The 57,671-nt window shown below is 43.6% G+C and carries 53 protein-coding genes and 1 tRNA gene; 20 read left to right on the forward strand and 34 right to left on the reverse strand.

The window, feature by feature from the left end:
• Positions 1–153 precede the first annotated feature (153 nt).
• The 4 genes from CL667_16565 (at position 154) to CL667_16580 (ending at position 7,212) form a co-directional block, all read left to right on the forward strand.
• Positions 154–1,944, forward strand: a complete 1,791-nt coding sequence (locus CL667_16565; GenBank protein MAL19312.1) for a peptidase M61 — start codon at positions 154–156, stop codon at positions 1,942–1,944.
• A 134-nt stretch (positions 1,945–2,078) separates the two neighbouring features.
• On the forward strand, positions 2,079–2,813 hold the full coding sequence (locus CL667_16570) for a DUF305 domain-containing protein (protein ID MAL19313.1): 735 nt from the start codon (positions 2,079–2,081) through the stop codon (positions 2,811–2,813).
• A 78-nt stretch (positions 2,814–2,891) separates the two neighbouring features.
• A complete protein-coding gene (locus CL667_16575; GenBank protein ID MAL19314.1) occupies positions 2,892–4,850 on the forward strand; it encodes a hypothetical protein in 1,959 nt (652 codons plus the stop codon).
• 325 nt (positions 4,851–5,175) lie between these two features.
• On the forward strand, positions 5,176–7,212 hold the full coding sequence (locus tag CL667_16580) for a hypothetical protein (protein ID MAL19315.1): 2,037 nt from the start codon (positions 5,176–5,178) through the stop codon (positions 7,210–7,212).
• Positions 7,213–7,376: 164 nt separating this feature from the next.
• Here the strand turns inward: CL667_16580 and CL667_16585 are convergent, their stop codons facing one another.
• The 3 genes from CL667_16585 to CL667_16595 form a co-directional block, all read right to left on the reverse strand.
• The gene (locus tag CL667_16585; GenBank protein ID MAL19316.1) at positions 7,377–7,703 is read right to left on the reverse strand and encodes an excinuclease ABC subunit C; all 327 of its coding nucleotides are present in this window, start codon (positions 7,701–7,703) and stop codon (positions 7,377–7,379) included.
• Positions 7,704–8,068: 365 nt separating this feature from the next.
• The gene (locus CL667_16590) at positions 8,069–8,797 is read right to left on the reverse strand and encodes a metal-dependent hydrolase (protein ID MAL19317.1); all 729 of its coding nucleotides are present in this window, start codon (positions 8,795–8,797) and stop codon (positions 8,069–8,071) included.
• Positions 8,798–8,808: 11 nt separating this feature from the next.
• Positions 8,809–9,444 carry an antioxidant AhpC gene (locus tag CL667_16595; protein ID MAL19318.1) on the reverse strand — a complete coding sequence of 212 codons (636 nt, stop codon included), beginning with the start codon at positions 9,442–9,444 and terminating at the stop codon, positions 8,809–8,811.
• A gap of 111 nt (positions 9,445–9,555) precedes the next feature.
• On the opposite strand from CL667_16595, the gene CL667_16600 reads away from it, so the two are divergent.
• Complete coding sequence (locus CL667_16600) at positions 9,556–10,467, forward strand: mechanosensitive ion channel protein MscS (protein ID MAL19319.1); 912 nt, start codon at positions 9,556–9,558, stop codon at positions 10,465–10,467.
• Here the strand turns inward: CL667_16600 and CL667_16605 are convergent.
• From CL667_16605 to CL667_16625, 5 genes are all read right to left on the reverse strand, one after another.
• On the reverse strand, positions 10,451–11,668 hold the full coding sequence (locus tag CL667_16605) for a hypothetical protein (GenBank protein MAL19320.1): 1,218 nt from the start codon (positions 11,666–11,668) through the stop codon (positions 10,451–10,453). The genes CL667_16600 and CL667_16605 overlap by 17 nt on opposite strands.
• Positions 11,669–11,830: 162 nt before the next feature.
• Complete coding sequence (locus tag CL667_16610; GenBank protein ID MAL19321.1) at positions 11,831–12,550, reverse strand: transcriptional initiation protein Tat; 720 nt, start codon at positions 12,548–12,550, stop codon at positions 11,831–11,833.
• Positions 12,551–12,568: 18 nt separating this feature from the next.
• Positions 12,569–14,311 carry a GMC family oxidoreductase gene (locus CL667_16615; GenBank protein MAL19322.1) on the reverse strand — a complete coding sequence of 581 codons (1,743 nt, stop codon included), beginning with the start codon at positions 14,309–14,311 and terminating at the stop codon, positions 12,569–12,571.
• A gap of 38 nt (positions 14,312–14,349) precedes the next feature.
• On the reverse strand, positions 14,350–15,009 hold the full coding sequence (locus CL667_16620; GenBank protein ID MAL19323.1) for a glycosyl hydrolase: 660 nt from the start codon (positions 15,007–15,009) through the stop codon (positions 14,350–14,352).
• Positions 15,010–15,098: 89 nt separating this feature from the next.
• Positions 15,099–15,848, reverse strand: coding sequence for a ZIP family metal transporter (locus CL667_16625; protein MAL19324.1), 750 nt, complete (start codon positions 15,846–15,848; stop codon positions 15,099–15,101).
• 191 nt (positions 15,849–16,039) lie between these two features.
• Between CL667_16625 and CL667_16630 the strand changes: the two genes are divergently transcribed.
• The gene (locus CL667_16630) at positions 16,040–17,308 is read left to right on the forward strand and encodes a hypothetical protein (protein ID MAL19325.1); all 1,269 of its coding nucleotides are present in this window, start codon (positions 16,040–16,042) and stop codon (positions 17,306–17,308) included.
• A 337-nt stretch (positions 17,309–17,645) separates the two neighbouring features.
• On the opposite strand, the gene lgt is transcribed toward CL667_16630, so the two are convergent.
• Positions 17,646–18,482, reverse strand: a complete 837-nt coding sequence (gene lgt / locus CL667_16635) for a prolipoprotein diacylglyceryl transferase (GenBank protein MAL19326.1) — start codon at positions 18,480–18,482, stop codon at positions 17,646–17,648.
• 91 nt (positions 18,483–18,573) lie between these two features.
• Between lgt and CL667_16640 the strand changes: the two genes are divergently transcribed.
• Together CL667_16640 and CL667_16645 are read left to right on the forward strand one after the other, a co-directional pair.
• On the forward strand, positions 18,574–19,278 hold the full coding sequence (locus CL667_16640) for a protein-L-isoaspartate O-methyltransferase (protein ID MAL19327.1): 705 nt from the start codon (positions 18,574–18,576) through the stop codon (positions 19,276–19,278).
• The gene (locus CL667_16645) at positions 19,263–20,420 is read left to right on the forward strand and encodes a DUF368 domain-containing protein (GenBank protein MAL19328.1); all 1,158 of its coding nucleotides are present in this window, start codon (positions 19,263–19,265) and stop codon (positions 20,418–20,420) included. Before CL667_16640 ends, CL667_16645 begins: the two co-directional genes overlap by 16 nt.
• A gap of 225 nt (positions 20,421–20,645) precedes the next feature.
• On the opposite strand, the gene CL667_16650 is transcribed toward CL667_16645, so the two are convergent.
• Entirely contained in the window at positions 20,646–20,996 is a 351-nt protein-coding gene (locus CL667_16650) for a cytosine methyltransferase (GenBank protein ID MAL19329.1), read from the reverse strand.
• Positions 20,997–21,367: 371 nt separating this feature from the next.
• On the opposite strand from CL667_16650, the gene CL667_16655 reads away from it, so the two are divergent.
• From CL667_16655 to CL667_16670, 4 genes are all read left to right on the forward strand, one after another.
• Positions 21,368–22,348 (forward strand): hypothetical protein, encoded by a 981-nt coding sequence (locus CL667_16655; protein ID MAL19330.1) that lies wholly within the window; start codon positions 21,368–21,370, stop codon positions 22,346–22,348.
• A gap of 319 nt (positions 22,349–22,667) precedes the next feature.
• A complete protein-coding gene (locus tag CL667_16660; protein ID MAL19331.1) occupies positions 22,668–23,630 on the forward strand; it encodes a hypothetical protein in 963 nt (320 codons plus the stop codon).
• Between the two features lie 183 nt (positions 23,631–23,813).
• A tRNA-Met gene (locus tag CL667_16665) sits at positions 23,814–23,887 on the forward strand.
• 225 nt (positions 23,888–24,112) lie between these two features.
• Positions 24,113–25,288, forward strand: coding sequence for a hypothetical protein (locus CL667_16670; protein ID MAL19332.1), 1,176 nt, complete (start codon positions 24,113–24,115; stop codon positions 25,286–25,288).
• 44 nt (positions 25,289–25,332) lie between these two features.
• On the opposite strand, the gene CL667_16675 is transcribed toward CL667_16670, so the two are convergent.
• The 6 genes from CL667_16675 to CL667_16700 form a co-directional block, all read right to left on the reverse strand.
• Complete coding sequence (locus CL667_16675; GenBank protein MAL19333.1) at positions 25,333–25,914, reverse strand: hypothetical protein; 582 nt, start codon at positions 25,912–25,914, stop codon at positions 25,333–25,335.
• Positions 25,915–26,089: 175 nt separating this feature from the next.
• Positions 26,090–26,572, reverse strand: a complete 483-nt coding sequence (locus CL667_16680; GenBank protein ID MAL19334.1) for a metal-binding protein — start codon at positions 26,570–26,572, stop codon at positions 26,090–26,092.
• A gap of 17 nt (positions 26,573–26,589) precedes the next feature.
• Positions 26,590–26,955 (reverse strand): hypothetical protein, encoded by a 366-nt coding sequence (locus CL667_16685; protein MAL19335.1) that lies wholly within the window; start codon positions 26,953–26,955, stop codon positions 26,590–26,592.
• A 64-nt stretch (positions 26,956–27,019) separates the two neighbouring features.
• Positions 27,020–30,163, reverse strand: a complete 3,144-nt coding sequence (locus CL667_16690) for a CusA/CzcA family heavy metal efflux RND transporter (protein MAL19336.1) — start codon at positions 30,161–30,163, stop codon at positions 27,020–27,022.
• 55 nt (positions 30,164–30,218) lie between these two features.
• Entirely contained in the window at positions 30,219–31,457 is a 1,239-nt protein-coding gene (locus tag CL667_16695; protein ID MAL19337.1) for an efflux transporter periplasmic adaptor subunit, read from the reverse strand.
• A gap of 276 nt (positions 31,458–31,733) precedes the next feature.
• Positions 31,734–33,014, reverse strand: a complete 1,281-nt coding sequence (locus tag CL667_16700; GenBank protein ID MAL19338.1) for a hypothetical protein — start codon at positions 33,012–33,014, stop codon at positions 31,734–31,736.
• 402 nt (positions 33,015–33,416) lie between these two features.
• Between CL667_16700 and CL667_16705 the strand changes: the two genes are divergently transcribed.
• On the forward strand, positions 33,417–33,626 hold the full coding sequence (locus CL667_16705) for a hypothetical protein (protein MAL19339.1): 210 nt from the start codon (positions 33,417–33,419) through the stop codon (positions 33,624–33,626).
• Position 33,627: 1 nt separating this feature from the next.
• Here CL667_16705 and CL667_16710 read toward each other — a convergent pair whose 3' ends face one another.
• From CL667_16710 to CL667_16730, 5 genes are all read right to left on the reverse strand, one after another.
• A complete protein-coding gene (locus CL667_16710; GenBank protein ID MAL19340.1) occupies positions 33,628–34,056 on the reverse strand; it encodes a DUF4440 domain-containing protein in 429 nt (142 codons plus the stop codon).
• 39 nt (positions 34,057–34,095) lie between these two features.
• Positions 34,096–34,560, reverse strand: a complete 465-nt coding sequence (locus CL667_16715; protein ID MAL19341.1) for a hypothetical protein — start codon at positions 34,558–34,560, stop codon at positions 34,096–34,098.
• 29 nt (positions 34,561–34,589) lie between these two features.
• Entirely contained in the window at positions 34,590–35,675 is a 1,086-nt protein-coding gene (locus tag CL667_16720; protein MAL19342.1) for a hypothetical protein, read from the reverse strand.
• A 165-nt stretch (positions 35,676–35,840) separates the two neighbouring features.
• Positions 35,841–36,614 carry a copper resistance protein CopB gene (locus tag CL667_16725; GenBank protein ID MAL19343.1) on the reverse strand — a complete coding sequence of 258 codons (774 nt, stop codon included), beginning with the start codon at positions 36,612–36,614 and terminating at the stop codon, positions 35,841–35,843.
• Positions 36,615–36,661: 47 nt separating this feature from the next.
• Positions 36,662–38,467, reverse strand: coding sequence for a copper resistance protein CopA (locus CL667_16730; GenBank protein ID MAL19344.1), 1,806 nt, complete (start codon positions 38,465–38,467; stop codon positions 36,662–36,664).
• Positions 38,468–38,696: 229 nt separating this feature from the next.
• Here CL667_16730 and CL667_16735 point away from each other — a divergent pair, with 229 nt between their 5' ends.
• Positions 38,697–39,422 carry a DNA-binding response regulator gene (locus CL667_16735; protein ID MAL19345.1) on the forward strand — a complete coding sequence of 242 codons (726 nt, stop codon included), beginning with the start codon at positions 38,697–38,699 and terminating at the stop codon, positions 39,420–39,422.
• Positions 39,422–40,855, forward strand: coding sequence for a two-component sensor histidine kinase (locus CL667_16740; GenBank protein ID MAL19346.1), 1,434 nt, complete (start codon positions 39,422–39,424; stop codon positions 40,853–40,855). Before CL667_16735 ends, CL667_16740 begins: the two co-directional genes overlap by 1 nt.
• On the opposite strand, the gene CL667_16745 is transcribed toward CL667_16740, so the two are convergent.
• The 3 genes from CL667_16745 to CL667_16755 form a co-directional block, all read right to left on the reverse strand.
• Positions 40,852–41,511 carry an SAM-dependent methyltransferase gene (locus tag CL667_16745; GenBank protein MAL19347.1) on the reverse strand — a complete coding sequence of 220 codons (660 nt, stop codon included), beginning with the start codon at positions 41,509–41,511 and terminating at the stop codon, positions 40,852–40,854. The two genes, CL667_16740 and CL667_16745, sit on opposite strands and share 4 nt — an antisense overlap.
• Positions 41,512–41,750: 239 nt before the next feature.
• On the reverse strand, positions 41,751–43,037 hold the full coding sequence (locus tag CL667_16750; GenBank protein MAL19348.1) for a hypothetical protein: 1,287 nt from the start codon (positions 43,035–43,037) through the stop codon (positions 41,751–41,753).
• A 499-nt stretch (positions 43,038–43,536) separates the two neighbouring features.
• Positions 43,537–44,325 carry a GntR family transcriptional regulator gene (locus CL667_16755; GenBank protein ID MAL19349.1) on the reverse strand — a complete coding sequence of 263 codons (789 nt, stop codon included), beginning with the start codon at positions 44,323–44,325 and terminating at the stop codon, positions 43,537–43,539.
• Between the two features lie 228 nt (positions 44,326–44,553).
• Here CL667_16755 and CL667_16760 point away from each other — a divergent pair, with 228 nt between their 5' ends.
• The 5 genes from CL667_16760 (at position 44,554) to CL667_16780 (ending at position 46,733) form a co-directional block, all read left to right on the forward strand.
• Positions 44,554–44,940: a hypothetical protein gene (locus CL667_16760; protein ID MAL19350.1), complete on the forward strand. Its 387-nt coding sequence runs from the start codon at positions 44,554–44,556 to the stop codon at positions 44,938–44,940.
• A gap of 45 nt (positions 44,941–44,985) precedes the next feature.
• Complete coding sequence (locus CL667_16765) at positions 44,986–45,465, forward strand: hypothetical protein (GenBank protein MAL19351.1); 480 nt, start codon at positions 44,986–44,988, stop codon at positions 45,463–45,465.
• Positions 45,466–45,537: 72 nt separating this feature from the next.
• Complete coding sequence (locus CL667_16770) at positions 45,538–45,771, forward strand: electron transporter RnfE (GenBank protein ID MAL19352.1); 234 nt, start codon at positions 45,538–45,540, stop codon at positions 45,769–45,771.
• Positions 45,772–45,879: 108 nt separating this feature from the next.
• The gene (locus CL667_16775; protein ID MAL19353.1) at positions 45,880–46,179 is read left to right on the forward strand and encodes a thioredoxin family protein; all 300 of its coding nucleotides are present in this window, start codon (positions 45,880–45,882) and stop codon (positions 46,177–46,179) included.
• A 131-nt stretch (positions 46,180–46,310) separates the two neighbouring features.
• On the forward strand, positions 46,311–46,733 hold the full coding sequence (locus CL667_16780; GenBank protein ID MAL19354.1) for a sulfurtransferase: 423 nt from the start codon (positions 46,311–46,313) through the stop codon (positions 46,731–46,733).
• 9 nt (positions 46,734–46,742) lie between these two features.
• On the opposite strand, the gene CL667_16785 is transcribed toward CL667_16780, so the two are convergent.
• From CL667_16785 to CL667_16830, 10 genes are all read right to left on the reverse strand, one after another.
• Complete coding sequence (locus CL667_16785) at positions 46,743–47,513, reverse strand: hypothetical protein (GenBank protein MAL19355.1); 771 nt, start codon at positions 47,511–47,513, stop codon at positions 46,743–46,745.
• Entirely contained in the window at positions 47,455–48,276 is an 822-nt protein-coding gene (locus tag CL667_16790; GenBank protein ID MAL19356.1) for a hypothetical protein, read from the reverse strand. Before CL667_16790 ends, CL667_16785 begins: the two co-directional genes overlap by 59 nt.
• Before the next feature lie 226 nt (positions 48,277–48,502).
• Positions 48,503–49,864, reverse strand: a complete 1,362-nt coding sequence (locus CL667_16795) for an oxidoreductase (GenBank protein MAL19357.1) — start codon at positions 49,862–49,864, stop codon at positions 48,503–48,505.
• A 5-nt stretch (positions 49,865–49,869) separates the two neighbouring features.
• A complete protein-coding gene (locus tag CL667_16800; GenBank protein MAL19358.1) occupies positions 49,870–51,348 on the reverse strand; it encodes an oxidoreductase in 1,479 nt (492 codons plus the stop codon).
• Positions 51,349–51,351: 3 nt separating this feature from the next.
• Entirely contained in the window at positions 51,352–53,238 is a 1,887-nt protein-coding gene (locus tag CL667_16805) for an NADH-quinone oxidoreductase subunit L (protein MAL19359.1), read from the reverse strand.
• 7 nt (positions 53,239–53,245) lie between these two features.
• Entirely contained in the window at positions 53,246–53,554 is a 309-nt protein-coding gene (locus CL667_16810; GenBank protein MAL19360.1) for an NADH-quinone oxidoreductase subunit NuoK, read from the reverse strand.
• 5 nt (positions 53,555–53,559) lie between these two features.
• Positions 53,560–54,075, reverse strand: a complete 516-nt coding sequence (locus CL667_16815) for a hypothetical protein (GenBank protein MAL19361.1) — start codon at positions 54,073–54,075, stop codon at positions 53,560–53,562.
• Positions 54,075–54,977: an NADH-quinone oxidoreductase subunit H gene (locus CL667_16820; GenBank protein MAL19362.1), complete on the reverse strand. Its 903-nt coding sequence runs from the start codon at positions 54,975–54,977 to the stop codon at positions 54,075–54,077. Before CL667_16820 ends, CL667_16815 begins: the two co-directional genes overlap by 1 nt.
• A 12-nt stretch (positions 54,978–54,989) precedes the next feature.
• On the reverse strand, positions 54,990–57,254 hold the full coding sequence (locus tag CL667_16825) for a hypothetical protein (protein MAL19363.1): 2,265 nt from the start codon (positions 57,252–57,254) through the stop codon (positions 54,990–54,992).
• A complete protein-coding gene (locus tag CL667_16830; GenBank protein MAL19364.1) occupies positions 57,255–57,617 on the reverse strand; it encodes an NADH-quinone oxidoreductase subunit I in 363 nt (120 codons plus the stop codon). It lies immediately after the preceding gene.
• Between the last annotated feature and the right edge of the window lie 54 nt (positions 57,618–57,671).

Below are 57,671 nucleotides of genomic sequence, written 5' to 3' on the forward strand. Positions count from 1 at the left end.
AATCACAGATATATTAAAAATGGATAAAAGATCAGTGACTATCAGTATAATCAGCGTTATCTGTGTTCTAATCCGTTTTCTTTATTCAGTATTGCACCTCTTTTGATTCCTCTTCATATTCCTTCCATCCAATTCTAATCTCAAAATTTCGTCATGAGACAAGTTCTGCTAACGCTCACTATATCACTCCTCACCTTATCACTTACCGCACAGACTACCACCAACTACGAGATCTCCTTCGATAACGCTGTTCATCACGAAGCGGAAATATCTGTTACTTTTACCAATCTCGAAAACAAAGTATTGGAAGTTCGAATGAGTAGAACTTCACCCGGCAGATACGCCCTGCATGAATTTGCAAAAAATGTATACGGAGTAAAGGCGACAGATAGTGAAGGGAATGAGCTGGAAGTCACCCGACCAAATCCTCACCAATGGAATGTAAGCGGACATGATGGAACCGTGAAGTTTGAATACACCCTTTTTGCGAATCGTGGAGATGGAACCTACTCACAGGTTGATGAAACGCATGCGCACCTCAATATGCCGGCGACTTTTGCATGGGCGAGAGATTATGGTCATCGCCCGATTGAAATTACTTTTGATGTTCGGGAAGATTTAGAATGGAAGATAGCGACTCAACTCAAACCACTCAAAGGAACTACATATTACGCTCCTGATTTATACTACTTTTTAGATAGTCCGGTCGAGATTGCTGACTTTCATGAACGACAGGAGCAACTAAACGGACAAACCATAAAAATGGCCCTCCATACTCCGGCATCAGACGAAGAAGTAGATGAATATTTCGGAAAAGTAATGGCGATTGTAAAAGCTCAGGAAGCCGTATTCGGGGAGCTTCCGGATTTCGATTATGGGGAATATGTATTTCTGAATTGCTATATGCCGAATGCCAGTGGAGACGGGATGGAGCATCGGAATTCTACGATTGTCACGAACTCAAAAGATTTAGATGAGCCTCTCGCAAATACAAGTATAGGTACGATCTCTCACGAGTTTGTGCATGCGTGGAATGTAGAGCGAATCCGTCCAGCCAGCCTTGAGCCCTTTGATTTTGAAGAAGCGAATATGAGCGGTGAGCTTTGGTTTGCGGAAGGCTTTACCAGCTACTACACCGGACTTATTTTAGCCCGGGCGGGAATCAACGAAGATGAAGAATATATCGAGGGATTAGATCGCGGGTTGAATTACGTGATTAATAATCCGGCACGACAGTTTTCTAATCCTATTGAAATGAGTTATCAGGCTCCATTTGTTGATGCAGCTACTTCCGTCGATCCTCAAAACAAAGACAATACCTTTATTTCGTATTACACCTATGGAAGCGTGTTAGGTCTAGCGCTGGATCTTTCCTTACGAAGTTTAGATGACGGTAAGAATCTGGATGATTTCATGAAAATGATGTGGCAAAAGTTTGGTAAAACCGAAGTGCCTTATTCGGTTCGTGATATTCAGGCTACTCTTTCAGAATATGTGAATGATAGTTTTGCGATTCAGTTCTTCGATAATTTCATTTTTGACAGCAAAGTGCCGGACTACCAAAAGCTTCTGGCAAATGTTGGGGTGAATTTGACAAAAGCCAATCCGGGTAAGGCTTCGCTGGGAACGGATATTGAAATTGAGGAAGGAGTCGGGAGTTTGGAGTCCAATGCCATTATGGGTTCACCCATTTATGATGTGGGAATAGAGTCTGAAGACGAGATTACGGCAATTGCAGGAACTAAACTCAGCGATGTTGAAAGTGTGGATGAGATCCTTGACAACTACAAGCCGGGAGATGAAGTCACCATCACCTTTAGCCGTTGGGGAGAAGAGAAGACGGTAAACGTTACTTTGACTGAAGACCCAAGCTTAAAGACGGAGCTAAATTCAAAAGCAGATAAAAAGAAAAAAGACCGTAGATCAGCTTGGTTAAAGAACTAAAGTTTTGTGACTAAAATGATGAGTACTTGATTAGAGCATTTACATTTGCTGATGGTTTTTCACCCTGAATGCTCTTATTATAAGCATGGTTAGTGGAGAGATGTTTAGAAAGTTAAAGGACAGAAATCAAGAAAATGCATAGCAGTTTTATAAGTAAACTATTCAAAATCAGCTTCATTGTGATTGTAGTAGCTGGTTTATCGGCCTGTAAATCTACAGAGCAAGCCTCAACAGAGGAATCATCAACGAACTCAGAAACTACTTCATCAAATTCGGGTATGAGTGCCGCTGAAATGGAGGAGTTGTATTGGGCTCGTCAGGATAGCGCCAAGATGAATTTCACGGAAGCGGATGTGAAATTTATGACCGGAATGATAGCTCACCATGCCCAGGCATTAATTATGTCAAGGCTGGCTCCGGAAAATAATGCAGGCCCACAGGTGCAAACGCTTGCTTCAAGAATTATCAATGCACAAAAAGATGAAATTAAGTCCATGCAAACATGGCTGCGCGATCGTGACCAGCCGGTTCCTGAAGTTCATATTAATGGACTGAATCTAATGATTCATGGTCTCGGTGAAGATCACATGAAAATGGATCACACCAATATGGCCGGGATGTTATCTCCGGCACAGCTCAAAGAACTTAGTGAGGCTAAAGGGCAGGAATTTGATCGGCTGTTTCTCAAATATATGATTGCTCATCATAAAGGAGCGGTAACCATGGTTACCAAACTTTTTGATACCGATGGTGCTGCTTTAGACGATGCTTCATTTAAAATAGCCTCCGAAATTCAGGTAGATCAGCGAACTGAAATTGAAAGGATGCAACTCATGCTCGACCAAATTACAGCCTCTACCCAACAATAGAATATAATTAACTCTAACCCAGTACAACTACCTATGACTAGATCGAAACTATTTTTAACGCTTATGCTGTCAGTGCTTATGGGCGCTGCCGCATGTACATCCTCTTCTATGATGGATGATGATGCTTCAAGCATGATGCCGTCTATTGAACCAAAGCCCGTAACTGAGGCTTCACCGCCATCCCCTGATCCCCGTGTAGGATTGAAGGCCGGACTATTTGATGCCCAGGAAGCAACCTGGAACCTGAATATGTTATCTCAAACACCTCCTACTGATGACTTTATTGGTGTAACTAATTCTGACCTGGCTTTCCGTGACAATTATGTTTTTCAGGGAAATTATAATGGAGTGATGATTTGGGATATTTCCAACCCTCGTTCACCTTCGTTAGTTACTGATTATCTGTGTCCGGCATCGCAAAGTGATGTTTCTGTATTCGGAAACTTGATGTTTGTTTCCGGTGAAGGACTTGGCGGCCGTATTGATTGCGGTACCGAAGGTGTTGACGAAACAGTAAGTGAAGAACGCCTGCGTGGTATTCGTATTTTTGATATTACCAATATCGAGCAGCCAGAGTATGTAGCAAACGTTCAGACTTGCCGTGGATCTCATACACACTCCGTGTTGAAAGATCCTGAAGACGACGAGAATGTATATGTTTATGTTTCCGGTTCTGCTCCGGTTCGTCCAGATGAAGAGCTTCCCGGATGTTCTGCCGCTTCCCCTGATGAAGATCCGAATTCAGCTTTGTTTAGGATTGAAGTTATTAAGGTACCTCTCAATAATCCTGAAGAAGCAGCTATTGTAAGCTCACCTCGAATTTTTGAAAACCTTACTGAAGCTCCTACACACGGTATGGCTCCGGCTGACCGACAAGCTTTACAGGATGCTAAAGATGCAGGTGCTTTTACAGCTGTATATTTTGGTCGCGAACGAATCGTTCCAAGTAGATTTCTGACTCCAGTTCTTCAGAATATTGCTCAGCAAAACAGAGGCGAAGGTGCAGAGCCGAATGCTGCTGACAGTACTTTCCTAAGAGAAAATCTCCAAGCCATGATGGATCAACAGTTTGGTGGAAATGACGAAGAAGAGGAAGGTGTACAGCGAGGCCCCGATCAGTGCCATGACATCACTTTATATCCTGAAATCGGTTTAGCTGGTGGTGCATGCGAGGGATACGGACTACTGCTTGATATTTCTGACCCTGCTAACCCTGTGCGAATTGACGCAGTTGCAGATTCTAACTTCTCATACTGGCATTCAGCTACCTTCAGTAATGACGGTTCTAAAGTTCTGTTCACAGATGAGTGGGGCGGTGGCGGACAGCCAAAATGCCGTGAAACGGATCCTTACGAATGGGGAGCAAATGCTTTGTTCACTATCAATGAGGACAACAAAATGGAGTTTGAGAGCTATTATAAATTACCGGCTCCACAAACTGAACAAGAAAATTGTGTGGCTCATAATGGATCTATGATTCCAGTCCCGGGCCGTGATATTATGGTACAGTCTTGGTATCAGGGCGGAATTTCTGTCTTTGACTGGACTGACGTTTCCAACCCGATAGAGATTGCGTACCACGATCGAGGACCTGTTGATTCAACCCGTATGCAGATGGGCGGAAGCTGGTCAGTGTACTGGTACAACGGAGTTATTGTGAACTCTGAAATAGCTCGTGGAATGGACATTTTTGAGTTGTCACCAAACCCACTGCTTACCCAAAATGAAATTGATGCGGCCAAATCTGTAAAGCTTGATTACCTGAACGCACAGGGTCAGCCAAAATATACCTGGCCAACAACCTATGCGCTTGCTAAAGCTTACGTAGATCAGCTTGCCCGAGACAAAGAGCTAAGTAATGCGGAAGTAGCTTCAATGCGTGCAAGCATTTCCCAAGCAGAGAAGTCTTCAGGTTCTAAGAAATCTGAAATCCTGACCGAGCTTGCTAACAACGTAGAAAGCAAAGCAGGAAACTCAATGAACTCTACCAAGATGATGAATCTTGCAGAGACCTTGAAAGGTTTAGCTTCTATGTAGTTGTAAGTAGTTTTTAATAGTATTTCCAAACCCCATTTCAGGTTTTCTGAGATGGGGGTTTTTTGTTTTGAGAAGGACGTACACGCGAGGGGTTCTTCCGATCACATTTCAGATAATATCTGACCTGTACCTATAGCTTGAATTTCCTGAATCTTTCCTTGCTTAAGAAGTCTTAGTATGGCAAATAGTTAAAGTGTAGTCTACTAACAATCCGAAATAGCTGACTTTCCATTCAGCTCATCTTTCAGGGAAGTCTAAAAAAGTTCAACATGCAATATAAAACCCAAATACTTGCTTACTATCTATTTTTTTATAATTTGTGAGCATGTACAAGCAAGCTTGCCATATTATTTTATACTTGCTGATTGCCTTTATAGCAGGTGATTTTTCAAAACAGTCTGGAGAGAAGGCTTTACTGGAAAAAGGCTATCAGCTTGAAGCTGCGGGTGAATTTGAAGAAGCTCTGGAGCTTTGGGCCTCAGCTGTTGAAGAGTTAGAGCATCCAAGCCTTGCCATTGGCCGGGAATATATTCGTTTGACTACCGATCATAACCTTCGTGATTATTATGAGACTGCTTCTTCTATGTACACTTGGGGCCTAAGTGGAAGGGATGTTGAGCCCAACCAGGAAGCATTGGCTAAAGAAATCCAGTTGTTGGAGCCTTTACTTTCAAGCCTGGCGTTTGATAATGAGCAGGTGAATCGTTGGAAGGATATGTTAGAGAAAGGCGATTCAGATTTATACGATCAAATACGGGTCTTTTGGGAACAGCTTGACCCCACTCCGGGAACCCGCTATAACGAACGGCTGATAGAACATTGGGAACGCATAGCCTACGCCCGAGAGCATTTTGACCGTAAAGACGACCCGCCTTATGCTACTGACGACCGGGGGATTGTGTATGTGCAATATGGAGAACCGGATAAGAAAGATTCCGGGATTCTTAATATCACACGAGCAGATATTTTTACGAACTGCCCGTCGGGCTGTAATCCTGAAGCAATGGCTAATGTACTGCCTGCCATTGATCCCGCTCCCTACTACGAAGTCTGGGTGTACGAGAAGCCCAATCCTGCGATGCAATTTAACTTAGTGAAAATATTTGGCGATAAAGCTATTGGTGGGTTCAGTGAAGTTGAAAAAGTAGAAGATTTTATCCCAAATGAAGCATTTAGTCAAAATGATGGACGGTATGCCTTTAAGTCTTTAACCGGTAGAAAAACAACTCCGGGAGAGAAAGTTACTCCAGGCATGGTAATGCAATACAATTATTACTTAAAGTTATCCTCGTACGATTTTTTCTTCGCAAGTAGATTTGACCAATTAAACTTCGAATGGAATAGGGCAGATCCAGGTGACCCCAGGTTGGGAAAACATCAAGGGCCTATGCAGGAGGAACGATCTAGAACAATCACGATTAATAACCTGAAGGAAGCCCCGCCGGAACAATCTACCTATGCAAAGGCTTTTCCTTCCATCGAGCTTTCAGCCCACCACTACCGCATTCTAGATGAACAGAACCGGCCAGCTGCGTTTACCTTTTTGGAAAGTCAGCCCGGTGCGCCTTTCTTAGATGATCTAATTGCCAATCAGGATATTCTATTTCCCGGGGATTCAGTGCCGAATCAAACCGTACTCAACGAGTATAAACTCAACCATGGGGTGAAGGTAAATGGGGAAGACGGGGAACTGCTGAGTCAGTCCCGGGAGCAAGCGAATTTGGTACTAGATCTAGAAGGGAAAACCCCAAGCAGCAGTGTGTTTAAAGTTCCGTTTCTGGAAGAGAACCAAAAGCTAACCTTGTTTGCGGAGCTGCACAACGAAAACTCAGGGACCAAACCTGCCCTAGAGGATTCGCCGTTTCCGGCATCACTGCGCGGAATAGGAAAACTGGAATCAGAGCTTCCCAAACCGCTAAACTCTGACCCCGAAAAACTTCAAATGTCCGATTTAATTCTGGGCTATCAAATGAACACGGACGCCACAAATGTACTTTTTCCATTTGTAGTAGCCAATAACAAAAAGATTCCTCAGGGTGAAGAATTAGCCATTCATTTCCAGATTTACCACCTGGAAGAAGGTGACGAAGGATTGTCCAGTTTTACCATCGATTATGAAATTACTCAAGATCGCCGCATGCAGTGGCTATTGGGGAGAGACCGTGAAGTGAGTCTATCGTTCACCCAGCAAGTGAGAGGCTCCCGATACGTACAAAACCTTTCCATTCTTACAAGAGAATTGGAAACCGGTAGCTACACATTTTCTTTTAAAGTAACCGATGAAATCAGCGGAAAGAAAATCCAGAAGGAAATTGAATTGGAGATTGTAGCTTCGAATAAGCAGGATATCTCTTCACTTTAATTCTCGTCATTGCGAGGAGATTAGGAAAATAAATCAGGTTTGAAAAGTATAGCGACGAAGCAATCTCATTGAATAGGTATCCGAAGTAGTACGTAAAGATCGCCGCGTCGTAACAAATCAAGCTTTGAAAGAATTAGGGTGCTCCTCGCGATGACAGGCTTATACTACATTTTGTTAGGGTCTTTAAAACCACCGGGTATAATATCATTATAAAGGTCTTTCCACGTAGGGTTCATAGAATTAACTAAATCAATTTTCTTCTGCCTGGAACCCGATTTGATTTGTTTCTCTCTTTCAATTGCGTAAATAGGATCGCCAGGCCCTTCAAAATATATTAATTGATCTAGATTATATCGTTTGGTGAAACCTTTGACTTGCCTGTTTTTATGTTGCCAGACTCGGTTTACCAGATCACTAGTGACACCAGTATATAAAACGGTATGATTCTTATTCGTGAGAATGTAAACGTAGAGGTTTTTATCTCGTGCCATATTAAATTATAGTAAATCAGAAACGTCATTGCGAGGAGACTGGGAAAATAAATTAGGTTTGGTAAGTATAGCGACGAAGCAATCTCCTTGAATAAGTATTTGAAGTAGTGCATGAAGATCGCCGCGTCGTTATAGATCAAGCTCTGCAATAATTAGGGTGCTCCTCGCGATGACGTGTTTTATTTTATACCCCAATTTATTCGTCATTGCGAGGAGTGTGGGAAGTATAAATTAGGTTTGAAAAGTATAGCGACGAAGCAATCTCCCTGAATAGGTATCAGAGGTAGTGCGAAAAGATCGCCGCGTCGTTAAAAATCGAGCTCTGCAATAATTAGGGTGCTCCTCGCGATGACGGGCTTAAAAAACTAACAATCCGAGATAGACGACTTTCCATTCAGCTCATCTTTCAGCGACTTCCATTCGGGGAGAAATTTGGACATAAATCCGTAGAAGCGTTTGCTGTGAAGGCGTTCCAGTAGGTGCACCATTTCGTGAATCACTACATATTCTAATAGCTCAGGTCTTTTCTTGGCGAGTTCTAAATTGAGCCAAATCCTGCGGGCTCTGATATTACAGGTGCCCCAGCGGGTTTTCATCTTTTTGACTCCAAATTCAGCAACCGCTACACCCATTTGTGGTTCCCAATTTTCGATCATTTGCGGGATGACTTTTTTAAGTTCCGACCGATACCACTCCTTTAAAACAGAAGCTCGTTTGGCTTTGTCAGATCCAGGGCGAATTTGAAGGATGAGGCTATCGTCTTCAATAAGTACCTGAGAAGCTTCCTCTTTCTCGAATACAGAAAGCTCATACTCTTTTCCCCATACAAGATGTTTTTCGCCGGAGACGTATTTTAGAGCAGGTCTTTTGGGCTTTGTTTTATAGTTAGCAAGGTGCTTTCGAATCCACGGCATTTTAGCCTCGATAAAGCGGACGACTTCATTGTCAGAGATTCGTCTGGGGACTGAAATTCGAACCTGCTTTTCTGCCGGATAAACCCGCAGATTTAGATTCTTGACGTTCTTTCGAAGCACATCAACCTGTAAGCCGGCAACCTGATACTGCTTTTTACTGTAGGTTTTTTTACCGGCCATAGTGTAGAGTTTTATTCCTCATAATAAGCTTTTGCTGCCGTAAGAAGGACGTCACCATTAATGCGTTCTCTGTAATTTGGGTTGATATAATTGAACTTCACCATGCCGTCGGTATTCAGAATATAAACGGCTGGAGCTGGAAGCAGGTGATGATCATACCCTGAATCTGCTTCAAGGTCAATACCAACTGACTTATATCTGTCTACTGTTTTTTGATCCACTTTAAAAGCAATGCCAAACGCCTTGGTTGCTTCCATGGGGCTGTCGGAAAGAAGCGTATAATTGAGTTCATTTTCCATTAAGGCTGTTTTTAGCTTTTCGGGTCGGTCGGGACTTATAGCCACCAACTGATATCCAATATCATACAACTCGTCTTCAATTTTCTGCAACTCAGAAAGGTGGCGGTTGCAGTAAGGGCACCATCCACCGCGATAGAAAACCAAAATGGTTGGCTTCTGAGACACCATGTTTCGAAGGTTTACTGTTTCTCCTTCAATAGACGTGAGTGACACATCAGGGATCTGTGAACTGATTAGCAGCGGAGTCACTTGATCAGCACTTTCAGCATAATCCTGAGCTTGTAACAGCGAAAGAGGTAACAGAAATAATAAGAATAAAAGCAGGTTTGTTTTTAAAAAGTATCTCATGTGGTTAGTTAAGAAATTAGTATTTCTTTAATGACGATATGAATGGAACAATATCTTACGGAATATCCTTCATAGTAACGTAACTCAATAACAGCAAACAATTTAGACCATATGGAAATTGAAAGCATCTACAAACTAGTAACGGGGAAATTAGAAACGTGGCTTAACACCACCATCGAAATGTTGCCCAACCTTGCCGTGGCGCTCTTGGTGGTTATTGTCTTCTATGCGTTAGCCAAAGTCATAAAGAATTTTGTTGGAAAAGTTCTTTCCAAAGTGACTAAGAATAAAACCGTGACAGGACTGGCTCAAACTATAATGGCCGTTCTGGTAATAGGTATAGGTGTTTTCTTTGCGCTAAGTATATTAAATCTCTCCGGAGTAGTTACGAGTCTTCTAGCCGGTGCTGGTATTATAGGTTTGGCTTTAGGTTTTGCCTTTCAGGATATCGCCTCCAATTTCATTTCAGGTATCTTACTCTCAGTTCGCCATCCTTTCGGTATTGGTGATATCATAGATACTAACGATCACTTTGGTACTGTGATGAAGCTTAATCTTAGAAACACGGTAATCCGAACACCACAGGGTCAGATTATTTATGTGCCCAATAAGGTAGTATATGAAAATCCATTCAAGAACTATACTAAGAATGGAGAAAGAAGAATCGATTTATCGTGCGGTGTTTCTTATGGTGATGATCTTGAAAAAGCCAAAAAAATAGCTATAGAGGCTGTTGAAGGGCTTGAAAGTAGAGATACATCCAAAGATGTAGAGCTTTACTATAATGAATTTGGTGACAGCTCCATCAACTTTACACTTCGGTTCTGGATTTCATTTCAGGAACTGCCTCAATATTGGGGAGCACAAAGTGAAGCTATTATGGCGCTTAAAAAAGCTTTTGATGAGAACGATATTATGATTCCATTCCCAATCAGAACGCTCGATTTTGGAATCAGAGGAGGAGAGCAACTGAGCGCTTCCATGATTTCAAACGGAAATAAAACTCCTAAAAACGCGGATTAATAACGTTGTTGTAAACGGATCCAAAGTTAAATTCAAAGCCAATAGAGCCGCCGTAGTTATAGGAGGTGGCCTGTTGGCGGAGATTTAATAGAAGCTCTTCTTCAGTGGTTTCACCGGCAGGTAACGCAATTTGATCGTTAATCAGAGAATATCGTGCTGAGAAGAAGACAGAAAAGCCACGTACTATTCTAATATTAAACCGTGAGCCAAAGTATACTCTGTTTTTACTAAAGTCATTCATATAGTTGCCGGCATTAATATTTCCATTAATACTTCCCCAAGGCTGGGTGAAATCCATTCGTATTGAAAGCTCTTGCCGCCACAAGAATTCTTCTGTTTTTTGAAAAATCGTAGGTTCTGTGTACTGATACAGTGATCCAAGTATACCATACCTCACGGTAACTTCTCTGCGTGTAAATTCCCGATATGGGAACAAGCTGTATTCAATGGAAGGGGTTACGCCAATGCTTAAATCAATGTTGTCCTGGGTTGAGGATCTTATTCTTTGGTAAGCTCCAACGGTCCAGTGATCCGAAAGGCTGCGTGCAACAAGGCCAAAAAATCGTTGGCTTTCTGTGATGAACACGTCTTTTTCTTTATTCCCATCATCATCCGTGGAATGAAAAGTTCGACTGCGATAGTCTTGATTATAGTCTAATCTTATTTTCCACTTGTCGGTTATTCTCTGGGCTTCAAAACTACCACCAAGTGAAAAGTTTTGCTGTGATTGCTCTCCGCTAAAATTTGTGTTTGCACGAAGCTCAAAAACCCAACTGTTCCATTTATCTTCATTAGGTATTAATTCTGTATCAGTAAGAGAGCCGTTAAATATAACATCAAGGTCAGAAAGGATATTGCTTTGCCCCAAAAAGCCTATAAGACCTAATTTCACATGCTTTACGAGCTTTGTTCTTCTCTCGTCATCAGTATCCGACTCAGGGCTAATAAACTTGATGACTTGTGACTCTTCTTCATAGGAACCTTTTCCAATATAATTTAGGGTGTGTTCTCTGCCGCCACTTCCCGTGCCCTGAATAGTTACAAAAAGATGAACATCCGCATCGGACTGATCTCTTACAAAATTCACAAAGGCTATTTCAGTTTGCACATAGCTGCTACTACAGCCCCTGCAATCTAAGTAAACACTTAAAGCGTCTTTATTAGTGCTAATTTCTGTTTGAGCAAAAGAAAATACAGGCAATAAAGCTGTGAGGAGAAGAAACAGGTATATTTTTGTCAAGATCTTGAAAAAGCTTAAATTTTATTCCGACGCGAACTTAAGGAACAAAACTACAAGGCTTTGAAAAAAGATATAAACGCTCTTATAAAACTTGGTTAAAATGGAGTGATAGTTAAGCGTTCACTACTCACGAATCAGGTTCATGTTATCATCCCATTTTGCGACGATGCCTCTTTCACTGTTTTGCACGCACTCTTCCAGCGTTTTCTTGTCGTAAGACATGCCATGTTTTTTGAGAACGTTTTCAGGAACACCATCCCAGATGTTAGCCTGATTTCCTTTGTAGTCCATATCTTTAATACCCATTTCTGTAGTAAAGAAGCCGGTGGCTGTCAGGTTTCTCATCCTGTTGAAGAAGTTTACTCCATATTCCATATCCGGTTTTGCATTATCCGGATAGGCGATGTCGTCTACAAGCTCTAGTTGCTGCTTCGAAGAGGCATTGATAAAAACTTTACCAAATCTCTTTTTGGACTCATTATCTAACCACATGATTCCACCACGGGTGGGGGTTTGGAGGTACGGCATATCTTTCATAATGAATTCCATGAATTCCGGTACTCCGGCATCGGTAGCACTTCCTGAAACATCATCAGCTGGGATGATGATATCACTTAGTACGGCAACTGTTTTAAGTTCGTGTTCAGTGAAAAAGGATTCAGCATGTAGCCGATTGTCGCGCTGAACTTCAGCATCGGTTCGGCCATATCCGCCTCCGTTTTTTTCAATGAGTTTTTCACTGGTTTCAAGGTCTTTCTGGGATATTTCAGAAGGCCCGTTTAGGATAAATCCTGCTCCAAATGAACCTGAAATCAGTAGTCTAAGGTGTTCTCTTCTGTCCATAATAACTAAAGCCTCTGCTTATTTTAAGTTCTGTTTTTTGAGTTGATCTACGATGTAGTCAGACGCACGCCATGAGAGTGCAAGAATGGTCCAGGTTGGATTCTTATCGGCTTGAGAAACAAACTGCCCGGCATCTACCACAAAGAGGTTTTTACACTCATGAGCCTGCGAATGTTTGTTCAGCACAGATGTGTTTGGGTCGTCTCCCATACGGGTAGTTCCAACTTCATGGATAATACGTCCCGGTGCAGCCAATCCGTAGTTATCTTCTTCACCCGGCTTGTTACCCAGTAATGTACCTCCCATGGCGGTCAACACCTCTTCAAACGTTTCCTGCATGTGCTTAGCTTGGTTAATCTCGTGCTCTGTCCAGTTATAATTGAACCGAAGAACCGGAATCCCAAATTGATCTACCGTATTGGGGTCAATTTCACAATAATTATCATATTGCGGAATACTTTCACCCCTACCGGCGATACCTACCGTGGAACCGTAGATTTTTCGAATGTCGTTTTTCAAGCCTTTTCCATAGCCGCCGTTTGGTGAAGGGTTGCCCATTTCATCTTTTATATATTGGCGCATGTTATCCATCCCAAAACCAAATCCATAACTCGGCATGCTCATACCACCCCAAAATTCCAGATGGTATCCACGGGTGAAATCTAATTTCTCTCCATCCAGCCACCAAGGTGAGTAGATGTGAGCTCCGCCTACCCCGTCTTCGTTGTAACGATCCCGGTCAATCAAATCCGGCATAATAGCCCCACGACTCGCTCCGGTTGAATCATGGAGATATCGGCCAATTATACCACTCCCATTACCTAAACCATCGGGATGCGCGGTTGACTTTGAATTCAGCATAATGCGGGCCGTTTCACAGGCAGAGGCACCAAGTACTACCACTTTAGCTTTAATTTTATACTCCTTCATGTCCTCTTTGCTGACATAAGAAACACCGGTAGCCAATCCTTCTTTGTTGGTGGTAACTTCCCGAACCATAGCGTTGGTATAAAGGTCCACCGTACCTTGCTGCATAGCCGGTTTCATAAGTGCGGTACTGGAAGAAAAGTCTGCGTAAGCACTACAAGCTCGGTTACATTGGTTACAATAAAAACAAACACCCCGCTCGTTATTTATGGGACGGGTTAAAACCGACATACGCATAGGAATAACGGGAACGCCGGCTTTTTTAGCTCCTTTCTTGATGTACATTTCGTGAAGTCTTGGCTTGGGAGGGGGAAGGAAAAATCCATCCGGGTCATTTTCCAAGCCTTCATTAGTCCCGAAAACACCGATCAGTTTATCGACTTTATCGTAATAGGGTTTGATGTCTTCGTAGCCAATCGGCCAGTTGGCGCCCATTCCATCATGATCTTTGCGCTTGAAATCCTTAGGTCCAAACCGAAGTGAAATACGTCCCCAGTGATTGGTTCTTCCACCGAGCATTCGGGAGCGAAACCAGTCAAATTGAGTTCCGTTTTTGCGGGTGTAGGGTTCTCCATCAATATCCCAGCCTCCCCATGCTGCATCAAAATCCCCGAAAGGTCGGGTAGAGCCGGCGCCTCTCCGTGGAGATTCCCACGGCCAACGCAACTGTGTTCGGTATTCTTCTTTGGCGGGATCAAAATCACCCCCGGCTTCCATCACAGCCACAGCAAGTCCGGCATCAGCCAGGACTTTTGCAGACATCCCGCCCCCGGCACCGGAGCCTACAATTACTACGTCATATTCTTTATTGGTTTTTAGTATTTCAAAGCTCATAGTAAGTCTTGATTATGAGTTAACATTTCAGGCTGGATTTAGTTGAGGTTTTTGACCCTGATATTTCGATAGTAAACTTTGCTGTCAGGATCATGGGCTTGAAGGGCAAAGGTGCCGCTGCTGAGCTTGACGGTTCCTTCCCTGTCGTCGGGTTCGGTGAACTCCATAACCGTCTCATCATTAATTTTAAAAGTGATGTTTTTATCTATAACAATGATATGGTAAGTGAACCATTCTTCATCAGGATGAGGTGCATTATTCATAACATCATTAACAGAATAGAGGCTTCCCGTTTTACGCGGATCAGGATCATATGTAGCATTAACTTGAGCCTCATAACCCTGTTGTGGCCATCCTTCTTCCTGGTATTGAGTGTGGAAAAAGATTCCTGAATTGGCATCAGGCAGGGTATAAACCTCAGCTTTAAACTCAAAGTCATTGAAGTTGGCATCGGCTACCGGTCCTTGATAATAAAGGTGCCCACGGGTTCCATTTACGACAATCTTGCCGTCTTCAACAGAAAAGGCATCCGGATTCTCGGCTGCTTTCCAGCCCTCTAGTGTTTCTCCATCCCAGATAGAAACCCATTCATTTTCGGGAGATTGATTTTCAACAGGTTTCTCAGTTTTTGTGCAGGCAAATAAAGAGACAGAAAAAAAGGCAAGCAGGCAGGTAAGCTTGTTGAGCTTGGTATTCATGTTTAAGGCTTTAACTGGTTAAGCACGAAGGCAAATAAATTTTCTAAAAAAAGCCAATTTAATCGATCAATCAAAATGCCTTTCAGCTTTTAATGTCCTATTAAAATCTGGAAGGCACTCATAGCGAGAATGGCTAAGGTTACCCAAAGACCAACCTTCTTAGGCTCACACTTCTCCAGGGCCTCAGGGATTAAATCAGCAAAAACCATCCAGATCATAGCGCCTGCAGCAAAGCCTAAGCCGAAGGGCAGATATTCCTTAAAAACTTCCACAAAAAGAAAAGCGGGCACCGCCATTAGCGGCTGGGGAAGGCTTGAGAAAATACTCCACCAAACGGCCTTAAGAGGAGAGACTCCTTGTGGAACCATCACAAGGCTGATTGCCAAACCTTCCGGAATATTATGAACCGCGATAGCAATGGCGATGAAAACTCCGAATTCCATTGTGCTTGAGAAAGAAACCCCTACACTGACACCTTCAGCAAAAGAGTGAACCGTCATGATCCCTAAAAAAAGAAGCATTTGTTTCCGCTTACCGCTTATTAAATCCTCGACTTCGACATCAGCCCGACCTTCCATCCAAGAGTTAGCGAGTACAACCAAGACCACGCCTGCCAACATACCGCCTAGAGTCATCCATTCATCTATATTGTAGCCCTCCATGATGAGGCTATAGCTGGCTGCAAGCATTAATCCGGATGCAACTGCGTTAGAACGACCAAGCAGTGCCGGAGAAATGTCTTTGATGAAGAAAAAAGGAACTGCTCCCAAGCCGGTAGCTACAGCAGTGAGAAGAGCATATAAAAAAACCTGTATGTAGGGAGTCGAAAGTAGTTCCATAGACATTTGTTGGTTCTCAAAGATAGAGATCAACATCGTTATTCCCTAAGTAGCGGACCAAGTACCCGTAGTTTAAAAGCAGTCAAAATAAAGATAGCTTAAAAAAAGCCGATAACTGATAATCGAATGATCTAAAACGTGATCACATTAAAAGGAGTAAATAAAAACACTAGCAGCCTAAGGAGCTTTCATTGAACAACTTCTCCATACATTTTCGCAGAGTATTTATCGCAAGTTTTCTTTGCTTTCTTGTCCATGTAACCAACCCGGCTCTTCTATTTGGTCAGAATACGGCAGGTGAAAACCCTTACGAAGTGGGTGCCAGCTATACCGGAGATGTGTTCTCGAATATAGCCGGAGGGAATGATATGGGTATCCGCTATTTAGATAACATTGATGTAGATTTGAAGGTTGATTTTGGGAAGTTAACATCCGGCCTTGAGGGAACTTCGATGTATCTATATGGAATGGGAAATCAGGGAGGGAGTATTTCGGGACTAGTAGGTGATGTTCAGGGAGTCAGTAATATTGAAGCTGAAAATTCCTGGCGGATTTATGAATTTTGGGCCCAACAAAAGTTCTTGTCTGCACGGAGCTCGATTTTAGTGGGTTTGTATGATGTGAATTCCGAGTTCAATGCGTTAAATAGCAGTGCTCTGTTCTTAAACAGTTCTCATGGCATTGACCCAACGATTGCCTTAACCGGAGTGACGGGGCCCTCCATTTTCCCATATACATCATTAGGAGCCCGAATTAAAGTGAATCCTTCAAAAGGACTAATTATTCAGGGAGCCGTATTAGATGGGGTGCCTTCCGATCCGGGAAATACAAAAGGCACTAAAGTATTGCTGAGGAAAAGTGATGGTTTATTTATGATAGGCGAAGTAGGATACCATTCTTCAGGCACCAGTTTGGACATGCGAAATAGTACAACCAGGCTCAAAAATATACTCGCTCCTGGAATTGAATCTGATAACAATCTTGCTTTAGGTGGCTGGTACTACACCAGGGAAAGGGCTGAACTCGATAACCCAAACAGAACGGGAAACGAATATGGTATTTATGCTTTGGGTGAATACCAGGTTTTTTCTGATGCCCAGGAATCGCCAAAGAGCTTAAGGGTATTTACACGAGCTGGATTGGCAAATCCTGATGTTAATTTTTTGGGTCAATTTTTTGGCGCTGGTTTAGTACTTGGAGGATTGTTGCCAAATCGCCCTTATGACCAGACTGGTTTGGCTTTAGCTTATGCAGCAGCAAGTTCACCTTTTATTGATAGCCGGTTTATTGCAGGTCAACGTCCCGAAAAAGCGGAAACCAATGTGGAAGTGACCCACCAGTTTATAATAAACGATCATGTTCAACTTCAGGGAAACGTTCAGTATGTCATCAACCCAGGCTTTAATGCCACTTTAGATAATGCTTTTGTTGTTGGAACCCGTTTTGTGATTAGCCTCTAAAGCTGAGTTTGATGGTAGCGCAGGAATAGAAAACAGATGGCATGGATCTGATGGATTTTCGCAGAATGGTTCTTTCCGGTTTCGTCCGACCGCTTCAGTAAAGAATCTAAACAGGGATATGATGCTTAAGCGGTCTGACGATTGCCAAGGATAGCAAGCTTATAAAGCACGGTATCCGTCAAAAGATGGATGCAAAGTGCTCACCTTTAAGCATTCATCGGACGAACTGGAGTCGTCAGATGAAGTTCTTTTCGCTATTTATAGTGTATGTCTATAGGAATCAAACCCAGGCATAAAATATTTAAAGAGGCTTTACTCTTTATGGGACTTTTTTGATTTAGGGGTTCGGATTAGCCATTGAGCTGGATCGCTTCCCCCAGTCTACCTTCTTAAACACGATATATAATCCAATTAGCACCATTGGGATACTTAGCAGCTGCCCCATATTTACCGCCCACTCGGTGGCAAAATCAGCTTGTGGGATCTTGGTGTATTCCAGAAAAAATCTTCCTGTAAAAAGCATAATTAAGAAAATACCAAACAAAGAGCCTTCTGGTGGATGGGCTTTATATCTCTTATAAAGAAACCAGAGTACAGCGAATACAGCAAGGCAGAGCAATGCTTCGTACAGCATAGTTGGGTGGCGTGGAATGGTTCCTGCCGGTCCGGGGAGGTTAGCAAAGATTACGCCCCAAGGAGCATCAGTAGCGGAGCCGACAATTTCAGAATTGAAAAAATTACCCGTTCGTATAAAAGCCCCTCCAACTGCGGAAGGAATAACCACACGATCAGCTAACCACCAAAAGTTCATTTTTGGGGCTTTTTTGGCTTGATAATATAAAGCGATAATGACCCCAACTGCCGCGCCATGGCTTGCCAGGCCTCCATTCCAGATTGCCAGAACCTGATCTAAGTTTCGCAGATAATAGGAGGGATCATAAAAAATGACATGACCCAGGCGCGCACCAATTACAGTAGCCACCAAAATCCAGGTCAGGATACTTTCCATCTCTTCGACTTTTCGTCCGGCGTCTTTCCACATCTTCACCCCAAACATGTAGCCAGATACAAAAGCACCGGCAAAAAGTAAGCCATACCAACGAGGAGCAATAGGGCCAAGGGAGAAAATTTCGGGGTCAATGCCCCAGGTCAGGTTTTGCAATAATGCGATCATAAAGGAGATTGTAAGAAAGTTCATCGGAAAATAAGAGCACAAATGAGAAAGTGAAACTAAAACCAATTTCTTAACTCATTTTTTTAATCAAATGCCTATACTTGTTTTAAGACAAAAACAGGGATCAAAACAAGGAATTAGTTTGCCACAAGAACGCAGATTTGTCCGGCCGCGGAAGCAATTGGTAGAAACTTTGCGCAAGAAAGGTATTGAAGACGTGCGCGTACTAAATGCCATTGAGAAGATTCCTCGCCACAAACTTATTGATACTGCACTCCATTCAAAGGCTTACAACGACACTGCATTACCGATCGGCATGGGGCAGACTATTTCTCAGCCCTTTACAGTAGCTGCTCAAACGGAATTACTGGCTATAGAAAAAGGGGATAAAATATTAGAAATCGGCACCGGGTCCGGATATCAGTGTATGGTTTTATGTGAATTGGGGGCTAATGTATATAGTGTGGAGCGCCATAATGACCTCTATCATAAGGCGAAAGAGGTGCTTCGTGAGTTCGGCTACCGAGCTATGCTGAAAGTTGGAGATGGTACGCTAGGTTGGTCTACCTATGCTCCGTATGACGGAATTGTTGTTACAGCCGGTGCACCCGTGGTGCCAGATGATTTGGTTCAGCAGCTTAGTGTGGGCGGAAGGCTGGTGATACCTGTAGGTGATGATAAAAAACAAATGATGCTTCGAATAACAAGAGTTTCAGAAAATGAATATGAGCGTGAAGAATTGGCTGACTTTAAATTTGTGCCCCTTATTGGCGAAAAAGGATGGGGTGGATCATAGTGCCTGAGCAAGAACAAGAAGAAACGTCGAATTCGCCTAAAGACACTACCACTTTTAAAGAAGCACCTTTCCTGACTCTCAAGGGCTTTTTGATGGGCTCAGCTGATATCGTGCCCGGTGTAAGTGGTGGTACCATGGCATTGATCGTTGGGATTTATGAACGGCTGCTGAATGCCATCAAAAGTGTAAATGGTAATTTCATAAAGCTATTCTTTACGCTGAAATGGAAGCAGGCTTTCAAAGAGATTCATCTGTTTTTCTTAGCAGCTTTATTTCTGGGTATTTTTTCTGCACTCGCATTTTTCACAAAAGTAGTACCGCTTCAAGTGTACATGTTTACCGAACCTGAAATTGTATACGGCTTATTTTTTGGGCTGATTGTCGGTTCCATCTACATCCTGATAAAAGCACTAGAGCGTTTTACTAAAACCGAAATGTTGATGTTGGTGCTGGGAATGGCTTTTGGAATCTGGATTGTGTCTCTGGTTCCGGCCGACACACCCGAACATCCCGCTTTTGTATTTCTGAGTGGAAGTATTGCAATTTGTGCAATGATTTTACCGGGAATTTCCGGTTCCTATTTACTCCTGATAATGAGAAAATATGACTATCTGCTTTCTCAAATCGGAAAAATAGGTGGTGTAGAAACGGTTGACGGTTTGCTTGGTCTTCTTCCTTTTATGCTTGGTGCCATAGTTGGTTTGGCAGCTTTTTCAAGATTCTTATCCTGGTTGCTTTCCAAATATCATCCACAAACTATAGCGGTTTTAATTGGTTTTTTGATTGGGTCTTTATACGTAATCTGGCCATATCAGCATCGGGATTTTGTGCAGAAGGCCGAAGTGACTCAGGTTGAATATATGAATCACCCGAAAGTTCAAGAGCTAATGGAGAATCCTCCAAATACGAATCTGCCTGAGTACGAACGTATCGGTGAAATCAGCAATGCTGAATCCACTTTTGATGAGATGAAGCAGGTTGAAATTGAAACTGTAAAGAACAAGCTCATTAAATCTGAACCTTTCATTCCGGGTTGGTGGGGATCTAAATCTGATGATGACCCAAATGTATGGGGCGGAATAGTCGGTATTCTTGTTGGGATGATGATGGTAGGCGGACTGGATATGCTTCGTAAGAAATAAGTATTCCCTTCAAAACCACTGGTACCCTTCCTTGTTCCTTCCCTCCGGCGCTTAGCGCTTGCAAGGAAGGAGACGCATGAAGAACGGCAGTGTTAGATTCTTATCATAAGAAGCAGAAAGTAGAATAGAGGGAAAATTTCACCAAAGCGTCCTCTTTCCTTGTCCCGCCTAGCGGGATAGGGAAAGAGACAGAGATAGGGTTCCGGTGGGTAGGGCGCCGCTCTATTACTCTTCCAAAAAAACCAAAATCCTCGAAATAACCCCATCCATATCCTTAAGCTCCTCATTCTTTATTCGTAAAACTCTTAGCCCAAGGTCGTTCAATACCAAATCCCGCTGGTAATCGCATGCTTTTTGAAATTCATGGACTTTACCATCAACCTCGATAACCAATTTTAACTCAGCGCAGTAGAAGTCTGCTATATAAAAGTATCTGTTATTTTGAATCTGCTCATGCACAAATGGTTTTTGACGAAGAAACTTGTAGCCTTTTAGTTGTCTTCTTCGCAGAACTCCCCAAAGTTTTTTCTCTGATGAGGTTGGAGTACTTCGAAGCTCTCGGGCGATTTCCGTTATTGATTTCCAGGTTATATACATGCTAGGAATAGATATATAATTGGGGGAATAATCAAGCATCTCCGGGACCCTTCCTTGTTCCTTCCCTCCTGCGCTTGGCGCTTGCAAGGAAGGAGACCCATGAAATAGATGATATGTAGGTTTATTCCATAGAAATAGAAAGTAGTATATGGTATAACTCTAACTAACGCGTCCTCTTTCCTTGGCGGACTTTGTCCGTTAGGGAAAGAGACAGAGATAGGGTTCCGTTAAGCAGGGCGCCGCTCAATTCCTGAAAAAACAACCTCAATACCTTCTCAATATGGAACATAATTGACGACTAACTTATTATATTACTAGAGTTAGTTCTTCACATAAAACAAGGAGCAGCTATGAAAGTCGATCGAATGTTAATACCTACCGATCTATCCGAAAAGTCAAATGCAGCCCTGCGATCAGCCGATCTATTCATTGAGAAATTTGATTGCACGGTAGACCTGATGCACGTTATCCCTTTATCGAAATATTTAGGGGATAGCTTTGATAAGTTGGGCATACCACTTGATATGGACAAAGAGGTCTATCCCAAAGTTGTAGAGGATCAGCGTAAGAGGCTTAGCACCTTTGCAAATGAGCATATCAAAAAGAAAGAAAAACGGGGAGAATATTTAATATCAATCGACCGTAAGCCCTCAGACTCTATCCTTAAGCAGATTAAAAAAGGAAAGTATGATCTTGTAATCATGAGTGCGAAAGGGGAGCATCATGCTGAATTTTTTCATGGAAGTGTAACCGACAAAATTATTCGCCGCTCTAAGACACCGGTTTTAACACTTTCTGATAAAATGAATTCAGAAAACATCAACACCATTGTAGTGCCGTGTGATTATTCGGAGCACTCTATGGCTGCTATCCCTATGGCTTTTGATGTCGCTGAAAAATTCAACGCAAAAATTGAATTACTGAATGTTGTTGAAATGTATGCCTACGATATTCAAGACATTGAGCCGGTTGGTATATCAATCGATGAAAAAAATGTTTACGGAGGCTTAAAAGGACGTTTAAAAACTTTCTTTGAAGATCATGAGCAGTTCAAGTTTAGCATAGAAGACGGTAAGGAAGATTTCGAAGATATATTAGTCCGCCATGAAGAGGGTGGAGATGTCAAAATTAATTTTAAATCCGTGATTTTGAAGTCTGTTGTAGCCCATCATGAGATTGTGGACTATGCCAATGAAAACGCAGACTTGGTAGTGATGAGTACTCACGGAAGAACTGGATTATCCCGAATGTTACTCGGTTCAACGACAGAACAGGTCATTCAGCATCTTAAAAAACCTCAGATTACTATAAAGCCGGATTTAGAAGAGTAGAGGGCGGGGAATAATCAAGCATCTCTGGAACCCATCCTTGTTCCTTCCCTCCTGCGCTTGGCGCTTGCAAGGAAGGAGACGCCTGAAGAACGGCAGTGTTAAATTCTTATCATAAGAATCAGAAAGTAGAATAGAGGGAAAACTTCACCAACGCGTCCTCTTTCCTTGGCGGACTTTGTCCGTTAGGGAAAGAGAAAGAGATAGGGTCCCGGTGGGTAAGGAACTATCAATTTCTTCTAAATTAAACCCGTTTTTTCTTCATTCAAACTTCACAGTAAATACACACCTTCCGGTAACAACTAATTAACCGGAGGTTGTTATGAGAGCTAGTCATATTTTGGTGCCCACCGATTTTTCTGAGGCTTCGCTGGAAGCGATAAAAATGGCCGCAAAGTTTGTTGAGTTATTCGATAGCACAGTCGACCTCATCCACGTAATTCCCCTTATGAGCTATTATGATGAAAGTATGCAGCATTTGGGAGTTCCGTTTGATATGGAAAAAGATCTGTACCCTAAAGTGCTGAAAACAGCCAATCAAAAATTGCATGAGATCGCTGAAGAATTTATCCCCAAAGAACATTGTGGGCAACTTATCAATCTGGTAGGTCGGAAGCCTTCGGAAGTGATATCCAATAAAGCTAATGAGAGTCATTACGACCTGGTTATAATGAGTAATAAGGGCGCGCATGAATCCGATCACATTAGAAGCAATGTCGCCGAGAAAGTTATCCGGTACACAAAAAAACCAGTACTAACTATTTCAAAGGCTTTTGATAAGAAAGACATCCATGAAATCCTTGTTACCGTGGATGGATCTGATGACTCCATTTCGGCATTAGTGCAAGCCTTTGACATGGCCAACGCCTTTGAAGCACAAATCACAATGCTTCACATCATTGAGCCATATTCATTGGGTATGGAGGTAATTCCTTATGCCGTAGAAAATGATGAAGCGGTGTATAATTCAATCATTAAAAACATCAGCAAGTTCTTTGAACAAAATGAGGAGCTTGGATTCAAGATGGAACGCACCGGTGTTGATTTCGAAGAAATGCTGGTACATCAAAAAGCAAGTGAAATCCAATCGGTGAAGGTGATCAGTATTGTTAAGAAAGGCTTCTCAGCCCATACTGAAATCTGTGATTATGCCAATGAAAATGCCGACTTGGTAGTGATGAGCACACATGGTCGTACCGGTATTGCGCGAATCTTGCTGGGTTCAACCACCGGAATAGTGGCACAGCATTTGAAAAAGCCATTGCTAACCGTACGGCCAACTTAACAAACGTACTAGTTGCTGAAGTTGAAATGGAGTGAGTGGATAAAGCCTGTGTGATTCCTTCGGGTGGCGCAGGCTTTTTTATGTCGAGGCTATATAATTTGATTAAGTTGGAATGAAAGCCAAAAAAGGCTTTTATCTGGATGGGAAACCTTGTAAATTTGCAGCCCTTTCAAATTTAAGAATGGGCCCGTAGCTCAGTTGGTTAGAGCAGTCGACTCATAATCGAGAGGTCGCAAGTTCAAGTCTTGCCAGGCCCACTTTTTTAATTAACGATCTCAGGGTTTAAATACCCCCTTATTTGTCCTCCTCCTTTAAAAAAAAGCTCATTTACTTACTTTTGTAATCGAATGGAAGGGAACAAAAGTGTACAATTCATTCCCTAATTTTCCCATTCTTGGTGTACATCTTGGTGTACATGAAAAAAGTAAGTAGTTCAGGTTTTTGAGAGTCGCTTCTAACTCTCAACTAAAAAGGAAACTACTATGGCATTTCTAACAAAACGCGGCAAATATTATTCGATCAACTGGAGAACTTCTGTTGACGGAAAAGTGAAATCTACTCGAAAAGCATTGGGCACCCGACATAAAGACGTGGCCGAGAAAATGCTTAAAGAACTGGAAAAGCTGGAATCATTGGGCAGGATCAATCCCTTCGCAAATGGTTTCGATCCCAAAAAAGAATTGCAAAGAAATACGCAGAAAGAAACTGTTCTTTGCAATACAGTGGGTGAATCCATTGAATTATTCTACAAATCAAAAAACCATCTTTCCCCGGCAACCATTGGAGCCTACCAGCGAGCTTTAGATCATTTTGTGGAATTAAATGAGTTATCGGATGTGCATCCAACAAATGTACTGAGCTACCATTTTGAAAATGTAATCTTCAAGAAGGGCATTACTTCAGCAACAAGGCACTACTACTTCCGACATTTTCGATCTTGGTGGAAGTTTCTGCTGAAAAAGAACATTGTGGAGAAAGATTATTTCACTATGCTAAAAGAAGATCTGCCCCGAATTAGAGAAAATACCCGGCCTAAAATGATTTCTGAGGAAGAACTTGGAATTCTTTATAAGAAATTCGATGAAGAGTTATCCAGAAAGAAAGACTTGCCCGAATTTGACCCTAATTTGGTTCAACATTGGTTCAAGCCTATTGTGTCTTTGTACTTCTATGGTGGACTCCGAAAACATGAAGCGGCTTATGATCCAGAATTATCCTACTCCGGATTGAAGGGTGAAAATCTGATCTATGAAAATGGAGAGCTAAGCTACATATCACTACCACCCACCAAAGGCCGAAAAGAACGGCTGATTCCAATCATCAATGAATTAAAAAAGGAACTGGATGCGTATTTAAAGATTCGTGGTAAGATAAGCCCCAGTGACTATGTGTTTATTTACACGGGTGGAAATACAAAAGGCCAACCGGTTCGTGGGATGAGAGTGTATCGGGAATTTAAGCGCTATTGTAAGGAAGCTGGAATTCCAACCTCTCGTACTTTACACGGTATGCGACACCAAGCCGTAACTACCTGGATTGAAAAAGGTTTTCATACGGCTGAGGCAAGCTATATGGCAGGTCACTCGAGTCAAAAGGTGACTGAAAAGTACACTCATTTAACGGTAAAGCTTTTAAAAGACAAAATGGACTCAATTTGACCCAAAGTAGATTCTATTTGTTCAGATATTAGGTAATGAATTATTTAGAGGTGATCAATTGGTTTTCGGTGATAGAAGCTAGTCTTTTTAAATTTACTAATTGAACAATTTAAATTAGTCCTGACTAAATGCTGAATTTCTTCAAAGTCGTTGAAACCCAAGCTCAAAGATATCTCTGTAAATGAATTTTCATTATAGCTAAGTAATTCTTTAAAACGCTCTAGTCTTAATAGATCGAAATAATCTTGTATGTTATACCCATTTATTTTTTTAAAGAGCGGGTCTAAAACTAAATATTTAGTTTGGAATTTTGACTCCAATAGTTCTTTGAGACGTGCATTGTCCACGATTTCTTCACTAAAATAAATCCATTTGATTAGAGTGATTTTTATTTGCTCTGACACCTTTTCGTTGTATGAAGAGATAATTTTGAATCCGTAAGGTTCAATAGCTTTTTCTACTTTCTCAGGGTATGGCTGGGGTAATTTATCAACCTTGATCGCAGCTTTATCCCAGTCAATACTTTCTATTGATATATCTTCCTGCTTAAAAATATTTCTAATTATTAATAAGCAATTCGGGCAAACCATGTTTTTTATATAAATAATTGTGTCCGTTTTATCCATGATTTAACCATTGTTTCATCGCTTAAATGAATATAATACCAGGAGCTTAAATCAAACTTAAATTATCAAAGAGACAGTTTGTCTATCTAAAACTCACATCATTAAGTATTTACCGGTCAAGAAGGCTGCACTGATAGTCTCCTTATTTATAACCGGTAAATACGTTTATAATTAATTAATGAGTTGCATATAAAATTGAGTTGCCTTCTTGATCAAAAAGCCTGACCTCGTATGAATCATCTGTATCTATATCCATCCCGGGAGAGGCAGCAGGCATACCAGGTGCAGCGATACCTACAGCGTCAGGTCGTTCTTCAAGCATTCTATTGATGTCCTCCACAGGAACATGACCTTCCACAATATAGTCATCGACAAAAGCAGTATGGCAGGATGCCAGATTTAAAGGCATATTATTAGTTTCTTTAATCGATATCATTTCGCTTGAAATGTTCACTGATACAGGATAGCCCTGTTTTCTAAGATAACTGGCCCATCTATCACAACAAGTACATTGTGGGTTCTTGTACATGACTACTTCAGGTAGATCCGAATTAATAGACTCAGAAATCCGATTATACTTTTTAGCGAAAGCCCATATTGTAATACCTGAAATGATGATAATACTTAGATAAAGAATTGGTTTTTTATACTTCTTCATGAGTCTTTAAATCTTTGTTAAGAGGTAGGGTTACGTCGTTCATGTTGTAAGAAGTCACTACCCGAGTCTCCTGATCTAATATGAACAGATTTACTAACCGGAGTCACATATATAATTCCATCCCCGGGCTGTCCACTGCGACCCTTGTTTCGAATGATTTCGACTACCCGCTCGGTATCTTTTTCACTACACACCACCACGAGTTTAACAATGTTAGTAAATCGTTCAGCAATGCTGACTGAAAGCTGGGCTTTTTCCGGGTCCGACATTCGACCCAGTCCCATTACATCGATTAGTGTCATGCAGCAGAAACCTTGCGCTTCCAGCCCGTCAATGACTTGTTCTGCTTTTCGTTTGCGAATAAATGCTTTGACTTCATTCATACTTATTACCTTTTTTGTTAGGTCTGGCAAGTTTGAAAAACCTGCCAGATCTTATTTCTGTTTGTCAATTAGTTAATTGTTGATCTTCGCCCGTTGTTTTTGTCAGTTGTTTCACTTCTCGACTCTTCCAGAGGTAGTACACCACTGGGAGTACAACTAAGCTGAGTATGGTTGCAGTAACCATACCTCCAACCATAGGTGCAGCAATACGCTTCATTACAGCTGCACCAGTTCCTATACCCCACATTATAGGTAGCAGCCCGCCGGTGGTAGAAAAGACGGTCATAAATATCGGCCGTATACGTTGGGCTGAGCCTTCCATAACAGCATGCTTAAGGTCTTCAAGGTTGTTCATTTTGTCATTATATTTGCGTTCGTTGTAAGCATTGTCGAGATAGGTAAGCATAACCACGCCAAGTTCAGCAGCTACTCCTGCCAATGCAATGGCACCAACACCCACAGCCACACTCAGGTTATACCCCAGGATATACATGAGCCAGAACGAACCTACCAGCGAGAAGGGTAATGTCAGCAGCACAATTATACTCTCCTGTAGATTTTTAAAGTTGAAGTATAACAGCAGAAAAATAATCAGCAAGGTGATTGGTACTACCACCTGAAGGCGCTTTTTGGCCCTCTCCATGTATTCATATTGCCCACTCCAGGTTAGGCTATACCCGGAAGGCATGTCCAGTCGTTCTTCCACGGTTTGTCGGGCTTGGTTTACATAGTTTCCGAGATCAGAAGTAGTTAAGTCCACATAAATCCAGCTGGAATAGCGGGCATTCTCGGTTTTAATCACAGGTGCGTCTTTGCGGATCTGCAGGTCGGCTACGTATTCAATGGGTATTTGAGCACCGGAAGGAGTGGGGATTAACACCCGTCCAAGATCCGTCAGGTTTTCACGGGTCTCCCGGGCATACCGTACGTTGACCGGATAGCGTTCGAGTCCTTCCACAGTTTCTGTTACGTTCATACCACCGATGGCAGATTGGATTACATCTTGTACATCACCGGTCGTAAGTCCATACCGGGCAGCTTCTTTACGGTCGATATTGAAGTCCAGGTAATTACCACCCGTGGTCTTGTCAGCGAAGACACTCAAGGTTCCTGGGACATCTCGTACTACCGAGGCTATGTCCGAACTGAGATCGGATAGCGTTTGAAGATCTGGCCCGGTTACTTTTATGCCAATCGGTGTTTTTATTCCTGTAGACAACATATCTATTCGTGTCTTGATCGGCATGGTCCAAGCATTAGTAAGTCCCGGTATTTTGATAGCTGCATCCATCTCTTGCTTTAACTTGTCGATAGTCATACCCTCACGCCACTCATCCTCAGGTTTTAACTGGATAATGGTTTCAAACATCGACAGTGGTGCCGGATCGGTTGAAGTTTGTGCTCGTCCTGCTTTGCCAAACACCGATTCTACTTCAGGAAAGGTGGCTATAATTTTATCGGTCTGTTGTAACAGCTCCTTGGCTTTGGTAATACTGATTCCGGGATCTGTTGTAGGCATGTAGAGAAGGTCACCTTCCTCGATGGGAGGCATAAACTCAGAGCCAAGACGATTCAGAGGAATTATCGTGAGCCCAAGAATGACAACAGAGGCAAAAACAGTAGTCCACTTGAAACGTAGGACAAAATTGATCACTGGACGATAAATCCAGATAAGAAACCGGGTAATTGGATTCTTATGCTCCGGTTGAATTTTTCCACGAATCAAGTAGCCCATTAATACCGGTACCAGTGTAACAGAGAGCAGCGCTGCGGCAGCCATGGCATATGTTTTGGTAAATGCCAAGGGTTTGAAAAGACGTCCCTCTTGTCCCTCTAAAGCAAAGATCGGGAAAAACGACACCGTTATAATCAACAAAGAGAAAAATAGGGCCGGTCCCACCTCTTTGGACGCATCAATAACAATTCTCCAGTGATCCTTTTTGCCCCTATCCTGTTCGAGGTGTTTATGGACATTTTCAACCATAACGATGGCAGCATCAACCATCACACCAATGGCAATAGCAATTCCTCCCAGCGACATAATATTGGCATTTATACCCTGGAAATACATTACCAGGAAGGCTGCCAAAATACCCATTGGCAGACTAATAATAATTACCAGTGAACTTCGGAAATGTAATAGGAATATTATTACTATTATTGCTACAAATATACTTTCCTCCAGCAGTTTATCCTGCAGGAATTCAATAGCCCGCTTAATCAGGTTGGAACGATCATAGGCCGTTTTGATAGTTACCCCTTCCGGCAGACCGCTTTCAAGTTCCTTCAACTTAGCTTTTACGTTTTCAATAGTTTGCAGTGCATTTTCCCCAAACCGCATGATGACCACACCGCCTACTGCTTCTCCCTCACCATTCCACTCGGCTACACCGCGGCGCAGATCCGGCCCGAGATGTACGTTGGCAACGTTTCTAACGAGAATAGGGGTGCCATTACCATCGGTTCCTATGGGTACATTCTCCACATCTGCTACAGATTGAATATATCCTTTTCCCCGAACCATAAACTCGGTTTCACTCATTTCTACCAAGCGGCCGCCTACGTCATTGTTACTGCGCTTGATGGCCATTTTAACTTTCGAGAGGGGAATGTCATAGGCCAACAGTTTATCCGGGTCCACTTCTACCTGGTACTGTTTGACATGGCCTCCCACACTGGCTACTTCGGCTACCCCGTCCACACTGAGTAGTTCGTACTTCAGGAACCAATCCTGAATGGAACGCAGTTGTTGGAGATCATACTGATCACCGCCATCTAAGACATATTCGTAAACCCACCCTACGCCAGTTGCATCCGGTCCAAGGGTGGGCGTAACCCCTTCCGGCAGGCTACTACCTGCAGTATTAAGGTATTCCAGAACCCGGCTTCGGGCCCAATACATGTCAGTATCATCTTCAAAAATGATATAGATAAATGAAAGTCCAAAAAATGAATAGCCACGGACCACTTTAGATTTGGGTACCGACATCATAGTAGTGGTTAGCGGATAGGTGACCTGATCCTCAACAACCTGAGGAGCCTGACCGGGATATTTGGTGAAAACAATGACCTGTACATCACTGAGATCGGGAATGGCGTCCACGGGTGTTTGATACATCACGTAGGTACCACCCGCCAGTATCAGGATACTGGCAATAATCACCATAAAGCGGTTATTTACAGATAGTTCAATTATTTTCTGTAGCATTTCTTAATTCTCCAAAATGTTTAAAAAGGTTTGTGCTTTAACTTTGCCCATCGATTCACATATTCATAGTTGAATGGTCGGTAGTGTCGGCTGGCATTTCATCATGATTCATTTCCCCGCCGGTCATATCCATATCTGAATGATCAATAGTGTCGACTTGTGTCTCATCGTGGTTCATTTCGCCACCGGTCATGTCCATATTCTCCATATCAGAGGTATCTTGCTTTTGCTGTAGCATTTTTTGAATCGCTTCCTGCAACCTGCTTTCACTATCGAAAAGGAACTGAGCAGAAGTAACAATTTCTTCACCCGGTTTGACGCCTTCCAATATTTCAATTTCATTGTTTCGTTCACCGCCTTCCATACCCAAGGTTACTTCGCGAGGCTCAAACGCCCCGTCTCCTTTGGCAACAAAAACGATATTACGTTCCCCGGTTCTGATGATAGCTTCATTAGGAATAACTGTTACGTTTTTCTTAGGGCGCGTTTGGATACGGACATTGGCAAACATCCCCGGCTTTAGTTCAAGATTAGGGTTGGAAAATTCCAGCCGCACCTGAACGGTTCGGGTTTTCTGGTCCAGGGTGGGGTATACATAGGCAACGATTCCTTCATAGGTTTTACCCGGTTGATAGGAAAGTTCCATTTGTGCAGGTTGTCCCTCTTCAATCCAGGGTACCTCGTAGTCGTACACGCTTGTTTGCACCCAAATGGTTGAAAGATCTGCTATTTTATACGCAGGTGTACTCGCTTTTATATACTCGCCTTCTATGGCATTTTTATGAAGCACTATTCCAGAGGCAGGCGATTTTAGCGTAATAGCTTTCTTGACTTCCCCACTTTGTTCCAGTTGTTTTATTTCTGAATCAGGAATGTCCCAATATTCTAGCCGTTGGCGTGTAGCATCAAGTAGGCTACTTCCTCCAGAACGGATGGTTTCAAAACTGCTGGAGGCTACCTTTTTCTGGGTTTTTAGAGCCAACAGGTATTCTCTCTGAGTGGTCACCAACTCAGGAGAGTAGATACTGAATAGCGGTTGCCCCCGTTGCACCATTTTACCTGTATAATCCACGTAAAGCTGCTCAACCCAACCTGAAATTTTTGGACTTACAGTAAAAAGTTTTTGTTCATCGTAATCGACTTTCCCAACGGCACGGACGACTGTTGATAAATCTTTTTGCTGAACTTTGGCCGTTCGAACATTCATATTTTGTACCACCACGGGATTTATTGATATCATCCCTTCCGAGCTGCTTGCTCCATCGGCATATACCGGAACCAGGTCCATACCCATACTAGATTTACCGGGTTCATCATAAATTTCACTTGGATTCATCGGAGCTTGCCAGTACAGTACTTCGCGATCTTCCTTTTGCCTGGTATCTGATTCAGCCTTCGGCATATTCTGCATCTCTTCCGCGGTTTCTGTAGAAGATGCTGAACTGTCAGTAGTTTGTTGTGTTCCCAGCCAGTAACCACCTAGTGAAAAGGCGACAACTGCTCCGAGGGATAGTAATATTGATTTGGTATTCATAATGGTTGTACTCATTGTTTAAATTTTGAAAAAGGTTTAAAACTCTGTGCCGGTTAGTGCTTCTATATCTGCTATAGCTTTATGGTAGTCGGCTAAAAAGCGATGGTAATCCAGGCGAAACTGAAAAAGCGTTAATTCACTATCAAGTAGAGACAAGAAGTCCACCTTGTCATTCTGATACCCGGCTATTGATGACTCCAGGGATTCTTCGGCCTGAGGAATAATCCCTGTTCTGTACAGTTCCAAGAGTCTCTGGTTTTTTTCAAGGTCAGTAAGTGATTGTTGAAGTTTTTGTTCAATGGAATTTGCTACATTTTGATAGCGATACTCTATAGACGACTGTCGAATTTGGGTCTCTTGTACCTTTTTATTCTGCTTTTTATTTAAAAAGAGAGGAATTTTAACATTGAACATAGCCGAGACAAAATCATAGCCCTGCATCCCGTTTTGCAGTTCATTCCGTTGGGTATAAGCAACACCAACTGAAAAATCAGGATATCGGTCTTTCAGTGCTAAATCTACCTTTTGCCCGCTTTGCTTAACGGCCGTTTTCCATGCTGCAAGTACCGGGCTGCTACTGTCGGCTCGCTGAATGAGCGTTTGTAGTTTGCCCGTCCAGGGTTCCGGTTCCATAACAACAGCCTTGCCAAGCGGCGAATCAGCGGGGTCGTTTAATAGAGTATTAATGCGGGCCTGCACAGCTTCACGCTGTTGGAGAAGCTTGAGTTCTTGATCAATCATTTTTGAAAGAGCTACTTGTGCTCGAAGTACGTCCGGTTGCGTGCCTTTACCCACACCATACCTTGTTTCGGCTATTTCTACAAATTCCTTGAGCAACTCTTGGTTTTTCGCAACTGTTGCAAGTGCTTGATCTATGTAATAGAGGTCGTAATAAGCTTGAGAGGTGTTTTTTATAAGCTGATTCTTAAGTTCTCTATACCGATGCAAAGCTATCTCTGACTCACTTTTTGCAATATCACCCTTCAGACTAAGTTTTCCTGGGAAAGGGAACGGTTGCATCAGGGATACCTGCTTGCCTGTCATAGGCTCCTGATCAAGTGCAAAGCTGTTGATCGGCAGGTTCATGATATTTAAACCTAGCGTCGGATCGGGTAATGCTTTTACCTGTGATATCTTAGTTTTGCTGGCATCCCAGTCTTTATTTGAAGCCATTAATTCTGGATTTTGTTCTAATACTTTTTGTATAAGCTCATCCAGTAATAATGTGGAGTCTGGTGTTTGAGAAAAACTTAAATTAGATGAAACAAGGAATAGTGATATTCCGAAGAAAAATCCCTTTATCATTATTTTTTTCATTCCTAAATCCTTGGTTTAAAAGGCACAAAGCCCGTAGTTTGATATATTGTATTTAACCCAAACTACGAGGGGAATGCTTAAATGAAGCTTAAATCATAAGAAGTTTTTATTTCTATAGGTTAGGTGGCTATACCAAGATGGTGAAACAGAAAAAAGAGAAGGATATTAAGGCTAATTAATTCGATTTTTGGAGCTCAGTATGGCTGAAAATACGAACTAAGTGGAGGCCGAGAAGAAGTACCGGGATGTGATTCACAAAATTGAAGACTTGCAACGGATATAAGGTCCGCTGTTTAATCTCATTGACTCCTGTACTGGCGATGTGGCCAAAAGCGAGTGCCCTATTCTTGAGGCCCTGGATGGCAAAAGCGTAGCTGGGGAAAAACTAAGATGAATCCCGATATGGAAGATATAATTTTAAGCTCTATTATTACCTGCCCGGAATGTGGAACACATTCGGAAGAACAAATGCCTGAGGATGCCTGCCAATTCATTTGGCAGTGCCCGAATTGTAGTGAGATTATAAAACCGAAAAGAAATGACTGTTGTGTATTTTGTTCTTTTGGTGATACTCCATGCCCTCCAGTTCAAATGAATAAAAATTGCACCTAAATCAGGACCAATGCAAAGCAATAATTTTCCATTCTCCCTTTTCTTTCTTCAGAACTGCTAACTCGAGACTGGTTCGGTCAATTTCTCGTTCATTATAGGTCCCGATCATTTTTGTTTGGGACGATACCCAGGCTACATTACCTTCGATGGTTATTTGTTCAGAAATTAATTCACGATTCATCGCACTTAGAAACCTACCATCTGAATGAAAGTGGTGAGAAAGGTACTGTTCTTTTGTTTCACTGTTGTTTCCTTCCAGAATGACTACATCATCATGAAGTAATTTGGAAGCAACTTCCGAGTTATTTTCAACAATGGCATTTTCGAAGTCGCCCAGTATTTTACTAACAGATTGTTCTTCTGACTGTTGAGCCAGGGCTGTCATGGAAATGCTAATTAGCACTAATGTAAGAGTAAATATTTTATTCATAAGGTTTACCATATTTGGTTTTAATTGTAAAATTTAAGATCAAAATTTTGCATTCATATTAGTCCACCGATCGTAGGTTTTCTGGTCCCATAAATTTTGTATATAGGCAATAACAGCTATTTTTTCCTCTTCAGAAAGTACTTCCCTGAAAGCTGGCATATTGCCACCATATGGTGCTCCGCCATTATTAATAGTTTGTACTAATATTTCCATCGGATGATGCCAGGTATGTGCCGTACCATTTAAAGGAGGTGGCGGGAAGGATCCATCAGGGTTTGGCTTCTTCCAATTCTCTACCAATCCCTGGCCTTTTGTCCCGTGACAACGGGCACAGTTTTCTGAAAATACGACCCTACCCATTTTATATTGTGACTCTGTGTACCACCTGTTATTCTTAAAGGAGTCATCCACCATTTCGGGTTTGGATCTTTCATTCTCAGAGTTTCCACACCCGATAAGAATAAAAAAAGGCATCAAAAGCAGTAGGAAATCAATCCTTAACATTTCATAAATAATTTACGAGTCATAGTCATTTAATTGAGTTGTGTTAAAGAAATGCTGTCGATGATTACAGTACCGCTTCCGTTTAGCCGGAGTCCAACTTTCCCGGTTTCCGGGGCATCTCCATGCCCGTGAACGGCCATCTCCTTGTTAATATACGCTCTGAAATGAGTGCCGTTGACCACTGTACGAACAAACAGTATGCCGGAAGCCGAATAGCTTTCCTCACCAAAAATGTTAGTTTCTCCCCCGATTACCCGTCCCTGTGTGATGGTTCCTTCGGAACTAAGGGTGACGAAATCGTAATTTTGAGCATCTTGCACATGGTTGACCAGCTCCACCTCGCCATCAAAATTCGACAGATCCAGGTAATAATCGACCTGCATATTTAGTAAAACATTTCGTACAGTAAAAAAGTTGGGAGATGATTCGGGAGTCAATTGTATTAAGTAGTTATCTCCACTTTTAACAACTGAGGGCTGAAGATCCTGAGGAGCTCCTTCAAGCCACTGGAACTTTGATAGCAGCGTACTAACACCATTGGGGCCGATCTCCCATGACCAATTCCCATTATCATTGACTGTGAAGGTTGAATTTGACTGAAGCAAGCTGTCAGTTGTCGCAGAAGCATTCGCAGAACTTTGCTGCTCTAACAACTGTCCGGTTCCAGCTCCATAACCAAATACCAACTTGGCACCGTGGTCTCCGGTTTGAAAAAGAAGAAACACTCCGGGCAAAGCTATGACAAATGCAAGGATTCTGAGACTAAATTTGTCCATTATTTTATACCAATGAAGCGCGATGCGTGCCGCTGCATAAAGTCCAAAATACCAGACAGTCCAAAATGCCCAGTCGGCATGATTGTTTAATACCGATTGAGCTTGAGAGGGCAAAAACACGGTGTCGGCGGCTGATTGGCCTGTATAATAAGCAGCGATAGCCGCAACCGCTCCCAATCCATATAGAATAGTATTTTTCCCCTCGTCCCACCATTTTTTCGGAATAAAGAAAGTCAGCAAATTCAGTCCTGCTGCCACAACAAGCAGAGCAATGGGAAAATGCACCACCAACGGGTGGATATTGAGCGCCCATTCGGGTATTAAATTCATATCAATCATTTAATTTTATCATTCTCGTGATTAAGTAAGATTACTTCTAATAAATATCTTTTTAAAAATTGACGCATGTAGGGGAATCTGAAAGAATGTTAGGGATTGGGATTAATTCCCATCGATATTTCCTAAACGATTTGAAACCCAGTTTTATCTATCGAATGTAATGTATTAAAACCACATCCTTACGCCTCCCACAACGCCCAAGGTGCTGACCTCACCACCTTCCAGACGGGCAAAGTCAGCGGTGCTACCAAGTTTTTGGTTCCACGATATACCCACATAAGGAGCAAACTCACGTCGGATCTCATACCTGAGTCTAAAACCAAGCTGAACATTATTAATACCAGAACCGACTCCCCATTCTTCAACTTCCTGCAAGGCCAAATTAGTAGCGAAACGAGGTTGTGCAATCAATCTTTGTGTAATAAGCAAGTCTATTTCTCCTTCAAAAGTTGCTGATATATCTCCATCTTCACTAAGTTGAAGACTTCCATCCACTTCGAATAAGTAGGGAGCAAGACCTTGAATTCCAACAACCGCAAATCCACGGGTATTATTTTCGATAGAGTTATAGGCAAGGTCATATCTTAAACCGGCCTGAATGTCAAAATAGGAGGTTATTGCACGGCTATATAAACCCTGGAATTCCATTTCTCCTTCTTTTTCAGAAGTCAGCGCTTCGCCTTCAGCTTTATACCAAAATTTATTGATGTCTGTACCGAGATAACCCTGGACATCCCACACAATCGGACTTGGATCCCCAATTGAATAATATTCAAAGCGATCAGCTTGGAAAAAGAAGTAGGTTTTATTATCCGGCATGATATCATTACTAAATGGAGGGGCTTTTTGGGCAATTACCGAATTTGTCCCCAATAATAATGAACACATAAAAAGAGCTAATGCTAATGTTGGTCGAATTTTTTTAATAGTTAAATTCATCAGAGTTAATAGTAATTCAACTTTTATTTTTATTCTTGTTACAATATTCATTCGTAAATACCTCCATCTTCATCGCTTACTTGAACCACCCTAAACATTCCCATTTCCATGTGATACAGAATATGGCAGTGGAAGGCCCAACGCCCTTTATCGCGTGGAGTTACTAGGGCTGAAATCCTTTGAGCTGGTTGTACTAATAGCGTGTGTTTTCTCGGATTATAGTTTCCATTTCCATTTTCCAGTTCCATCCACATACCATGTAAGTGAATTGGATGTTCCATCATAGTGTCGTTGACCAATGTTAATCGCAGGCGTTCATTATGTTGGAATTCAATAGGCCCATCAACTTCATGGAATTCTTTTCCATCAAACGACCACATGTAGCGCTCCATGTTTCCGGTCAGATGCAATTCTACTTCCCGTTCAGGCTGACGCTTATCTATATTTGGTTCAAGACTTTTAAGATCCCTATATACCAGCACTTTTCGCCCATCCTTACCAAGCCCGATGCCAGGTTCATCCAGTCGGTCAAACTGGTAGTTGGCGATAGCCGCGGCACCAATACCATGGTGGTCCGGGCCGTGTTTAACAGGTTCAGCTGCTTTGTTGGTCATCGACATGCCACTGTGATCCATCTTCATATCCCCGTGTCCATCATGGCCCATGCCTTCCATGTTCATGCTACCATCCATATCCATGCCGGCCATATCCATTTTCATTCCCATGTCTTTCATGCTGCGTTCAGGACGTGGCCGTAGCTCGGGCACAGGGGCTTCCATCCCTTCGCGGGGCGCCAGAGTACCACGTGCATAGCCACTTCGATCCAACGATTCAGCAAATATAGTAAATGGTTTTTCTTCATTGGGTTCGACGATCACATCATAAGTTTCAGCGATGCCGATACGGAATTCATCCACGGGGGTGGGCTCAACATTTTGGCCATCAGCTTGCACAACAGTCATCTTAAGTCCGGGAATGCGTACATCAAACATGGAGCCGGCTGAAGCATTTATAAAACGTAATCGAACTTTTTCATTTTTGTTGAACAAGGCATTCCAATTTGAATCCGGCCCCATCCCGTTCATTAAGTAAGTATAGGTAGCCCCTGTAATATCAGCGAGGTCGGTAGCACTCATTCTCATTTTAGCGAATGAAAGGTAATTCCTCATTGCATCGCCAAAACCATCTTTTTTCACATCTTGGAAGAATTCGCCTAAATCCCGTTGTTGGTAGTTATAGTAACCCTCAGCTTTTTTAAGCTTACTTAGCACTTTATAAGGACTTTCAAACGTCCAGTCAGAAAGTATAACGGGGTATTCACGGTCAAATTCAACCGGGTCTTCATTGGCCGGGTCAATAATCATTGGTCCATAATGCCCCAGTTGTTCCTGTAATTTTGAATGGCTGTGATACCAATACGTTCCATTCTGTTTAACAGGATATTTGTATTCAAAAGTCTCTCCGGGCTTAATTCCATCAAAACTTACTCCGGGAACGCCATCCATCTGAAACGGTAAAATAATGCCATGCCAGTGAATGGAAGTATCTTCATCCAATTTATTCGTAACACGCAAGAGAACCTCTTCTCCTTCTTTTAAGCGGATTAGCGGGCTTGGAACTTTACCATTAATCCCTATTGCTTTTGATTTTTTACCATCTATTTCAATAGGGATAGATTCAATAGTTAGATTAAGTGTATTTTTAGGGCCTGAAGGAGTCAGTACTTCTTTTTCAATATTAAAATTGTTGAAGGCATAAGCAGGAAGAATGGAACTGATACCTGCTACTGCCCCCAGAGAAGCAGTATAGCGAAGGAATTTTCGGCGGGATATAGTTTTCGAATCTTTACTCATTAAATTGAAACTTTTTTGTTAAGAAGAACAAACCCATAAGTTGAACTTATAATAAGGTTTTTAAATATACTCTTCGATTCTGTGCTTTAACATGTAGGAAGTTGACAGTTAACTCATAGGCTTTTAAGCTAATTTGTAATATAAATGGTGAACCTTAAATTAAGCTTAAAGCAAAGTTATTTGAGGAAACTTACATTAAGATTTTAAAACTCAGTTAATTTTTAGATATATGTGGATACTATTAGTTGAAGACGAAAAGCAGCTTGCAAACTCACTAAAAAGAGGCTTGGAGGAAGAAGGATACGTAGTAGAAGTACAGCACGACGGCGAGGAGGCAGAGCTGCAAGGGTTGGTGAATGATTACGATATGGTGGTTTTAGACTGGAGACTGCCTCATCGAGACGGAAAAGAGATTTTGGAACACTGGCGCAAAGAAAACAGGAACTTCCCGGTGTTAATGCTCACAGCGCTGGGCGATCTTGACCATAAAGTATCTGGCTTGGATGCCGGGGCCGATGATTATATGGGCAAGCCCTTTTCTTTTGATGAACTTCTGGCGCGAATTAGAGCATTATCCCGACGGTCTGCCGATATTTCAAATACCGAAATAGTTAAAATTGGGCCCATCGAAGTTGACGCACGAAAACATACTGTAACGGTTGGAGGAATGTCTCTGACTTTGAGACAAAAAGAGTTTGTTTTGCTTGAGTTGTTAATGACCCATTTGGGTACCGTATTCTCAAAAACTCAAATTGCAGAGAGGGTGTGGGGATCGGCCTATTATGTGTCTGATAACACAATAGAAGCTACTATATCAACCCTGCGCCAAAAACTAAGCGACATTTTTGAGGATCTTGATGATTATAAACTTAGAAAAAATGATCAGATCATAGAAACCATACGGGGAGCAGGCTACCGATTTAACTTTGACTTATTTAAAAATTACAAGGAATAATGAAGCCATCCTTTTCATTTTACAATGAGCTTTCCATATCAAAGAAGCTGGCTTTATGGTATGGATTAAGTTTATTTTTGATGCTTAGTTTGTTTGGATATTTTTTATATGAAACGTTTCATCAATCGATCCACCATAATTATGATCGTCACCTGCTGTTTGAGGCCGAACAGCTGCTTCCAAATATTCAAGCTGAAGATTCACTTTCCATTGATTTGACAGGGTACAGCAGGAATGAAGCACTTAGAGGCGGTGTGGAGTATGGTACGTATGTTCGATTATACGATCAAAAGGGCAATCTCGTTTATAATAGTCCAAACTTCTCTGGTGTTGAAGAACCACTTAAACGCCAGATACCCAAAGAACCACAGGAAAATTCTTTCAGCAGTGAGTGGCAGTCATTACCTGCTCGTACACTTTACTATCCAATAAAAGACAACAACGGAAGTCTGAGCGGCTGGCTGGAACTCACTGGTTTTGAATGGACCCTCCATGAAGAATTAACCAGGTTCAGGCAGTATTTGTTTTTTCTCATAGCGATAAGTGTTGCTTTTTCTATACTCGGGGGATACTGGCTGTCAAAAAAAGCGTTGTCCCCGGTAGCAGCTATCATCGACGCAGCAAAATCCATTACAGCCACTGATCTGGATATGCGAATACCTGTAAATTATCAGGTCCGAGACGAGCTTACTGACCTGGCAGAAACCTTTAATATAATGCTCAATCGACTTCAGCAAGGTTTTGAACGAGAAAAAAGATTTTCTTCTGATGCCTCTCACGAACTTATGACCCCCCTCTCCTCCCTGCAAAGTGAGGCCGAAATCATGCTTAGAAAACCCAGATCAATCGAAGAGTACCGGGAAACGATTGAGCGAATGCTGGTGGAAGTGAGACGAATGAGTGAAATGGTACACTTGCTCCTTCAACTTTCGAGGGTGGAGTCGGTCCACCGAGCAAAGCCAGATACCGTTAATTTTAGTCGCATTGCGGAAGTGGTGGCGGGCAAATACTGGGATGATGCCCAAGAGAAGAATATAGATGTTCACTCGCAGATTGATCCCAATCTGGATGTCCGGGCACATGCAGCATATATCGAGGAGGTTATCAACAACTTGCTGGAAAATGCCTTGAAATATACTCCTGCTGGAGGCTCCATTAATCTGGAACTTAAACAATCCAGCAATAAAGCCGTACTTCACCTAAGTGATACCGGTGTCGGGTTTGATGGTGATACCAGGGACCGCCTGTTTGAACGATTTTACCGTGATACGCAGCAGGAAGTACAAAATCAGCCCGGAAGCGGTTTGGGCCTTCCACTGGTTAAAGCGATAGTTGAATTATATAGCGGTAAAATAAGGGCATACAGCGATGGCCCCGGTAAAGGGAGCACCTTTGTGGTGGAACTTCCATTAGTAAAAGAACAAAAAACTTAGTGGGATTTGGTAGCTTTGATCCGTTTAAAAATTCCTCCCATAGTCAAATCTTTTACTTGTTCTATTTTCCATCCCGCAGCTTCCACATTTTCCACCGTTTGGCGGGCAATATGGACACCACTCAGATAGTGAATAGGGCCATCCAGCTTAACCATCATTGAACTAAATAACGGATTCCGAGAGCGCATATGTTCCAGTAGATGGTGTTTACCTCCCGGTTTTGTGACTCGTAGGGCTTCTTTCAAACCCAATATGGGATCGGGCACTGAGCAAAAAACAAAAGTGGCCACCACTTCGTCAAAATAATTGTCAGGAAAGTCCAAATTTTGGACATCCATTACTTGAAGCCTGACACGTTCATTTGGATAATTGGAAAGCACCGTCTTTGCCCGCTCCAGCATTTTGGGAGAGAGATCAATACCATTGACCTGAATATTTTTTGGGTAGTAAGATATGTTCTTTCCCGTACCTATGCCTATTTCAAGCACATTTGGGCCTTCTACCTTTTTCCAAAGCAGTTTGCGCCATTTGTTATACCATATCCACTCAACCGGCCATTCCATAAGGTCATACACCACCGAACTGACGTTATAGCGTTTTCGGGTATGTTCGGTTTGTTGGGAAATTTTTTTCGTACTAAAATCGTGAAGTTCCATATTGACCAGCTAATTCAAAATAGAAAGCGGCAAACCCACTACTGGCTTGATTTATATTAGTGGGAAAGTTTTGGAGCACATCTTGTCGGTTGAGGTATTAAAGAAGTTACCGGGACTGATAATGCTTTCATGATTAAAATAAAGCAGTAGGTTGGATTCAGACAGCTTTCGTAGTTTATGTAAAGATATGGCGAAGTTTATCACAGCGCCATAAATGATTGGGATTACAAGCTACTTTTTTAAAAACTGATGACGGCTTCCATCATTATGCCATTAAATTCAGCACCGGCATAAGGCGAACCGGCATAACCTTCTCCGTCATAGTTCTGAGTTACATATTCCAGTTTGGCCAGTACATTTTTGGTGAGGAACCAGCCACCGCCAATGTTAATGCGGTCGATTTCGATATTTCCGTTAGCCGTTTCACCGTCAACAAGATTGTATCGGCCACCGATATAGAAATCTTCCCCGGCACCAAACCGGTAGAGTAGTTCTGCTCCATACTGATTAAAAGTTCGGCGATTGGGAGCTGCTTTCAATTTTCCTGAGGTATTTTCAAATACTCCGTAAAACTCCAGGCCCTGGTATTTGATGAATGGGTTGATCATTAAAGCAGTCATTTCACCGGGAGCGGAAGGCTGGCCAAAGCCTGGGGTGAAGCTGGGGGCAATACGACCTGCGCGGAAACCTTCGTCTATTACACTGTAGTAACGGGTACCAGCCCGGTCGCCAGAGTATAGATAAATAGAAGGCGACTGTGTTATATTGAGGATAGAGCCGGTCAGGCGCAGACGCAGATCGTCATTGATTTGCCTTTCAAACCCAAGTTTACCGTACATTGAGGGTTTAGTATTAAAACCATTTCCAGTGGCATCGGTAACACTTTGGTTCAATTTTCCGTTGCTAAGGCCAATCATAGCGAACATTGGCCCACTGTAGTAATATACCTCACCGGCCACTTCGGTTGTAAACGAATCCATTATGTAATTTCCGACGAACGGGTTAAAAATAGCCTGAGCGTTGTCAGTTCTTCTAAAATGGTTATCCCCGTAGTTTAGCTCCATATGTCCTACCTTAAAGCGCAGCTTATCCATCAATCCGCCCAGAAAATCTTCTTGAATAAAATCAAGTCGATCGACTTGTAGATAACCACCTTTTACATATGCTTCATTATGATTTTGCGATGAAAGGTAGGTGCGTAAGTGCATACGCACACCATTAGCCAGAGCTACATCAAGATCCAAGTTGGAAGTAGCCAGATTAAAGTTTGATTCCAAATCGGAGAGGGAACCTGCTGCATTATCGTGCCGAAGCCCTTGAAACTGAAGGGTATTTGCCGCGCCAATTCGTACTTCAATACCCTCAAATTTTACAGTTGTCTTGAATGGCGATTCGAACTGATTGACACCCCGCTGATCCTGATATTTGAAATATTGCAGGTCATTGGTAAATTGCCCGAAAACGGTTCCCGCACTTAAAAAAAATGCGAAAATCACAAAAGTGACTAGTTTGATGGTGAGTTTCATAGTGGTGTCCATTAATTATTTGATGTTGAGTATTAGAATTTTTTTAATTTCCTGATCTTTCCTGTATTCTAATTCCAAGTATGGTCTCGAATGACAATTGAAAATCAAGTTTCCACTCAATATTAATACCATTATCCTTAAAACAAGCTTAAATCAAACAAAAGGTTGATAATATATTTGATTTGATAGTGTAAAGATGAAAATAGTGGCACACCTGGTTTTTTTGATAGTGATTCTGGCTATAAAAAAGTGGCAAATTTGATAATATTATTTCTATTCAAGAAGTCTTCAGATCAGTCGAAGGGACGGTTTAGTAAGGGGTATCATGACTAAATCTGGACATATGGACCGACAAACAACAACAAACCCCTGGATGCTTTTGCTAAAATTTTATATGCGCAATTAATTTAAGACAAGCCTTTTACCAGGAAGAATAGAAGTCTATACCCCTTTTTCGAATGTATTGGCTGCTTCTGTACTCATGGATTTTTGCTTTATCTTAGATATTCACAGATGAGTGAAGCTTACTTACAGCGGTAAGGTTTTGTTTCTTAACATCGGAGTTTCTCCTCTCAGTGCGGATCTCAAAAATCATTCGATCGTTCCTATAATACCGTTTTTGAAAGTAAACCGGTTTATTCCCAAAAGTATAGGATATTCTGTTGATCAAAAGTACGGGAGTATGTTTTTCTATCTCCAGTTGAGAAGCTAGTGATGCATCGGCAACCGCAGCTTCCAGCCGATAGCATCCATTATCGACCGGAATTTCAAATTCGTTTTCTAATATTTTGAATAGGGTCGTCTCTTGTAAGTCATATCCATCTATAAGCTGCCCGTAGAATACGGGAAGCCAGGTGATGTCATAAGCGATGGGCTGTCCGTTCCCGAGCCGAACACGTTCAAGTTTAACCACGATAGCGTTTTCTTTAACACCCAGATATGAGCAGATCTCCGGGGTCACTTTCTCTTGCTTAAAAGAGATTACTTTAGAGGATGCTTGCAACCCGGCTCCGGATAACTCTTCCTCGAAATCCTTTAGTTCGGTAAACGACTGGTGTGTCCGATTATCACTCACAAACGAACCAACCCCTTGGCAGCGGTAAATAAGCTGCTCATTCTCTAACGTCTGCAGGGCCCGCCTCACCGTAACCCGGCTGACATTGAAAAAATCACTCAGCTCATTCTCGGAGGGTAGCTTTTCGTTTTTTTTGAGCGAGCCATCATTGACCTGATTACGCAGCCAATCGCTAATCTGTTTGTGAAGAGGGATGCCTTCTTGTATGTCCATGAAATCCAGATTAATTGGTTTTAATTAAAACTAAAATAATCAAACGCTGAAAAAATAACCATACCTGTTAATACAACTTAATAAATGTTGATAATGATGTTATTTGAATTTTTCTACAACACTCTTCCGCATTTAAGCTTCATTTAAGGTTTGACCTTTATATTTGGAGTGGTGTTTACTTGTATTAACAAGTAATTATATAACATTAAAACATTAGGAAAGAATAGCATGAATTACTTCACTTCAAAGAAAGTAAAACTTTCATTCGATCAGGCCATTGCCAAAGTAACTGAGCTTCTCAAAGAAGAGGGATTCGGTGTGTTGACGGAAATTGACGTCAAAGACACCTTGAAAAAGAAACTGGATGTAGACTTTAAAAAATACAGAATATTGGGCGCTTGCAACCCCAATTTTGCGCACGTAGCGCTGCAGGCGGAAGACAAAATAGGGGTAATGCTACCCTGCAACGTCATTGTGGAAGAACATGAGGATGGCACGGTGGAAGTTTCTGCCGTTAATCCGGTGGCTTCCATGCAAGCCGTTACCAATGATGATCTGCATCCTATTGCAGGCCAGGTAAGAGATAAATTAGATAAGGTAATCGGCAATCTTTAATAAATAATTCAACTAATAATTAATTCAAACACAAAGGTGACTACTATGAAACGGTTAACACTAATTTTATCAGCTCTTTTTCTTTTTACAAGTATCGGTTTTGCCCAACAGCAAAACAAAGATATGCAAATGAAAAAACAACAGATGCAGGAAATGATGCAGGATTCCACCATGCGCTCTATGATGATGGATCATATGGCACAAAACCCCGAAATGCGCAAGCAGATGATGCAAAAAATGGTGGGATCTGTAGGCATGGGTCAATCAGCCATGATGAAAAACATGAAGAATAATCCTGAAATGAAACAGCGCATGCAAAAACACATGGAGATGATGCAGTCTATGATGGACGGCAATATGGATCAGTCTAAAATGATGGACATGAAGAGCGATTCATCCATGATGAAGATGAATATGATGTGCATGCAGATGATGATGCAGGGCGATATAATGGATCAAAAAGGCATGATGGATAAGGACGATAAGGGGTCTGGAAATGGAAATCACGAACAACATCACAAGTAGAATATAATTAGGAATTTTTCTGGGGCTAGTACCCCGGTCAGTTCCTAATCCTAAAATAATGGAGCAATTATTATGCATTGGTTTAACGGATTCGGAGGTGGTTGGATGATGATTTTCTGGTGGATATTGATAATCGCCGTAATTGTGGTACTGGTGAAATGGGCCGCCACATCAACCGGCGGCTGGCCCGGCAACGGCAATAACAGGCTAAACAAGAGCGCCTTAGACATCCTGGAAGAACGATATGCCCGGGGTGAAATCGGCAAGGAAGAGTACGAAGAGAAAAAAAAGGATCTGATGCGTTAGCAAAACGAACTGCACATCTGAATATTGAACAATCAGTTTGTACACAAACAATAAACAACTATGAAATTCTAAATCAGAACTTGAACATCAAACACAAAAGCTTTAAAAATGAAAGTACTTATTTTAGCAACCAAAGACTGCAATCATCGCCCTCAATTAGAAATGAGATTGAAGAAAATGGATATACCTTATACAGTAAAGTATGTTGAAGAACATCCTGAACTGGCTGCCCGTTTCAATATACGTTCTTCACCAAACATGATCGTTGATGGAGAAGTTGTATTTCGAGGCGAGCGCGAACAATCTCTTCCCACTAAGCAAGAACTTAAAATGCTCTTCTCTCTGAAATTATTTGATCAGGGCAAAAAAAATCTGCCCCCAAAGACAGCTTTGAGTAATGACATATAAAGAAGCATTCAGCTCAATAGAATTCTCAGCAAGTAGTGGAAGAAATATTTAAAAATCAATTCCCAAAATATAGATAAAATAGAATGGACAAAGGAGAACAGTTCCTGGAGCGTATCACACAAAGAGAAAAAATGCAAATGATTCCCCGGTATATTTCGGATACTAAGGGATTGGTAACGGTAGATGTTACGTGGGGAGAAATTCAACCGATTCAGGCCGCCGAAGGAGTACAAACCATCGGTGAATGTGAGATAATCGAGCATCTTGAAAAGGGACTACCGGTGGTTGACGTACGGGCTCCCGGTACGCGTCATGGAGTGGGTATCCCCGGAACATCTGCCATTCCCCTTTCAGATATCGTGGACCGTATGGATGAGCTGGACCGGTCAAAGCCGACTGTTTTCTTCTGCAACGGGCCGCAGTGCCCGCAGTCGCAAAAGGCGATCAATATGCTGCTTGAGGCAGGGTATCCCGCCGAAAAAATATGGTATTACCGCGGCGGCATGCACGACTGGATCACCCTGGGACTGCCAGTTACCGAAAATGGGGAATGACGATTCGGGTCAAATCAACCGGATCACAAAATAGCTGTCATCGTCTTCACTGGTAAATTTTTGCCAGATAATTCCCCGGTCCTTGTCAATGATTTCAATAACACGGTACCCAAATCCTTTCACCTTAATGCCCATTACATACACACCAATATCTACTCCCGAGTTAATTTGATACTGCTCGGTCTGCAGGGTATCGTTGGATACCACACGCCGTTCGTAGATGGTAATTTTGCTTTTTCCGCCCAAAAATCCAACCAAACCCTTGTCGATATTCAAAGCAAATTCAATAGGTTTCATCTCCCAGCCGGGCTCGGGAGAAATCGGGTAGAATGTTTTCGAATCTAACAAATTGACTTTAATTTCACTGCCCTTGCCATAGTCGGTAAAAGAGAAAACATTCAAAAGCACTTGTTGTTCGTCCGGCCGACAAGTATAAAGAGTTTTGGTACTGTCCTGGAGTTCACCGTTAGCATTATATGAATAAAGTTCAACAGGCAGGCGGTAGGTATTGGTGTTTTCTTGAATAGAGCCGACAATTAGCTTTTGGTATGACTCCAATTCTCCCTCTTTGCTATAGTTACATTTTTTGTATCGGTTGCCATCAATTTCAAACAATAGCATTTCCTCAGATTGTTGGGCCTGAAGGAGGTGGACCGGAAGCAAAACCGCCAAAAGGATAATGCTTAGGAAATAAGTAATGATGCGCATGAGGAATAGGTGCTTATTTAAAATTGTTTTTGTTCGATTGCTTTTGGTAAACTTCATTCCAGCTCCAACCATTACTACGTAACAATCCATGCAATGAACTTCTGCGTTCATTCATTTCATAACTATTTGAAGACATGGCTTGATGCTCTTTTAATGGAACATTCCTGGATTTTAGGTATTCAATATCCAGCGGAAACCTATCGATTTCTTCCGGCATTTGATGGTAATGACGGCGTGCTGTGTCCAAAAATTTGGTAATCGCGTCTCTGAGCGGTGCAATATCCTGTTCCCGCCATCTGTTTGGTTCAACATAATGAATCAAAATTGTTATTGCTTCATCTACATTTACCAAATTGATGGATACTGATTCATCCCTTGCCGTACTGTAGAAATAATGCACAGCCGGGTGGGCATAGTGATTCTGGTTATGTTTATTGATCATCTCCCTGAGCTTGATTGAAAAATCTGGCAACATTATGAAATGCTCTTCTTCACAAGAATACAGATTGATGAGAATTTCTTCAGGTGTATCTCCCATGTTTGCTATAAAAAGGCTGAGATTTCTTTTGTGGATCACCGCCGTGGTCAGGCTCATCAGATAAGTCATGGCGGTAGTTATGAAAATAAAGCCGGCAAATGAAAAGGCGGCCATTATAATCTGCCACCCTTCGGAACCCGGTATATAGTCACCTACTCCCAGGGTGGAAAGGGTATATCCGCTTACATACAGCTTGGTAAGAACGCTTGCGGCAGATCCTGTGCCTGCTTCTACTATAGAGCGGGGATCGCTGACGAGCAGCAGGAAAAATCCGATCCATAGAAGCCCAATCCACATTCCAAGTAGAAAAAGGATATGCGTTACCCCGGAGTAGCGCAACGCGTTTCGCCGGGGGATATATCTGTTTAAAAAAAGGAAAAGGGCCGAGAGGAACCTGCTCGTCAACCGTGACAGGTACCCCGCCCCGTTGAAGGAAAGCGTGGTATAGAAAAAGTCGTAAGCAATTACGACAAGAAGGACAATACCCAAAATAAGATAAAATGCATGCATGCTTAGTCGATTTTTAGGTCAGAAACCATTGAACACCGATCCCCACAACTACCGTTAAGACAAATGTGCTTATCCATACGAAGGATGTTCCCGGAGCGTAAGTTCTGATTTGCCCATCTTCGGCTTCCTGAAAAAACATGGGTACCACAATCCGCATATAAACTGCAAGAGAAATTGCGCTGTTCAGGATGGCAACAACCGCCAGCCAGCTATATCCGGATTCTATGGCTGCCCCAAACAGTAGAAATTTGCCGGCAAAGCCGGCCAGGGGCGGCATCCCTACCAGGGAGAGCAGGAAAATGGTCATACCCACCGCCTGCCAGGGCCGGCGTTTTCCCATGCCTTTAAAATCGTCCAGCCGGGTGCCTTCGCCCAAAGTAATGGCAAAAGCGCCTGCGTTCATAAGCAGGTATGCTACCCCAAAAACCACCATTGAATCGATCGCAAGCGTACTTTGTCCCACTCCGATTACTCCCAACAGATAATACCCTGACTGTGCAATAGTGGAGTAGGCCAGCAGCCGGATCACATTGTCCTGCCACAGCGCTACCACATTGCCAAAGGTCATGGACAGCGCGGCCAGCACGGCCAGGATCAACGGCCAGTCAACAAGGGAAACCGGAAGATCACGAACCACCTGCGCGAGTGCAAACAGGGCCCCTATCTTGGGAACTACCGACAGGTAGGCGGCTATGGAGACGGGTGCGCCCTCAAAAGTGTCGGGCGTCCAGAAATGGACGGGAAACAGGGAAGCCGCATAGCCGATTCCAATTACCAGGGTAATAAAGCCGAACATAACGGCATAAGAGGATAAGTCAGGATTGTTAATCCCGGAAATCAGCGTCGTTCCGGCAAGGCCCGCCCAGAAGGTTAGCCCGAAAAGCATGATGGCTCCGGCTACTGATCCGTAAATAAAGTACTTCATCGCTCCTTCGCTGGAAGGGTCGTTCCTGGGGTGAGCTGCCATGGCCATACCGGCAAGAGTACTAATAAGCAGGCCCAGTACAATGAACATGAGATCTCCGCTGCCCGCCAAAATCATGGCTCCCAAGGCTGAAAAGCCCATCAGGCTGTATATGGTGCCTTCGCGGGCCGAATCTTTCAGCTCCGATCGGCCCAGCAAAGCAAAAAGGATGGTTGCCGGCCCCAGAATGATGACGGCCCACAAGCTGAGTGCGTCAACACGGAAGGTAGTGGAAAAAGCTGTTGTGTCTGTCCCCAGCATATCTACGGCAACACCGGTGGCTGTGAGCATGCCAACCACCAAAGCCCATAGTGCAGCCCGGGGTAATCGGGCCATTTCCAGGCATAACACGATAACCGTGGTGGATAAAACAATAAGCTGTGGTGAAATATTCAGTAAATCAGTTGCCATCGTTATTACAGTCCGAAGAAATTAGTTGTAGCATGAATCATCGAGAGCAGGGAATCGGGATATACTCCAATCAGTATGGTAGCTAATATCAAAGGAACAATAGCCCACAGCTCTCGGCTTCCCAAATCTTTAAGTCCGGTAAATCCTTCCGGCAAGGTACCTAAAAATACTTTTTGAATAGCCCTCAGGTACAGGGCTGTAGTAATCGGCAAGCCAATGATGATGATCCCGACGGCGACCGGGTACACATCAAAGCCGCCTAAAAAGATTTGAAACTCGGCAGGGAAATGAGCCAGCCCGGGCAGTCCCAGAGAAGCAAAGGCCGCGAGCATAAAAAGTCCGCTTAATATTGGATAGGTTTTTAGCAGACCGGTCATTTCGTTCATTTCCCGCGTACCAGTGCGATCCTGAAGAGCTCCTACCAGCAGGAAAAGCACCCCTGTAACCACACCGTGGCTTATCATTTGAAGTACCGCTCCGTCCAGGGCAATCATTCCGGATGTGGTAGTGGTGACGGCTGCTATGGCCACACCAAATATCAGATACCCCATGTGGTTTACACTGGTGTAGGCCACCATCCGTTTGATGTCGGTTTGGGCCAAGGCTACGAAAGCCCCGTACAGCGCTGTAAAGACGGCAATGACGATGACGTAAGGTGCAAATTCACGAAATGCATCAGGCGTCATTTGCAATGGAAAGCGAATAAAACCATAGGTGCCCAGTTTCAGCAACACCCCCGCCAGGATGGCACTTCCGGCAGCAGGTGCTTCGGTGTGAGCCAAAGGAAGCCACGTATGGAATGGGAAAAGCGGTGTTTTAATAGCAAAAGCGATAAATAATCCCCAGAACGTAAGCGTAGCTGCAAGTCCGGTTATGGTAGGATTTGTTATCAACTGTTGTATGTCAAACGTATTGGTATCGGAAAAAAGATACAGCGCCAAAAACGCCAGCAGCAGAAACAAACTGCCTATCAGGGTATAGATAAAGAAAGTTAAAGCCGCCTTTTTGCGATGTTCGTGCCCCCATTTGGCTATGATAAAATACATGCCAACAAGAGTGATTTCAAAAAACACGTAAAAAAGGAAGAGGTCAAGCGAAAGGAATACCCCAAGACAGGCGGTCTCCAGCATCAAAACCAGTTGAATAAAGATATTGGCGCTATCCTTGATCTTTGCAGAAAAAATCAGCGAGGTCAGGAACAAAAATGCCGTCAACAGCACCAGGGGAAAGCTAATGCCGTCCACTCCCAACCGGTAAGCTATGCCTAAGGATGGTATCCAGCTGAGTTCTTCAACTTGTGACAAACTGCTGCCTATACCCTGTATCCAGATCATAATAGCAGCCAACAGGGTGAGTGACGCGAAGGCTATCCCAATACCATAGGCGGTTTTGGTTTGTTTGGGGCGGAGTACCATAATGACAAGTGCCCCTATAACCGGCAAGAATGTAGTGATTGAGAGCAATGGTAATGATGAAAAATCCATGATTTACAGATAGGTTAGTGATAAAATAATTAAAGCTAAGATCATACCGTACACCGACCATGCTAGTTCGCGGTGAACCAGTCCCGATTGAATGTTCCGCCCGTATTGGCCCAGTCGCTGGATGGATGCCACCAAGCCGGCAATCCACTCCACAATGCCGCGATCGTCCGTTATTTGGGACCATTGGCCGATGTTCAGATTGAATGTCCCGATTTGGTCGATCACAAAAGCCATCGCACGGTCCGGCACATTGGCCAGCCAGCGCGCCAACATTAAAAACGCCTTGCCAATCTCAAAGACAGATTGAAGCAGAAATTGTTCGATCAGGTTTGCGCCGGTTGCCAGCATCTGAAACGGTTGCACGATAACATTGGTGTAGCCGCCTGCTACGGGATAGTTATCCCGGAAAAACATCCACACCTGGGTTTTAAAGATGGGAGCGGTGGCAAACCAGCCTGCTGCCAAACCAAGAAAAGCAGCTCCAAGCCCGCTTATCATGGCAATGTTGTCTTTTGGAATGGAAAAACCTGACGTTTCAACCAAAGGATCCAGAAACAACCAGCCTGCAATAACAGCCGTTACCAGGGTTAGAAATCCGAGATGCATCCAAGGCAGTTTCTTTGGCTTTTCTTCCGGTTCGCTGTGTCCTTTCCATAAAATTCCGAATGCGCGGCCCATATAGATAGCAGTAAAAAAAGCTCCAATCAGCACAGCGGAAAAGTACCATGAGGCCGGGTCGGCCTGCAGGCCTGCCGTCAGGATGGCATCCTTCGACCAAAAGCCGATTAATGGAGGGATCCCGGCCAGGGCCAGCCCGGACACGGCGAATCCTGAAAAAGCCAGTTTCAGTTTCTTTCCTGAGCCTTTGAGCTTTTCGTAATTTGTGGAATGCATTTCGTGCTGAAAGATTCCGGCTCCCAGGAACAAGCTGCTTTTCATGAAAGCGTGGGCAATCAGGTGGGCCAGGGCCGCGGCCGGATACCCGGCGCCAATAGCCAGCGCCATAAAACCAAGCTGACTTGAGGTGGACGCGGCAAGCATACGTTTGATATCTTCGGAAAATATGGCAGTTGCACCGGCGAGCAGGATGGTTATTCCTCCCACTAAGCCGATCAAGAAAAGAGCGTCCGGCGGGAAAAGAGGGAAGGCTTTAAGCAGCAGAATAATACCTGCCGCCACCATTGTGGCCGAATGCAGCAGGGCCGAAACAGGTGTTGGGCCCGCCATGGCTGCCGAAAGCCAGCTCTGGAAAGGAACCTGTGCCGATTTACCCATTACCGCCAGCAGCAGAGCCAGGGTTCCCACTACAGAAACGCCCTGTACGGGTTCAGCTAAAATCTGGCTGGACCCGCCGGCAAGAATGATCACGAATACCCCGACATAGAGCCCGAGGTCGGCCACCCGGTTCATAATAAACGCTTTGTTTGCGGCGTCACCAGCTTCTTTCTTCCAGTACCAGGTGCCGATCAGCAAATAGGAGGCAAAGCCCATAACCTCCCAGGCTATCACAAACAAGATCCAGTCTCCGGCTAACACCAACAACTGCATGGCCCCCATAAAAAGCGTTATGCCGCTCCAGAAACGGAGTTTTCCTTTTTCTTCTTTCATATACCCGATGGCATACACTAAAATGAAGGTGGTAATCACAGCGACAACCAGAGCAAGTACGGCCGCCATTTCTGTGGCTTCGAGGCGAAAGGGCATTCCCGGAAGCCCGGTAAATTGCAGTTGAGTAACAGCGCCGTTCAAAGCGGCCATAAAAAGCAGTATCGAACCGGCCAGAGAGCCTGCTGCCCCGGTTAAGGCTGCATACCCTATTTTTTTCCGGGTTACGATAATCCAGGCACTTGCCGCCAGTGGAGCTAATATGGTAAGTAATATTGCTGCCATATAGGTACTATCCTTTTAATTCTGCTGATTCTTCCATTTCAACCGTTCCCGAGGTACGGAACCGCTGAGTGGCAATGGCAAAGCCGACGGCTCCTTCCAAAGCCATCACAGTCATGGCTACCAGCACAAACATCTGCAAGGAGAAGGCGTCGGGATGAAGAAAGCGCCAAAAAGCTACCAGGTTGATCATGGCTGCTCCCAGCATCAGTTCAATTCCCATCATGATCATTACCAAATTTGTCTGACTTAAGGCGCCGTAGAGCCCTATACCAAAAAGGACGGCGGCAATAATAAGTGCTGTAATTAATAGCTCCATAGTGTTTACTTCTCCACGCTGTTTTTAATTGACAAAGCGACTGCGATAGAGGCGATCATTCCGGTAAGAATGGTCACCCCGGCGGTTTCGAAGATCATCATCGACCGCTTCAGAATTTCCATACCCAGCAGCCGGTTTTGCTCATGCGGCCCCGGAAACTGAGTAGCTATTGTACCCCAGTCGGTGGTAAGAGCGGCACCGACTATCAATACGGTTACAATTACGCCCGCTGCTATGGAGATATTTTTCTGGTGATACATATCCATCTGTCCCAGCCCGCCAGGATCCATCATGTACATCATCATAAAGATGGCCATGATACTCATTTCGGTTCCCATCATCATGATTTGCAGAACACCTAAAAACTCGGCTTCCATAACGAGAAATAATATGCCGATGGCCACCATGGACGCCAGAAGTGAGAGAGCTGAGCGTACCATGGAGCTGGTCATGAAGACGCGCCACCCGAACCAGATGGCCACCAGGCCGAATATAATAAGTAATATGAGTTGTAGAGATATCATAACAGCAAGACTACTCCGACTTGAAAAATGTTATAAAGAGCTAAAGGCACCCCGTACTTCCAGTTGTATTCCAACAGGTGGTCGTGCCGGATGCGCGGCATAAAACGGCCAATGGCAAAAAAGGAGGCCGCCACCAGCAGGGTCTTCAGAAAGGTCCAGGCAAAATCGGGCAGCCAGGGCCCCATCCATCCTCCCAGGTACAGCACCACTACCGCTGCCGATATGGTGAACACGAGGGTAAGCCGCCCCAGGCGAAACAGCAGCTTGCGGGCGCCGGTGAGATCAGCCCAGACTCCTCCTGCCAATTCTCCCTTGGCTACCGGCAGGTTGAAAGGAGGAAGAAAGGTAATAGCCAGCGTTGAAATATAGAATAAAATAAAGCCTACCGGCTGGTACAAGATGTTCCACAGCCCTTGTTGGGATTCCACGATATCGGTTAAAAACATCGATTCGGCACGCATCACCGTAGCCGTCAATGCCATAACCACTGGCATAGAGTAGGCGATAAGCTGGGCCAGCGCACGCCACCCCCCTACCATGGCGTACACGCCGTTCACGGCCCATCCGACCATCAGTAGAGAAACCATGATGTACACCAGTGCCGCATTAATAAACAGGGCACCCGTTCCCAGGTCGATGATCACGCTGTCCCGGCCGAAGGGCAGAATAGAAATGGTGAGCAGTATCACTCCGATAAACAAAACCGGGGCAGTTTCAAAAAAGACCTTGTCGTGCTTCCGGGTTTTGATCTCCTCTTGGGCAAACAGCAGTAAAAATGAGCGCACGGGGCCGGCCCAGTTCACGGTCCCCGTCACCGACCAGCGTTCCATTACTGCTGCCACATAAACACCGCTCAAAAACAGGAGGGTAATTATAAAAACGGTTAAAAAAGGAGTCATAGCTTGCGTCTGTTAATGATGAATTTCCCAGGGTGAAATGTCCAGTGAGGCTACGGCCGTCAGTGCATCGGCCAGCTCGTGCTGTTCGGTTACGTGTTGTATGATGTCCGCCAGCGCGGTCGATGGCGTGTTAAGCTGCATGTGAGCCAGTTTACCTTCATGGATATGAAATTTCAGCGTTACGATACCGCGGGGGCTCTCGATGTGCGCAATACCATTTCCCATCCCGGTAGATGGTATGTCGATTTTTTGTGAAGATACACCACCGGAATCATTTCCCGCCTTGGCTATAAACCGAAGGCTTTGTTCCATTTCGTTCAGCCGTACCATCAGCCGGCTCCAAGCGTTGTTTCCGGCAGCGGTTACGGGAGTCCAGCCGGCGTGCTGATATACAGGTTCCTCTAAACGGTGATCATTTTCAATACCCGCCGCCCGTGCCACCGGGCCTGTGGTCTCATCCGGCAGCTGGCCGGAAACAGTACCGGCATCCTGATCTTTTTCATCTCCGCTCCCATGGCAGTGATCGTGGCTATCATGACCCGCGTGGCCGCTGTGCTCATGGTGGTGATGTTCATCATGTTCTTCATGGCAGGAATGGGAGCCGTGTTGATGCGAGTGATCTTCGTGGCCGTGCCCTTCATTACCTCCGTGCCCTGAATGTTCATGATCCGAATGATCGTGTCCACTATGCTTTGAGTGATCATGCCCGCCATGCTCATGATGTTCGTGCCCCTTGTGTTCTTCGTGGCTATGACCTGCATGATGGTGTTCGTCACCCGAGTGATCTCCGTGGTTATGGCCGTGTCCGCTATGATCGTGGGCCTCATGCTCGTGACCCTGATTGTGATCTTCCATTTCCACCCGGTGTTTTCCGGCGGTGGATAATTTTAATTTCAAATAGGGCATCTTTTTTATACGGCCGATAAATTCGGAGAGCCGGCTGGCATCTCCGGCCTCGTCTTGGAAACGGTGATAATGTTTTACAGCCTGATCCCGCATCCATTGGCTGCCCAGTGCTGTGCCAAAAACAGCCAGCCAGTTCAGATGACTGGTTATCCGCTCTTTTTCCAGCAGCACTGCCTCTGAAAGGGTAAGTGTGGAATTCGGCGTTTTACCGGAAAAGTTTACCAGCGCTTTTTGTGCCAGAAGCCGGTAGGTAACCTGCGCCATAGGATGGTCCGCCGCAAGATACTCCGGCAGGGACGCGGGGTCGTTCAGGACGGATGCCGGCAGGTTGTGTCCCAACAGGCCTTGGCTAGCCTCTGCTTTGACGACGGTATCTCCGTCCAGCTTCATGGAGAGGCGCAGCCCGCCCGGCAGGCCCGGGTGAAAGGGTCCAAACTGTACATCGCTCCACTCCATCGGCAGTCCGTCGGGACTGCGGGGCAGGTCTTTGGTCATGGCTATCATCGACATAAAGCCCGGGCCGTGGTCGTGCCCGTCATGTTCGTGATCGCCATGCTGAGGACCTCCGTGGTCATGTCCTTCATGGCTATGTCCGTGCTCTTCGTGTTGAGAGTGATCATCCTCCTGGTGCTCCTCTCCATGGTTGTGTCCCTTGTGCTGATGCCCTTCATGCCCGTGATCATGTTCTCCATGATCATGATGTCGATGCCCTTCGTGTTCGCTATGTGAGTCGTGTTGATGAGCCTGGTGGTCATGCTTGTGCTTGTCCGTTTCATCATGTTGAAGGCCGGAGTGATTATGTTCTTCGTGGCGATGCTCATCACCTGTATGTTCACTGTCCTTGTGCCCTTCATGACCGTGATCGTGCGACCCGTGGCCACCATGGCCATGCATATGGCCCTGCTGCTGACCGGCTTCTTCTATTTTGCTGACCAATGGTTCCGGTCGGTACGGCTCCGCCTCATCTGTCCACGAGTAACTTCTCAGGCATTCTCGGGCGGCAGGCATTGCGGTGTCAAGAAAATCTTTTTCCAGGGCAACGTGAACATCCGGGTGAGGAAGCGGGTCAAGATATTCCGGCCCGGCCATAACCAGCACCCGGGGGCGCGGCATCTGTGCGTAAACGGTGGCCGCCCGTTCGGTCAGTTCCGCACTTAAATCTCCAACAACCAGCAGAACATTGGCCTCTTTGGGACTGTCTGCCAGCCGGGCTTCTCCGTGTAAAGGTTCAGATTGATACATGCGCAACAGGTCGGCACCCGGAACCGGAAATATTACCAGCTCCTGTGAAGCGGCTTTTGCCAGCCATCGCCGCCAGAAATTCATGGTTCCTTTTCGTGCTCCGTATCTCATAGTCGTTTCCATTGGCATTTATTGGCGTTTGAGTCCGAGTTGAGTCCAGGTATAAATAAGTCCCAGAAATAAAATCATCAGAAAAACGCCCATGTCCAGCAGGGCCAGAATGCCTACTTCTCTGTAAACCACTGCCCAGGGGTACATGTAGGCCATCTCCATATCAAAGGCCAAAAAGAGCAGGGCATAGCCGTAGTAGTGTACATGATAACGCAGCCAGGCCGGTTTGGGCGCCAGGTTTCCGCTTTCGGCGGGGATGTCCTTGCCTGGCTCGTCCAGCGTTTGGCCCAGCGACTGCTTTATAAGATAAAGCATCCACACTAAACCGGCTGTTGTAATCCCCATGCCGAGCAGGAGTAGATATTGAGTTAAAGGAGCCATATTACTTAGTCATGATGATAAATTTATAAACACAATAATATTCAATTGATTCAA

It is taken from the genome of Balneola sp. (assembly GCA_002694685.1).
Lineage (GTDB): Bacteria > Bacteroidota > Rhodothermia > Balneolales > Balneolaceae > Gracilimonas.

Excerpts from the sequence above, each read along its gene's own strand:
- CL667_16565 (MAL19312.1), top strand. The coding sequence starts at position 154 with ATGAGACAAGTTCTGCTAACGCTCACTATATCACTCCTCACCTTATCA.
- CL667_16570 (MAL19313.1), top strand. The coding sequence starts at position 2,079 with ATGCATAGCAGTTTTATAAGTAAACTATTCAAAATCAGCTTCATTGTG.
- CL667_16575 (MAL19314.1), top strand. The coding sequence starts at position 2,892 with ATGGGCGCTGCCGCATGTACATCCTCTTCTATGATGGATGATGATGCT.
- CL667_16580 (MAL19315.1), top strand. The coding sequence starts at position 5,176 with ATGTACAAGCAAGCTTGCCATATTATTTTATACTTGCTGATTGCCTTT.
- CL667_16585 (MAL19316.1), bottom strand. The coding sequence starts at position 7,703 with ATGGCACGAGATAAAAACCTCTACGTTTACATTCTCACGAATAAGAAT.
- CL667_16590 (MAL19317.1), bottom strand. The coding sequence starts at position 8,797 with ATGGCCGGTAAAAAAACCTACAGTAAAAAGCAGTATCAGGTTGCCGGC.
- CL667_16595 (MAL19318.1), bottom strand. The coding sequence starts at position 9,444 with ATGAGATACTTTTTAAAAACAAACCTGCTTTTATTCTTATTATTTCTG.
- CL667_16600 (MAL19319.1), top strand. The coding sequence starts at position 9,556 with ATGGAAATTGAAAGCATCTACAAACTAGTAACGGGGAAATTAGAAACG.
- CL667_16610 (MAL19321.1), bottom strand. The coding sequence starts at position 12,550 with ATGGACAGAAGAGAACACCTTAGACTACTGATTTCAGGTTCATTTGGA.
- CL667_16615 (MAL19322.1), bottom strand. The coding sequence starts at position 14,311 with ATGAGCTTTGAAATACTAAAAACCAATAAAGAATATGACGTAGTAATT.
- CL667_16620 (MAL19323.1), bottom strand. The coding sequence starts at position 15,009 with ATGAATACCAAGCTCAACAAGCTTACCTGCCTGCTTGCCTTTTTTTCT.
- CL667_16625 (MAL19324.1), bottom strand. The coding sequence starts at position 15,848 with ATGGAACTACTTTCGACTCCCTACATACAGGTTTTTTTATATGCTCTT.
- lgt (MAL19326.1), bottom strand. The coding sequence starts at position 18,482 with ATGATCGCATTATTGCAAAACCTGACCTGGGGCATTGACCCCGAAATT.
- CL667_16640 (MAL19327.1), top strand. The coding sequence starts at position 18,574 with ATGCCTATACTTGTTTTAAGACAAAAACAGGGATCAAAACAAGGAATT.
- CL667_16645 (MAL19328.1), top strand. The coding sequence starts at position 19,263 with ATGGGGTGGATCATAGTGCCTGAGCAAGAACAAGAAGAAACGTCGAAT.
- CL667_16655 (MAL19330.1), top strand. The coding sequence starts at position 21,368 with ATGAAAGTCGATCGAATGTTAATACCTACCGATCTATCCGAAAAGTCA.
- CL667_16660 (MAL19331.1), top strand. The coding sequence starts at position 22,668 with ATGAGAGCTAGTCATATTTTGGTGCCCACCGATTTTTCTGAGGCTTCG.
- CL667_16670 (MAL19332.1), top strand. The coding sequence starts at position 24,113 with ATGGCATTTCTAACAAAACGCGGCAAATATTATTCGATCAACTGGAGA.
- CL667_16675 (MAL19333.1), bottom strand. The coding sequence starts at position 25,914 with ATGGATAAAACGGACACAATTATTTATATAAAAAACATGGTTTGCCCG.
- CL667_16680 (MAL19334.1), bottom strand. The coding sequence starts at position 26,572 with ATGAAGAAGTATAAAAAACCAATTCTTTATCTAAGTATTATCATCATT.
- CL667_16685 (MAL19335.1), bottom strand. The coding sequence starts at position 26,955 with ATGAATGAAGTCAAAGCATTTATTCGCAAACGAAAAGCAGAACAAGTC.
- CL667_16690 (MAL19336.1), bottom strand. The coding sequence starts at position 30,163 with ATGCTACAGAAAATAATTGAACTATCTGTAAATAACCGCTTTATGGTG.
- CL667_16695 (MAL19337.1), bottom strand. The coding sequence starts at position 31,457 with ATGGGTATGGACCTGGTTCCGGTATATGCCGATGGAGCAAGCAGCTCG.
- CL667_16700 (MAL19338.1), bottom strand. The coding sequence starts at position 33,014 with ATGAAAAAAATAATGATAAAGGGATTTTTCTTCGGAATATCACTATTC.
- CL667_16705 (MAL19339.1), top strand. The coding sequence starts at position 33,417 with ATGGAAGATATAATTTTAAGCTCTATTATTACCTGCCCGGAATGTGGA.
- CL667_16710 (MAL19340.1), bottom strand. The coding sequence starts at position 34,056 with ATGAATAAAATATTTACTCTTACATTAGTGCTAATTAGCATTTCCATG.
- CL667_16715 (MAL19341.1), bottom strand. The coding sequence starts at position 34,560 with ATGTTAAGGATTGATTTCCTACTGCTTTTGATGCCTTTTTTTATTCTT.
- CL667_16720 (MAL19342.1), bottom strand. The coding sequence starts at position 35,675 with ATGATTGATATGAATTTAATACCCGAATGGGCGCTCAATATCCACCCG.
- CL667_16725 (MAL19343.1), bottom strand. The coding sequence starts at position 36,614 with ATGAATTTAACTATTAAAAAAATTCGACCAACATTAGCATTAGCTCTT.
- CL667_16730 (MAL19344.1), bottom strand. The coding sequence starts at position 38,467 with ATGAGTAAAGATTCGAAAACTATATCCCGCCGAAAATTCCTTCGCTAT.
- CL667_16735 (MAL19345.1), top strand. The coding sequence starts at position 38,697 with ATGTGGATACTATTAGTTGAAGACGAAAAGCAGCTTGCAAACTCACTA.
- CL667_16740 (MAL19346.1), top strand. The coding sequence starts at position 39,422 with ATGAAGCCATCCTTTTCATTTTACAATGAGCTTTCCATATCAAAGAAG.
- CL667_16745 (MAL19347.1), bottom strand. The coding sequence starts at position 41,511 with ATGGAACTTCACGATTTTAGTACGAAAAAAATTTCCCAACAAACCGAA.
- CL667_16750 (MAL19348.1), bottom strand. The coding sequence starts at position 43,037 with ATGAAACTCACCATCAAACTAGTCACTTTTGTGATTTTCGCATTTTTT.
- CL667_16755 (MAL19349.1), bottom strand. The coding sequence starts at position 44,325 with ATGGACATACAAGAAGGCATCCCTCTTCACAAACAGATTAGCGATTGG.
- CL667_16760 (MAL19350.1), top strand. The coding sequence starts at position 44,554 with ATGAATTACTTCACTTCAAAGAAAGTAAAACTTTCATTCGATCAGGCC.
- CL667_16765 (MAL19351.1), top strand. The coding sequence starts at position 44,986 with ATGAAACGGTTAACACTAATTTTATCAGCTCTTTTTCTTTTTACAAGT.
- CL667_16770 (MAL19352.1), top strand. The coding sequence starts at position 45,538 with ATGCATTGGTTTAACGGATTCGGAGGTGGTTGGATGATGATTTTCTGG.
- CL667_16775 (MAL19353.1), top strand. The coding sequence starts at position 45,880 with ATGAAAGTACTTATTTTAGCAACCAAAGACTGCAATCATCGCCCTCAA.
- CL667_16780 (MAL19354.1), top strand. The coding sequence starts at position 46,311 with ATGCAAATGATTCCCCGGTATATTTCGGATACTAAGGGATTGGTAACG.
- CL667_16785 (MAL19355.1), bottom strand. The coding sequence starts at position 47,513 with ATGGTTGGAGCTGGAATGAAGTTTACCAAAAGCAATCGAACAAAAACA.
- CL667_16790 (MAL19356.1), bottom strand. The coding sequence starts at position 48,276 with ATGTGGATTGGGCTTCTATGGATCGGATTTTTCCTGCTGCTCGTCAGC.
- CL667_16795 (MAL19357.1), bottom strand. The coding sequence starts at position 49,864 with ATGGCAACTGATTTACTGAATATTTCACCACAGCTTATTGTTTTATCC.
- CL667_16800 (MAL19358.1), bottom strand. The coding sequence starts at position 51,348 with ATGGATTTTTCATCATTACCATTGCTCTCAATCACTACATTCTTGCCG.
- CL667_16805 (MAL19359.1), bottom strand. The coding sequence starts at position 53,238 with ATGGCAGCAATATTACTTACCATATTAGCTCCACTGGCGGCAAGTGCC.
- CL667_16810 (MAL19360.1), bottom strand. The coding sequence starts at position 53,554 with ATGGAGCTATTAATTACAGCACTTATTATTGCCGCCGTCCTTTTTGGT.
- CL667_16820 (MAL19362.1), bottom strand. The coding sequence starts at position 54,977 with ATGACTCCTTTTTTAACCGTTTTTATAATTACCCTCCTGTTTTTGAGC.
- CL667_16825 (MAL19363.1), bottom strand. The coding sequence starts at position 57,254 with ATGCCAATGGAAACGACTATGAGATACGGAGCACGAAAAGGAACCATG.
- CL667_16830 (MAL19364.1), bottom strand. The coding sequence starts at position 57,617 with ATGGCTCCTTTAACTCAATATCTACTCCTGCTCGGCATGGGGATTACA.